Annotated in this window: 47 protein-coding genes and 1 riboswitch (1 of these 48 running past the window's edge); of the genes, 16 read left to right on the top strand and 31 right to left on the bottom strand. The window is 66.9% G+C overall.

Annotated elements, in window-relative coordinates:
* The 5 genes from AC27VL_RS08620 to dnaQ all read right to left on the bottom strand — a co-directional run.
* Positions 1-606 carry the 5' end (the start) of an FAD/NAD(P)-binding protein gene (locus AC27VL_RS08620; protein WP_488766043.1) on the bottom strand. Its footprint begins 816 nt before the window's first position, so the window shows 606 of its 1,422 coding nt (coding positions 1-606); the start codon lies at positions 604-606; its stop codon lies beyond the left edge, outside the window.
* A 24-nt stretch (positions 607-630) separates the two neighbouring features.
* Positions 631-2,049, bottom strand: coding sequence for a cardiolipin synthase (cls, locus tag AC27VL_RS08615; RefSeq protein ID WP_089237853.1), 1,419 nt, complete (start codon positions 2,047-2,049; stop codon positions 631-633).
* A gap of 204 nt (positions 2,050-2,253) precedes the next feature.
* Entirely contained in the window at positions 2,254-2,421 is a 168-nt protein-coding gene (rpmG, locus tag AC27VL_RS08610; protein WP_170272460.1) for a 50S ribosomal protein L33, read from the bottom strand.
* 10 nt (positions 2,422-2,431) lie between these two features.
* Positions 2,432-2,668, bottom strand: coding sequence for a 50S ribosomal protein L28 (rpmB, locus tag AC27VL_RS08605; protein ID WP_005411638.1), 237 nt, complete (start codon positions 2,666-2,668; stop codon positions 2,432-2,434).
* 395 nt (positions 2,669-3,063) lie between these two features.
* Entirely contained in the window at positions 3,064-3,573 is a 510-nt protein-coding gene (gene dnaQ, locus AC27VL_RS08600) for a DNA polymerase III subunit epsilon (protein WP_100554016.1), read from the bottom strand.
* A gap of 205 nt (positions 3,574-3,778) precedes the next feature.
* On the opposite strand from dnaQ, the gene AC27VL_RS08595 reads away from it, so the two are divergent.
* The gene (locus AC27VL_RS08595) at positions 3,779-5,011 is read left to right on the top strand and encodes a glycosyltransferase (protein WP_488766042.1); all 1,233 of its coding nucleotides are present in this window, start codon (positions 3,779-3,781) and stop codon (positions 5,009-5,011) included.
* Here the strand turns inward: AC27VL_RS08595 and AC27VL_RS08590 are convergent.
* A complete protein-coding gene (locus AC27VL_RS08590) occupies positions 4,980-5,873 on the bottom strand; it encodes a LysR family transcriptional regulator (protein WP_488766041.1) in 894 nt (297 codons plus the stop codon). The two genes, AC27VL_RS08595 and AC27VL_RS08590, sit on opposite strands and share 32 nt — an antisense overlap.
* 110 nt (positions 5,874-5,983) lie before the next feature.
* Here AC27VL_RS08590 and AC27VL_RS08585 point away from each other — a divergent pair, with 110 nt between their 5' ends.
* From AC27VL_RS08585 to AC27VL_RS08565, 5 genes are all read left to right on the top strand, one after another.
* Positions 5,984-6,382, top strand: a complete 399-nt coding sequence (locus AC27VL_RS08585) for a RidA family protein (RefSeq protein ID WP_488766040.1) — start codon at positions 5,984-5,986, stop codon at positions 6,380-6,382.
* A 283-nt stretch (positions 6,383-6,665) separates the two neighbouring features.
* Positions 6,666-7,016: a hypothetical protein gene (locus AC27VL_RS08580; RefSeq protein ID WP_488766039.1), complete on the top strand. Its 351-nt coding sequence runs from the start codon at positions 6,666-6,668 to the stop codon at positions 7,014-7,016.
* Positions 7,017-7,072: 56 nt separating this feature from the next.
* Positions 7,073-8,326 (top strand): TolC family protein, encoded by a 1,254-nt coding sequence (locus AC27VL_RS08575; protein ID WP_236509195.1) that lies wholly within the window; start codon positions 7,073-7,075, stop codon positions 8,324-8,326.
* Positions 8,323-9,522: an efflux RND transporter periplasmic adaptor subunit gene (locus AC27VL_RS08570; RefSeq protein WP_488766038.1), complete on the top strand. Its 1,200-nt coding sequence runs from the start codon at positions 8,323-8,325 to the stop codon at positions 9,520-9,522. The genes AC27VL_RS08575 and AC27VL_RS08570 overlap by 4 nt, the downstream gene beginning before the upstream one ends.
* Positions 9,523-9,531: 9 nt before the next feature.
* Positions 9,532-12,741 carry an efflux RND transporter permease subunit gene (locus AC27VL_RS08565; RefSeq protein WP_488766037.1) on the top strand — a complete coding sequence of 1,070 codons (3,210 nt, stop codon included), beginning with the start codon at positions 9,532-9,534 and terminating at the stop codon, positions 12,739-12,741.
* Positions 12,742-12,843: 102 nt separating this feature from the next.
* Here AC27VL_RS08565 and AC27VL_RS08560 read toward each other — a convergent pair whose 3' ends face one another.
* The 9 genes from AC27VL_RS08560 to AC27VL_RS08520 form a co-directional block, all read right to left on the bottom strand.
* The gene (locus AC27VL_RS08560; protein WP_488766036.1) at positions 12,844-14,616 is read right to left on the bottom strand and encodes a DUF885 domain-containing protein; all 1,773 of its coding nucleotides are present in this window, start codon (positions 14,614-14,616) and stop codon (positions 12,844-12,846) included.
* 397 nt (positions 14,617-15,013) lie between these two features.
* The gene (locus AC27VL_RS08555) at positions 15,014-15,361 is read right to left on the bottom strand and encodes a lipid-A-disaccharide synthase N-terminal domain-containing protein (protein ID WP_032973852.1); all 348 of its coding nucleotides are present in this window, start codon (positions 15,359-15,361) and stop codon (positions 15,014-15,016) included.
* Entirely contained in the window at positions 15,361-16,083 is a 723-nt protein-coding gene (locus tag AC27VL_RS08550) for a glycosyltransferase family 2 protein (RefSeq protein ID WP_100554023.1), read from the bottom strand. The genes AC27VL_RS08555 and AC27VL_RS08550 overlap by 1 nt, the downstream gene beginning before the upstream one ends.
* A gap of 90 nt (positions 16,084-16,173) precedes the next feature.
* On the bottom strand, positions 16,174-17,139 hold the full coding sequence (locus AC27VL_RS08545) for an NAD-dependent epimerase/dehydratase family protein (protein ID WP_488766035.1): 966 nt from the start codon (positions 17,137-17,139) through the stop codon (positions 16,174-16,176).
* A gap of 64 nt (positions 17,140-17,203) precedes the next feature.
* Positions 17,204-17,929 (bottom strand): suppressor of fused domain protein, encoded by a 726-nt coding sequence (locus AC27VL_RS08540; protein WP_488766034.1) that lies wholly within the window; start codon positions 17,927-17,929, stop codon positions 17,204-17,206.
* A gap of 144 nt (positions 17,930-18,073) precedes the next feature.
* Positions 18,074-18,994, bottom strand: a complete 921-nt coding sequence (locus tag AC27VL_RS08535) for a ParB/RepB/Spo0J family partition protein (RefSeq protein ID WP_089237881.1) — start codon at positions 18,992-18,994, stop codon at positions 18,074-18,076.
* Entirely contained in the window at positions 18,994-19,791 is a 798-nt protein-coding gene (locus AC27VL_RS08530; RefSeq protein ID WP_025878788.1) for a ParA family protein, read from the bottom strand. The genes AC27VL_RS08535 and AC27VL_RS08530 overlap by 1 nt, the downstream gene beginning before the upstream one ends.
* 112 nt (positions 19,792-19,903) lie before the next feature.
* Positions 19,904-20,542: a 16S rRNA (guanine(527)-N(7))-methyltransferase RsmG gene (gene rsmG / locus AC27VL_RS08525; protein WP_488766033.1), complete on the bottom strand. Its 639-nt coding sequence runs from the start codon at positions 20,540-20,542 to the stop codon at positions 19,904-19,906.
* A 39-nt stretch (positions 20,543-20,581) separates the two neighbouring features.
* Positions 20,582-21,181: a 4'-phosphopantetheinyl transferase family protein gene (locus AC27VL_RS08520; RefSeq protein ID WP_089237883.1), complete on the bottom strand. Its 600-nt coding sequence runs from the start codon at positions 21,179-21,181 to the stop codon at positions 20,582-20,584.
* 84 nt (positions 21,182-21,265) lie between these two features.
* On the opposite strand from AC27VL_RS08520, the gene AC27VL_RS08515 reads away from it, so the two are divergent.
* Positions 21,266-21,517 carry a GlsB/YeaQ/YmgE family stress response membrane protein gene (locus AC27VL_RS08515; RefSeq protein ID WP_025878785.1) on the top strand — a complete coding sequence of 84 codons (252 nt, stop codon included), beginning with the start codon at positions 21,266-21,268 and terminating at the stop codon, positions 21,515-21,517.
* Positions 21,518-21,568: 51 nt separating this feature from the next.
* On the opposite strand, the gene xth is transcribed toward AC27VL_RS08515, so the two are convergent.
* The 4 genes from xth to AC27VL_RS08495 form a co-directional block, all read right to left on the bottom strand.
* Positions 21,569-22,336, bottom strand: a complete 768-nt coding sequence (gene xth, locus AC27VL_RS08510) for an exodeoxyribonuclease III (RefSeq protein WP_488766032.1) — start codon at positions 22,334-22,336, stop codon at positions 21,569-21,571.
* A gap of 146 nt (positions 22,337-22,482) precedes the next feature.
* Positions 22,483-23,889, bottom strand: coding sequence for a coniferyl aldehyde dehydrogenase (locus AC27VL_RS08505; RefSeq protein WP_488766031.1), 1,407 nt, complete (start codon positions 23,887-23,889; stop codon positions 22,483-22,485).
* Positions 23,890-24,118: 229 nt separating this feature from the next.
* Positions 24,119-25,774 carry an MFS transporter gene (locus tag AC27VL_RS08500; RefSeq protein ID WP_488766030.1) on the bottom strand — a complete coding sequence of 552 codons (1,656 nt, stop codon included), beginning with the start codon at positions 25,772-25,774 and terminating at the stop codon, positions 24,119-24,121.
* Between the two features lie 111 nt (positions 25,775-25,885).
* Positions 25,886-27,307: a DcaP family trimeric outer membrane transporter gene (locus AC27VL_RS08495; RefSeq protein WP_488766029.1), complete on the bottom strand. Its 1,422-nt coding sequence runs from the start codon at positions 27,305-27,307 to the stop codon at positions 25,886-25,888.
* A 245-nt stretch (positions 27,308-27,552) separates the two neighbouring features.
* On the opposite strand from AC27VL_RS08495, the gene acs reads away from it, so the two are divergent.
* Together acs and AC27VL_RS08485 are read left to right on the top strand one after the other, a co-directional pair.
* Entirely contained in the window at positions 27,553-29,496 is a 1,944-nt protein-coding gene (acs, locus tag AC27VL_RS08490; protein ID WP_100554030.1) for an acetate--CoA ligase, read from the top strand.
* A gap of 121 nt (positions 29,497-29,617) precedes the next feature.
* Positions 29,618-30,283 (top strand): response regulator transcription factor, encoded by a 666-nt coding sequence (locus tag AC27VL_RS08485; protein ID WP_006477308.1) that lies wholly within the window; start codon positions 29,618-29,620, stop codon positions 30,281-30,283.
* A 103-nt stretch (positions 30,284-30,386) separates the two neighbouring features.
* On the opposite strand, the gene AC27VL_RS08480 is transcribed toward AC27VL_RS08485, so the two are convergent.
* The 8 genes from AC27VL_RS08480 to glyQ all read right to left on the bottom strand — a co-directional run bounded on the left by AC27VL_RS08480 (position 30,387) and on the right by glyQ (position 46,838).
* On the bottom strand, positions 30,387-30,842 hold the full coding sequence (locus AC27VL_RS08480; protein WP_100554031.1) for an REP-associated tyrosine transposase: 456 nt from the start codon (positions 30,840-30,842) through the stop codon (positions 30,387-30,389).
* A gap of 147 nt (positions 30,843-30,989) precedes the next feature.
* The gene (locus AC27VL_RS08475; protein WP_100554032.1) at positions 30,990-31,565 is read right to left on the bottom strand and encodes a manganese efflux pump MntP; all 576 of its coding nucleotides are present in this window, start codon (positions 31,563-31,565) and stop codon (positions 30,990-30,992) included.
* An 88-nt stretch (positions 31,566-31,653) separates the two neighbouring features.
* A riboswitch (yybP-ykoY riboswitch) is annotated at positions 31,654-31,743 on the bottom strand.
* A gap of 140 nt (positions 31,744-31,883) precedes the next feature.
* The gene (locus tag AC27VL_RS08470) at positions 31,884-35,339 is read right to left on the bottom strand and encodes a hybrid sensor histidine kinase/response regulator (protein WP_100554033.1); all 3,456 of its coding nucleotides are present in this window, start codon (positions 35,337-35,339) and stop codon (positions 31,884-31,886) included.
* A 125-nt stretch (positions 35,340-35,464) separates the two neighbouring features.
* Positions 35,465-37,612 (bottom strand): S46 family peptidase, encoded by a 2,148-nt coding sequence (locus tag AC27VL_RS08465; protein ID WP_488766028.1) that lies wholly within the window; start codon positions 37,610-37,612, stop codon positions 35,465-35,467.
* A 179-nt stretch (positions 37,613-37,791) separates the two neighbouring features.
* Positions 37,792-41,670, bottom strand: coding sequence for a translocation/assembly module TamB domain-containing protein (locus AC27VL_RS08460; protein WP_488766027.1), 3,879 nt, complete (start codon positions 41,668-41,670; stop codon positions 37,792-37,794).
* Complete coding sequence (locus AC27VL_RS08455; protein WP_100554036.1) at positions 41,667-43,463, bottom strand: autotransporter assembly complex protein TamA; 1,797 nt, start codon at positions 43,461-43,463, stop codon at positions 41,667-41,669. Before AC27VL_RS08455 ends, AC27VL_RS08460 begins: the two co-directional genes overlap by 4 nt.
* 299 nt (positions 43,464-43,762) lie before the next feature.
* Positions 43,763-45,838, bottom strand: a complete 2,076-nt coding sequence (glyS, locus tag AC27VL_RS08450) for a glycine--tRNA ligase subunit beta (RefSeq protein ID WP_488766026.1) — start codon at positions 45,836-45,838, stop codon at positions 43,763-43,765.
* 88 nt (positions 45,839-45,926) lie between these two features.
* Entirely contained in the window at positions 45,927-46,838 is a 912-nt protein-coding gene (gene glyQ, locus AC27VL_RS08445) for a glycine--tRNA ligase subunit alpha (protein WP_025878768.1), read from the bottom strand.
* Positions 46,839-46,921: 83 nt separating this feature from the next.
* Between glyQ and AC27VL_RS08440 the strand changes: the two genes are divergently transcribed.
* From AC27VL_RS08440 to AC27VL_RS08430, 3 genes are read left to right on the top strand one after another with little or no spacing between them, the layout of a single operon-like run.
* Positions 46,922-48,757 carry a GspE/PulE family protein gene (locus tag AC27VL_RS08440; protein ID WP_093821103.1) on the top strand — a complete coding sequence of 612 codons (1,836 nt, stop codon included), beginning with the start codon at positions 46,922-46,924 and terminating at the stop codon, positions 48,755-48,757.
* Positions 48,729-49,475, top strand: a complete 747-nt coding sequence (locus AC27VL_RS08435) for a glutamine amidotransferase (RefSeq protein WP_488766025.1) — start codon at positions 48,729-48,731, stop codon at positions 49,473-49,475. The genes AC27VL_RS08440 and AC27VL_RS08435 overlap by 29 nt, the downstream gene beginning before the upstream one ends.
* Before the next feature lie 51 nt (positions 49,476-49,526).
* Entirely contained in the window at positions 49,527-50,438 is a 912-nt protein-coding gene (locus AC27VL_RS08430; RefSeq protein WP_089237918.1) for a BPSS1780 family membrane protein, read from the top strand.
* 74 nt (positions 50,439-50,512) lie between these two features.
* Here the strand turns inward: AC27VL_RS08430 and tatC are convergent, their stop codons facing one another.
* The 4 genes from tatC to AC27VL_RS08410 all read right to left on the bottom strand — a co-directional run bounded on the left by tatC (position 50,513) and on the right by AC27VL_RS08410 (position 52,940).
* Positions 50,513-51,262, bottom strand: coding sequence for a twin-arginine translocase subunit TatC (gene tatC, locus AC27VL_RS08425; protein ID WP_099819942.1), 750 nt, complete (start codon positions 51,260-51,262; stop codon positions 50,513-50,515).
* The gene (gene tatB / locus AC27VL_RS08420; RefSeq protein ID WP_488766024.1) at positions 51,259-51,732 is read right to left on the bottom strand and encodes a Sec-independent protein translocase protein TatB; all 474 of its coding nucleotides are present in this window, start codon (positions 51,730-51,732) and stop codon (positions 51,259-51,261) included. The genes tatC and tatB overlap by 4 nt, the downstream gene beginning before the upstream one ends.
* Before the next feature lie 15 nt (positions 51,733-51,747).
* Complete coding sequence (tatA, locus tag AC27VL_RS08415) at positions 51,748-51,975, bottom strand: Sec-independent protein translocase subunit TatA (RefSeq protein ID WP_180164873.1); 228 nt, start codon at positions 51,973-51,975, stop codon at positions 51,748-51,750.
* A gap of 74 nt (positions 51,976-52,049) precedes the next feature.
* The gene (locus AC27VL_RS08410) at positions 52,050-52,940 is read right to left on the bottom strand and encodes a lipid-binding SYLF domain-containing protein (protein ID WP_488766023.1); all 891 of its coding nucleotides are present in this window, start codon (positions 52,938-52,940) and stop codon (positions 52,050-52,052) included.
* Between the two features lie 166 nt (positions 52,941-53,106).
* On the opposite strand from AC27VL_RS08410, the gene hemH reads away from it, so the two are divergent.
* The 4 genes from hemH to AC27VL_RS08390 all read left to right on the top strand — a co-directional run bounded on the left by hemH (position 53,107) and on the right by AC27VL_RS08390 (position 57,311).
* Entirely contained in the window at positions 53,107-54,069 is a 963-nt protein-coding gene (gene hemH, locus AC27VL_RS08405) for a ferrochelatase (RefSeq protein WP_180165602.1), read from the top strand.
* Entirely contained in the window at positions 54,066-54,923 is an 858-nt protein-coding gene (locus AC27VL_RS08400) for an alpha/beta fold hydrolase (RefSeq protein WP_488766022.1), read from the top strand. The genes hemH and AC27VL_RS08400 overlap by 4 nt, the downstream gene beginning before the upstream one ends.
* Before the next feature lie 127 nt (positions 54,924-55,050).
* Positions 55,051-55,200 (top strand): hypothetical protein, encoded by a 150-nt coding sequence (locus tag AC27VL_RS08395; RefSeq protein WP_488766021.1) that lies wholly within the window; start codon positions 55,051-55,053, stop codon positions 55,198-55,200.
* A gap of 14 nt (positions 55,201-55,214) precedes the next feature.
* On the top strand, positions 55,215-57,311 hold the full coding sequence (locus tag AC27VL_RS08390) for a methyl-accepting chemotaxis protein (RefSeq protein ID WP_488766020.1): 2,097 nt from the start codon (positions 55,215-55,217) through the stop codon (positions 57,309-57,311).
* Positions 57,312-57,671: the final 360 nt, after the last annotated feature.

The raw sequence follows: 57,671 nt of genomic DNA, 5'->3' as shown, positions 1-57,671 counted from the left end.
ACCGGCCAGCGTGCGCACGCCGTCGTAATCCCAGGCTTCGACCACGTCATCGGCGGGCAGCGCGTCGGCGCCGTCCACTGGCAGCGGCCGCATGCTGTTGCCAGTAGCGATCACCGCCTGCGCTGCATGCAGCGTTTGGCCATCGCCCAGCTGCAATTGGTAACCGTGGTCATCGGCATGCAGCGCCAGCACCGGTTGGGCGATGACCTGCAATCGGGCTGCGCTGGCCGCTTCGGCCTCGCGCAGGCGCTGCTGCAGATAGGCGGCGAAGTAATGGCGGCACACGTAACGTTCGCCCAGCACCTCGCGCGCCTCGCCCGGATAGGCGTTGGCCGTCTGCAGGTAATCGAGGAAGTCGCCGGGCTGGTCGGGGAAGGCGCTCATCTTCGCCGCCGGCACGTTCAGCAGATGCTCCGGCCACGGCGTGGCATAGGCGATGCCCTGTGCCAGCTGCGAGGCCGGCTCGAAGATGGCCAGCGCCAGCGGCGCCCGGGCCTGGCGCAACACCTGGATCGCCACCAGCACCCCGGCCGCACCACCACCGATGATCGCCAGGTCCAGTTCGCCATTACGCGGTGAATCAGTCATGCGCCGATTGTAGGCCATCGCCCCTGCCCGGCTGGTGCCGGCCTACATCAGCGCATCGGCCAGGCGCGCGATGCCCTCGCGGCTGCGCAGCCACGCTGGGCGCTTGCGCCACTGCTCCAGGTCCAGCAGGCGCGACTGGCGCAGATAGTCGTCCTCGATGGCGATCAGCTGCGTGACCAGTTGACGGTCGTAGCAGATCAGGCCGATTTCGGCATTCAGCGCGAACGAGCGGATATCCATGTTGATCGACCCCAGCACGGCGATGTCCTCGTCCACGCTCATGTGCTTGGCATGCAGGAACTGCGGCTCGTACAGCGCGATCTGCACCCCGCAGCGCAGCAGCTCGTCGTAGTAGGCCTCCTGCGCCCACGAGGTCAGCCGCTGGTTGTTGCTGGCCGACAGGATCAGCTGCACCTGCACGCCGGACAGTGCGGCGATGCGCAGTGCACTCAGCGTTGCTTCGTCGGGCACGAAGTACGGCGTCACCATCACCAGCCGCCGCCGGGCAAGATGGATCAGCGCGGCCACCGCATCGCGCGCGTTGCTGTAGGGATAGGCCGGGCCGCTGGGCAGCAGCTGGGTGGCGATGTCCTCGCTGCACACCGGTACGTCGGCGATGACGTCCAGGCGCTGTCCGGTTTCGATGTACCAGTCGCTGGCGAACACCGCTTCAAGGTGCGCTACCGCCGGCCCGCGCACGCGCGCCACCAGCTCGCGGTTGGGGTGGCCGGCCACGAACTCAGGCCGCGCCAGGTTCTGCGAACCGACATAACCGACCTCGTTGTCGATCACCGCGATCTTGCGATGGTTGCGCAGGTCCATGCGCCCGCTGCGGCGCCAGCGCAGGCCGCCGGGCAGCATCGCGCGCACTTCGACGTCACGTGACCGCAGCCGCTTGCTGTACGCACGCAGGCCGCGCTTGGCGCCCACCGCATCCAGCAGCACGCGGCACTGCACGCCACGCGCTGCGGCACGCTGCAGGGCTTCGACGATGGCCTCGCCCACGGTGTCATCGAACATCAGGTAGTACAGCAGGTGCACCCGGTCCTGGGCCTGGTCGATGTCGGCGATCAGGTTGTGCAGTGATTCGTCGTAGTCGGTCAGCAGATCGACCGCGTTGCCGTGCACCGGCATGAAATCGCCCTGACGCTGCACCAGCGGCACCACTTCGGCGCTGGCCGAATCGGGCTGCGGCGTCCAGCGCAGGCGGCGCTGCAGCGCCTGTTCCTCGCGGATCACCTGCGAGGCCTCGGCCTGCCGGCGGATGCGTTCGCGCGACAACCACGGATGCCCGAACAGCAGGTACAGCGGCAGGCCCAGCAGCGGCACGAAGCCGACCAGCAGCAGCCAGCTGCGCGCCGCGCCCGGCGTAGTGCGGGTGGGGATCCAGCACAGCGCCACCAGCCGGATCAGCCAGTCGATCAGCAGCAGATACGAACCCAGCAACCACTCGAACAGCATCAGGCGCGCCCGTCGGGAGGGTGATGGGCCATTCTGCCCAGCGGGGTGGGTAGAGTCGAGCCGCGCCAAGCGTGCCGACCAACGGTCGGCACCCACCGGGGTCGGAACGTGTCGACCAAGGTCGACACCTACCGGGGGCGGGGGCCACAAAAAAACCCGCCACGAGGGCGGGTTTCTTCGGAGGCAATCAGCAATCCTTGCGGATTACTTGATCTTGCCTTCCTTGTACGGGACGTGCTTGCGCACGACCGGATCGTACTTGGAGAATTCCATCTTCCCCGGGGTGTTCTTCTTGTTCTTGTCGGTCGTGTAGAAGTGACCGGTACCAGCGGTCGAAATCATACGGACCTTATCGCGCTTGCCTGCCATGATCGTCTACTCCTCAGACCTTTTCGCCGCGCGCACGCAGCTCAGCCAGAACGGAATCGATACCGTTCTTGTCGATGGTGCGCAGTGCATGCGCGGAAACACGAAGCTTCACCCAGCGGTTCTCGCTGGCAACCCAGAAGCGGCGCTCGTGCAGATTCGGCAGGAAACGACGACGGGTCTTGTTGTTGGCGTGCGAGACGTTGTTACCCGTCTGCACTCGCTTGCCGGAAACCTGGCATACGCGGGACATGGCGCACCTCGATAGTAAGTTGTGTCAGCCCGTAGCCCGGGAGACGGCGGCCTCGATGGTTGCCCACCACACGTCAAGAGAATCAAAGGGTTACGCTGGCGTTGGGCGGCCGGGGACGTGCTCCCGGGGGCGCCGCCCGATAGAAAACCGGACACAGCGAGCCGCGCATTATGCACGGGTTCAAGCACTTGCGCAAGTTACCCACAGGGCAAGGCTGAACACGGCGACGGGGGCCCTTGTAGAGCCGAAGGTAGCGGCAGGAGCCGCTGCCAACGTCGCTTGCGACGGCCCGTAGGGTGACGGTCAGGACGACCGGCATAGCCCACGCTCGGCTGGGTCATACGGGGGGAAGCAGCCGAGCGTCGGCTCGGCTCTACAACAGCGACAGCGCCAGCTCAGCGCAGGTGTGGAATGACCTGGGCCAGCAGATGGGCGTCCTTCAGCGCGCCGTGCAGGCCACGATTACCGGGAATGCGCAGGCGCTGCAGCACATCGTCCAGCTTGTTGCCCTGGCCGGGCCAGCGCCCCCGCGCCAGCTTCAGGCTGCAGGTCACGCGGCAGTGCTGGGCCAGCCCATCGGCAATGCCGGCCAGGCGCAGCTCGTTGTCGAGGAAGCCGACGTCGAAGGTAGCGTTGTGCGCGACCATCTCGCTGCCACGCAGGAACTCCAGCAGCTCGGCGGCCTTGCTCGCGAACAGCGGCTTGCCCACCAGCATCGCATCGCTGATGCCGTGCACGCGCTGCGCGCCCCAGTCCACTTTGCGCTGCGGCTGCAGATAGGTGTGGAACTGGCGGCCGCTGAGCTGCCCATCGATCAGTTCCACCGCCCCGATTTCAATCACCCGGTGGCCCAGACGATGCGAGATGCCGGTGGTTTCGGTATCCAGCGCAACGACGCGGCTCATGCCCCACACCCGTATGCAGCAACGGGCATGCGGGAGACAAAGGATGGTAGTGAGGGCAGTGCAGTCATTCGATGCTGGATCCTGTTACGCGCGCCCCGTGCAACGGGGGCAGATGATGCTGGATTGTCCCATGTCGTGCGCCAGCGGCAGCGCAGGGGCACGCGGTGTGATCCCGGCATACTGGCGCCTCACTGCGGAGCTTCCAATGCGACTGCTGGCCCTCACCTACGGCACCGAAGGCGATACGCGCCCGCTGGTCATGCTCTGCCACGGGCTGATCGCGGCCGGCCACGACGTCATGCTGCTGGCCGACGGCGGCACTCTGGGCAGCGCGAAAACAATGGGCGTCCCGCACGCCGCGCTTGAAGGCGACATCCACGATGAAGTGGTAGCGCTGGTCTCACGCGGCAACGGCGTGGCCGCCGCCAGCACCGGGCTGGCACGGATGGCGCTGCAGCACGTTGCCGGCTGGATGCGCCAGGCCGATGCTGCGGCCGAGGGCTGCGATGCGATCCTGACCGGCGGCCTGGCGGCGTTCGTCGGCATGAGCGTCGGCGAACGTCGTGGTCTTCCGGTGATCGGCGCCGGCATGATTCCGCTGACGCCGACGCGCGCATTCCGCTCGCCCTTCCTGCCACCCGGGCGCTCACCGGGATGGTTGAACCGGGCCAGCTACGGGCTGGTCAACGGCCTGATCTGGCGGCAGTTCCGCGGCCCGATAAACGCTGCCCGCCAGCACGCCGGGCAGCCGCCACGACGCTCGCTCTGGACCGGCCTGCCGATGCTGTACGGCGTCTCGCCACAGCTGTTGCCGCCGCCTTCGGACTGGCCGGCCGACCACCTCGTATGCGGCCAGTGGTCGGCACCCGCAGCGCCGTGGCAGCCGTCAGCCGAACTACAGGCCTTCCTCGATGCAGGGCCACCGCCGGTCTACCTGGGCTTCGGCAGCATGACCGGCTTCGACCGCGAACGCGTGCTGCCGGCGCTGTTGGCAGCGCTGGCGCCGCGCCGCGTGCTGCTGTTCCCCGGTTGGGTCGGCGTGCCCGACATGGCGTTGCCCGACACGGTATTTGTGATCGGGCCCACCCCGCATGAAGCCTTGCTGCCGCGCTGCGCGCTGGCGATCCATCATGGTGGCAGCGGCACCACGCATTCGGCCTGTCGTGCCGGCATACCGTCGATGGTGATGCCGTTTGCCGCCGACCAGTTCTTCTGGGCCGATCGCCTGCAGCGGCTGGGTGTAGCGCCTGCGCCGCTGTCACCGAAACGGTTGCAGCCGCAGGCGTTGGCCGATGCACTGGCGTTCGCCGAGCAGGCGGATACGCGCGCGCGTGCAGCCGCGCTGGGCGCTGCAATGGCGAACGAGGACGGAGTGGCATGCGGCGTAGCGGCGATCGAGCGGTGGCTCAGCCCAACGTCTCCACCACCCACTCAATGAACACCCGCAGCCGCTGGCTCATGTGCCGGTTCGGCGGGAACATCACGTGCATCGGCATCGGCGGCAGGCGCCAGTCCTGCAGCACCGGCAGCAGCTCGCCGCGCGCCACATGCGGTTCGGCCATGTAGCTGGGCAGCGCGACCACGCCCAGGCCAGCCAGCGCCGCAGCCAGATAGGCATTGCCATCATCGAAGCCGATGGAATAGCGCCCCTGCACCTCGATGCGCTCGGCACCGCGCTGCGCGGTGAACACGCGGGCACGGCCACTGCGCGGGCTGAGGAAACCGACCGTGTGGTGGTCCGGCCCTTGCAGCGCGCGCGGGTGGTCCGGCACACCGAACTGCTGCACATAACCTGGGCTGGCATGAAAGCCGATCGGCAGGCTCGCCAACGGCCGCGCCACCAAGGACGGGTCGGCCGGAGTTCCGCCGCGGATCACGCAGTCGACGTTGTCGGCGATGACATCAACCTCGCGGTCGCTGACCCCCACCTCCAGCTGGATCTCCGGATAGCGCGCCTGGAAACCGGGCAGCGCCGGTACCAGCCGCAGCCGCGCGTACGGTCCGGGCACATCGATGCGCAGGCGACCGCGCGGTTGTGCGGCGGCATCGCCCAGGCCGCCCTCCACCTCTTCCAGCTCGGCCAGCAGACGCACGATGCGCGGGTAATACGCCGCGCCATCGGCGGTGACACTGACCCGGCGCGTGGTGCGGTTGAGCAGCCGCAACCGCAGATGCGCTTCCAGCTGCTGTACCAGCTGGGTGACCGTGGTGCGGCTGAGCTGCAGCGTATGCGCGGCGCGGGTGAAGCTGCCGGTCTCCACCACGCGGGCGAAGGCCCGCATCGCCTCGAAGCGGTCCATGTCAGCGACCCTGATTGTTTGGAATTTCCAATCAATCTAGACGCATCATCACGGTTTATCCAGACAGCGGCAGCGGGGAGGATGGTCTCCTCCCGTCTGGAGTCCGTCTTATGTCCCACCGTGATGTCGTATTTCCCGCCGGCCGGCAGGCGCTGTACGAGCGCAATCGTTACTCACCGGCCATTCGATCCAATGGCTTCCTGTTCGTCTCCGGCCAGGTCGGCAGCCGCGAGGACGGCTCGCCCGAGCCGGACTTCGAGACCCAGGTGCGCCGCGCCTTCGAGAATCTCAACGCAGTGCTGGCCGCGGCCGGCTGCACGTTCGACGACGTGATCGACGTGACCGTGTTCCTGGTCGACCCGGAAACCAACTTCGAGAAGGCCTGGGCGATCGTGCCGGAGTACTGGGGCGAAGCGCCGCACCCGACCCTGACCGGTATCGGCGTGACCTGGCTGTATGGCTTCCAGTTCGAGATCAAGGTGATCGCGAAGCTGCCCGCCGACCGGTAGTGCCGGCCGCTGGCCGGCAACGTGTTGGGGGTCAAAAAGCGTGTCGACCAAGGTCGACACCTACCGGGGCGGCTGGTCGCGCGACAGCAGCCGAGCATGGGCTCGGCTCTACAGAAGCGCCTCCGGTGTCCCACCCCACGGACCGAAAGGCGTGCCGACCAAGGTCGGCACCTACCAGAGCAGCAGTCCCGTGCGCGGCGCAGCTGAACGGGAGGTTCCGACGAATTCCCGAGGTGGCCATTGATATTGTATCCACCGAAAACCGCTTGCTAGCCTCCCCTCCATGCGCCGGATCGCCCGCCACCTTCGTTCGTACCTGCTGATGCTGCTGATGGCGGCGTTCGTGGTCGTGCCGGTGGCCGATGTTCTGGCGTGTGCGGTGGAACCGCACGACAGCACGGTGGTGCATGTGGAGTCGGCCGCCGAAGAGCCCGACGGTGACAGTGGCAGTGACAACGACGGCAAGCACACCGCTGCCTGCAGTCATAACCACTGCCACCATTCCAACCTGAGCCTGCCGGCGAGCACCTTCGCCGCCTTTGGCACGCCGCAACCGGCGCGCTGGATGAATGCAGGCGACGCGGCGACCTATGCGGTCGCCCAGGACGAGCTGGCACGTCCTCCCCGGGCGTGAGTTGAGCGCGTCCCGCAATCGCGGGCTCCCGTTTCACTCACAACCGGAATCCCCCTATGTCGATCCTGACACGTCGGTCGCCGCGCGCGACCGGGCTGGTCGTCGCCGTGCTGCTGGGCCTGATCCCCGCCGCACAGGTCGCCGCACAAGCCGCACCTTCGTACGACACCCTGCTTGAACGTCTCGACCAGCTCCCCGGCACCCGCGTCGGCGCGGCATTGGCCGAGGCGGCCGACGCCCGCGCCGACCAGGCCCGGGCGCTGCCCAACCCCTCCCTTTCCTGGTCCGCCGAAAACGCCTGGGGCACCGGCTCCTACGGCGGCATGGGCAGGGCCGACACCGTGCTTACCCTGTCCCAGCCTTTGGAGGTCTGGGGCCAGCGTGGCGCGCGCGTCCGCGCCGCCCGCGCCGAGGCACAGGCCGCTGCCCTGCGCGGTTCGCAGAGCCGCAGCGATGTCGCCAGCCAGCTGGCGGCGATCTACGCACAGGCGGAAAGCGCCCTGCGTCGTTACACCCTGGCCGACGAAGCGCTGACCCTCACCCGCGACGATGCGGCGGCGGTCACCGCCATGGTCAAGCATGGCCGCGAGCCGCAGCTGCGCGCGGTGCAGGCACAAAGCGAAGTGGCCAATGCCAGCGCCGCGCTGGATGAGGCGCAGGCCTTCCGCGATGCCGCACTGGCGCGCCTGGCCGGTGCGGCCCTGCTGGATGCACCGGTGCAGACCATCGACAACAGCCTGCTCGACCGCGCACCGCCGGCGCCGCGTGGCGCCATCGATGTCGCACTGGCCGTGCGTGTAGCCGAAGCCGAAGTTGATGCGGCCGGTCGCCTGGTCGATGTGGAGCGCAAGCGTGCCCTGCCCGACCTCAGCGTCACGGCCGCGCAGACGCGTTTCCGCGAGGACCGCGAGCAGGCCTACACGCTCGGCGTCAGCCTCTCGATCCCGTTGTTCGACCGCAATCGTGGTGGCATCCGCGCCGCCAGTGCCGAACAGCGCGCGGCCGAGGCGCGGCTGGACCAGCAGCGCCGTGACAGCGAAGCGGAACGGTTGTCGGCGGTGGCGGGCCTGAAGGCCGCCGGCAGCCGCACCCGCGCGGCCGACGAAAGCGTGGTCGCCGCCGAGGAGGCCTATCGCCTGGCCCGCGTCGGTTTCGATGCCGGACGCATCTCCCAGCTGGAACTGCGCAGCACCCGCAGTGCTCTCATCGCCGCCCGCGGCACCGCTGTGGACGCGCGTCTGTCGCGCGTTGGCGCGGAAATCGATCTCGCCCGCCTCGAAGGGCGCGCACCTTTTGTGGAGGCCCGATGAACCTGTCCCGCTCTTTCCCCCTGGTTGGTGGCCTGCTGCTGACCGTATTCCTGGCCGGCTGCTCCGGCAACGCACAGACCCCGGAGGCGTCGGATGCCGCCAGCAAGGCAGCGGCCGACGACGGCCATGGTCATGCCGCTGACAGCACCGAAGCCAAGGCCGAAACAAGCAAGGTGCCCGACGCCGATGAAGGCGTGGTGCAGCTGACGCCCGAGCAGATCAAGGCCTCCGGCATCGACGTCGTCGCCGTCGGCCGCGGCGGCGGCGGTTCGACGCGGCTGTCCGGCCGGGTGGAGCCATCGATCGGTGCGCGTGCATCGGTCGCCTCCACCGTGACCGGGCGCGTGGAGCGCGTGCTGGTTGCACCGGGTACGGCGGTGAAGCAGAACCAGGCCCTGGCGATCGTGGTCAGCGGCGAGGCGGCGGTGTTCCGCGCCAATGCGGTTGCCGCCGCTGCGGAAGCCGAGGCGGCGCGCCTGGCCCATGGCCGTGACAAGGCGCTGGTCGAACAGGGCGTGGTCGCCCGCCAGGAACTGGAAACCTCACGCGCGCGCTCGCTGGCGGCACAGGCGCAGGCCGCGGCCGCACAGGCACAGGCCGCCGCCAACGGTTCACCCGACAGCAGCGGCCGCGTGCGCATCACCAGCCCGGTGGCCGGCATCGTCGGCAACGTACAGGTCACGCCCGGTGGCGTGGTGGCAGCCGGCAGCCCGGTGGCCGACGTCGCCGATCCGTCGATGAACGAGCTGGTGTTCACCGCACCGCCAGCGCTGGCCGCACAGGTCAGCCCGGGCATGACGCTGGAAGTCACCGTGCCGGGCGGCAGCTTCAGTGCCACCGTCACCGGTTCTGCCGCCGATGTGCGCCAGCAGGGTGGCGTGGCGGTGATCCGTGCCACGCCGGTCAATGCGGCATTGCCGCCGGCCGGTTCGCCGGTGTCGGCGGTGGTGGTCACCGACGGCAAGGACGGCGCGCTGAGCGTACCGGCCGACGCCGTGCAGAACGTGGATGGCAGCAGCGCGGTGTTCGTCGCCGTCGAGGGCGGCTTCAAGGTGCAGCCGGTGCTGGCTGGCCGACGCGCCGGCGACCGCATCGAGATCCTCGGTGGCCTGAGCGGCAGCGAACGCATCGTCGGCGCCAACGCTTTCCTGCTCAAGGCCGAACTGGCCAAGGGCGAAGCCGAGCACGGGCACTGAGGACCTTCCATGTTCAAGCTCATCATTGAAACCGCGGTACGCCACCGCTGGCTGGTCGTGGCCCTGGCTGCACTCGTTGCCGCCGTGGGCCTGTTCCAGCTCGGCAAGCTGCCGATCGATGCGGTACCGGACATCACCAACCGCCAGGTGCAGATCAACACCGTGGCACCGGCACTGACGCCCGAGCAGATCGAGCGGCAGGTGACCTATCCGCTGGAAACCGCGCTGGCCGGCATCCCCGGCCTGACCACCACCCGTTCGCTGTCGCGCAATGGCTTCTCGCAGGTCACCGCGATCTTCACCGACGCCACCGACATCTACTTCGCCCGCCAGCAGGTGGCCGAACGCATGCGCGAGGCCGCCGAGGCGCTGCCCGAGGGTGCCTCGCCGATGCTGTCGCCGGTCACCACCGGCCTCGGCGAGGTGTTGATGTGGACGGTGGACTTCACCGCGTTCGACCCTGCGAAGCTGGCCAAGCCGGGCGAAGCAGGCTGGCAGGCCGGCGAGGTCTACCGCACGCCGGAAGGCAATCTGCTGCGCACGCCGGAAGAACGCGCCACCTACCTGCGCACCGTGCAGGACTGGATCATCGCGCCGCAGATGCGCTCCAGCCCCGGGCTGGCCGGCGTGGACACCGTCGGTGGCTACGTGAAGGAATACGGCGTGCATCCGGACAGCGCGCGGTTGGCCGCGCATGGCCTGGGCCTGGCCGATCTGGTGACGGCCCTGCAGCGCTCCAACGTGCAGGCCGGTGCCGGCTTCGTGCAGCGTGCCGGCGAAGGCCTGGTGGTGCGTGCCGATGGCTTGGCACTGACCACCGACGATCTGGCACAGGCGCCGGTGGCCACCCGCAATGGCGTGGTGGTACGGGTGTCCGATGTGGCCGAGGTCGAACTGAGCCGCGCACCGCGCCTGGGTGCGGCCAGCCGCAACGGCCATGAAGCCGTGCTCGGTACCGCGCTGATGATCGCCGGCGGCAACAGCCGCACTGTGGCCCAAGCCGCCGCCGCGCGCCTGGAACAGGTGAACAAGTCGCTGCCGGCGGACATCGTGGCGGCGCCGGTGCTGGACCGCAGCGTGCTGGTCAATTCCACCATCAAGACCGTGGCCAAGAACCTCACCGAGGGCGCGCTGCTGGTGGTGGTGGTGCTGTTCCTGCTGCTCGGCAACCTGCGCGCAGCGACGATCACCGCACTGGTGATCCCGCTGTCGTTCCTGTTCGCGGTGATCGGCATGAACCGCTTCGGCATCAGCGGCAACCTGATGAGCCTGGGTGCGCTGGACTTCGGCATCCTGGTGGATGGCGCGGTGATCGTGATCGAGTCGACGCTGCTGATGCTGGGCCAGCGTCGTGCCGAACTGGGCCGTGCATTGACCGCGATGGAACGCCTGCGCGTCGCGGCCGATTCGGCGCGCAAGATGGCACGACCGGCAGCGTTCGGCCAGCTGATCATCCTGCTGGTGTTCGCACCGATCCTCACCCTGGAAGGCGTGGAGGGCAAGACGTTCCACCCGATGGCGGCGACCTTCATGCTGGCCCTGGTGGGTGCCTTCATCTTCTCCTTCACCTTCGTGCCGGCGATGGCCGCACTGATGGTGCGCGAGCCGAAGCTGAAGGAAGGCGAGGCACACAGCGATGATGGCGAGCACGAAACGAAGCTGATCCGCGTGCTGCGTGGGCGCATCGAGCCGATCATCCGCCAGGCCGTCGCGCGGCCGCGGTCGGTGGTGGCGGGTGCGGGCCTGATGCTGCTGGTGGGTATTGGTTCGTTCGGCCTGCTCGGTCGCGAGTTCATGCCTACCCTGGATGAAGGCAACGTGGCGATGCAGGCACTGCGCGTGCCGTCCACTTCACTGGAGCAATCGCTGGCGATGCAGCTGGCGCTGGAAAAGGCCATTGCCAAGCAACCGGAAGTGGAAACGGTGTTCTCGCGTACCGGTACCGCCGAAGCGGCGATCGACCCGATGCCGACCAACATTTCCGACAGCGTGATCGTGCTCAAGCCACGTGCGGACTGGCCCGATCCGAAGCTGGGCAAGGAAGCGCTGGTGGCCCGCTTCGAAAAGCTGGCCGGCCAGCAGCTGGGCAACAGCTTCGAATTCAGCCAGCCGATCGAACTGCGCTTCAACGAGCTGATTTCCGGCGTGCGCACCGATCTGGCGGTGATGATCTTCGGCGATGACTTCAGCCAGCTGCAGAAGGTGGCCGACCAGGTAGCGCTGAAACTGCGTGCGGTGGAAGGCGCGGCCGATGTGCGCGTGGAGCAGATTTCCGGCCTGCCCACGCTCAACGTCAAGATCGACCATGTGGCAGCGGCGCAGTACGGATTGACCGCCGCGGACGTCAGCGATGCGCTGTCCACCGGCATCGGCGGCACGGCGGCCGGCAAGATCTTCGAGGGCGACCGTCGCTTTGACGTGGTGGTGCGGCTGGACGACACCGCACGCAACGACCCGGATCAGCTGGCCTCGCTGCCGATCGCCACACCAGCCGGTGTGGTGATTCCGCTGTCCTCGGTCGCGCGCATCAGCGTCAGCGAAGGGCCGAACCAGATCAGCCGCAACAACGGCAGCCGCCGCGTGGTGGTGCAGGCCAACGTGCGTGGCCGCGATCTCGGCGGCTTCGTTGGCGAGGCGCAGACCGCCGTGGCCGAGGTGGCGCTGCCGCCGGGTGCGTACCTGACCTGGGGTGGCCAGTTCGAGAACCTGCAGCGTGCGGAAAAGCGCCTGGCCACGGTGGTACCGGTGGTGTTCCTGCTGATCGGCAGCCTGCTGTTCATGGCCCTGCGCAGTGGCAAGGAAGCCATTCTGGTGTTCAGCTGCGTACCGCTGGCGCTGGTCGGCGGCATCCTCGCCCTGCTGCTGCGCGGCATGCCGTTCTCGGTGTCGGCAGCGGTGGGCTTCATCGCGGTGTCCGGCGTGGCCACGCTCAATGGCCTGGTGCTGATGCAGGCGATCCGTGAGCGCCTGGACGCCGGTGACATGCCGATGATGGCCGCGATCAATGGTGCGTCCAGCCGTATCCGCGCGGTGCTGACCACCGCACTGGTGGCCATCGTCGGCTTCATTCCGATGGCGATCGCCAGTGGTTCCGGTGCGGAAGTGCAGAAGCCGCTGGCGACGGTCGTGATCGGCGGCTTGATCACCGCCACGGTGCTGACCCTGCTGGTGCTGCCGACCTTTGCTGCGCGCGTGGCGAAGGTGCGGACGGCGGGGTGAGGTGAGAGGGGGTCGGAGCCCTTTCCGCGGGAAAGGGATCCGACCCCGCGCCCGGGTCGGACCCCCGCCACCGGCGGGGCTCTGACCCGATCACACGGCGGCTCAGGCCTTCTTGCGCTCGGCGATATACGCCTGGATCTGTTGCTCCAGTACCGGCAACGGCACCGAGCCCTGCTTCAGCAGCGTGTCGTGGAAGCCTTTGATGTCGAACTTGTCACCCAGTTCCTTCTCCGCCTGCGCGCGCAGGCGCACGATGGCGATCTCGCCGAGCTTGTAGCTCAACGCCTGGCCAGGCCAGGAAATGTAGCGGTCCACTTCGGTGGTCACTTCGTGCTCGCTCAGCGCCGTGTGGTCACGCAGGTAGGCCAGCGCCTGCTCGCGGCTCCAGCCCTTGCTGTGCACGCCGGTGTCGATCACCAGGCGCGTGGCGCGCCACATCTCGTAGGTCAGGCGACCGAAATCCTCGTACGGGGTTTCGTAGATGCCCATTTCCACGCCCAGCTTCTCGCAGTACAGCGCCCAGCCTTCGCCATAGGCGGAGATGTAGGCATTGCGGCGGAACTCCGGCAGGTTCTTCTGCTCGGCGGCGATGGCACCCTGCAGTGCATGGCCCGGATCGGATTCGTGCAGGGTCAACGCCGGCAGGTTGTACAGCGGGCGCGACGGCAGGTTGTAGGTGTTGAGCCAATAGGTGCCCATGCCACCCCGGCCGGCGGTCCAGAACGGCGCGATGTCCGGCGGCACCGGCACGATGGTGAAGCGCGCACGCGGCAATGTCATGTACTTGCCGAGCTGGCCATCGGCCCGCTTGGAGATCCATGCGGCACGCGACAGCAGTTCTTCCGGCGTCTTGGCATAGAACTGCGGGTCGGTACGCAGGAAGGTCAGGAACTCGGCAAAGCTGCCCTTGAACTTCACCTGCTTGATGATGTCGTTCATTTCCTTCTGGATGCGTGCCACTTCATCCAGGCCGATGCGGTGGATCTCGTCCGGCGACAGGTCCAGCGTGGTGTATTCGTGGATCTGCTGCTTGTAGTACGCCTTGCCGTCGGGCATCGCTTCGGCGGCGAGGGTGGTACGCGCCTGCGGAACGTATTCGTTGACGAAGAACGTGCGCAGCTGCTGGAACGCCGGCACCACCTTGCCGCTGATCGCCGCGCGGGCCTGTGCCTGCAGCTTGGCCTGCTCGGCAGCCGGGACGGTGTTGGGCAGCTTCTTGAACGGCGCGTACAACGGCGATTCGGTTGGATCCTTCAGTTCGGCGACGGTGGCGATGGACACCTCGCGGCCATCGAGCACCGCACGCGGCACGCTGAAGCCGCGCTTCAGGCCGGCGCGCATGTTGTCGGTCTGCTGGTCGAAGTAGCGCGGCACATCATTCAGGCGCGCGATGTAGTTCTGGTAGTCCTGCACGCTCTTCATCTCGCGCCGGGCCATGAAGGACAGGTTCGACCAGAACGAGGAGTCGGCGTTGAACGGCATCTCGTAGCCGCGCAGGCGCACTTCTTCGGCCAGGTTGAACACCTGGTCGCGGTAGATCGCGTAGTTGACCTGGTTGTCGGGCGACAGGGTCTTCGGGTCGATTTTCTTCAGCGCGGCCAGGGTCTCGTCCCATACCTTCAGGCGCGCCTGCTGCGCGGCCGCGCCGACGTCGGGCATGCGGGTGGCGTTGGCCGGGGCGTCTTCGTCCTCGCTGGCTTCGCCGCCGCCGTCCTGGCGCCACTTCCATTCCTTCTCGTACAGCGCGCGGAAGGCGGCGTCGGCGGGCGATTCAGTGGCCACGCTGGCCGGCGCGGTGGCAGTGGGCGGTGCGGCCAGGGCCACGGCAGGGGCGGACAGGGCGATCAGCAGGGCTACGGCAAGACGGGTTTTCACGAGCACAGGTTCCCGGGAAGGCAGACCCCGATCATGGCACCCCGCACCACACATGGCATGGGACGAAGGTCCTGCCTGCAGCGCAGGCAGGACCGGGAACGGCCGCAGGCCGGGACCCCAGCGCCGAAGGCGCGAGGTAGCGCGGGGCCATGCCCCGCGAGCGCGCAGCGCGGCCGACGTTGGCCACCATCCCACAGCCGCCGGGCATGGCCCGGCGCTACCGATGCACTACCCAGGCAGGACCGGGACCCCAGCGCCGAAGGCGCGCGGTAGCGCGGGGCCATGCCCCGCGAGCGCGCAGCGCGGCCGACGTTGGCGGTCATCCCACAGCCGCCGGGCATGGCCCGGCGCTACCGATGCACAGCGGTGCCGACCAAGGTCGGCATCTACCAACGTCTCAGTGGCTGGCCTTGTCCCGCTTCCAGCCGCGGTGCTTGATGTCCAGCTGCAGGCTGTACAACGCGGTGAACGCAGGGAACAGGTTCTGCAGCACGCCCACCGAGTCCTGCTTGGCCGAGAACAGGAAGTAGCTCAGCGTCATCAGGCTGCCGACCACGCTCATGTACCAGAACAGGCGCGGGATCACCGGCTTGCCGGCGCGCTTGGAAGCAACGAACTGGACCAGCCAGCGGCCGCCAAACATCAACGCACCGGTGTAGCCGATCAGCTTCCAGCCGGTCACATGCAGGCCGGTCCAGTACAGCCAGGTCAGCGGCTGGTCCAGCCAGTGCAGCGCCAGGCCCATCATCGCTCTTCCACCGCGGTGCGCTTGCTGCGGGTGATCAGCCAGGCCACGCCACGCAGGTCGCGGATGCCGACCAGCGCGCGGCCGAGGTTGTTGTACTTGGACACACCCGCAGTGCGGTGGCGATGATTGACCGGCACGCTGGTGGTCGTCCAGCCGGCGCGCTGCATCAGTGCCGGCAGGTAGCGATGCATGTGGTCGAAGTACGGCAGATCGAGGAAGGCGTTGCGCTCGAACAGCTTGATGCCGCAGCCGGTATCGGGGGTGTCATCGCGCAGCATGCGCGCGCGGATGGCGTTCGCCCACTTGCTGGCCCAGCGCTTGCTGCCGCTGTCCTGGCGGTTGACGCGCCAGCCGGCGAACAGCTTCACCTGGGCATCGGCGGCACCGCGGGCCTGCAGCAGCTTGGGGATGTCGGCCGGATCGTTCTGGCCATCACCGTCGAGGGTGGCGATCCACGGTGCACGCGCATGCTTGACGCCGGTACGTACCGCGGTGCTCTGCCCGCTCTGAGAAACGTGGTGCAGCACCCGCAGTTCCGGCGTGGTGGCCTTCAGGCCCTGCAGCACGGCCAGGGTGTCATCGCGCGAATGATCGTCGATGTAGACGATCTCGAACGGCAGCCGGCCGCGCAGTGCAGCGGTGATTTCGGCCACCAGGGGCGCGACGTTGTCGCGCTCGTTGAATACTGGGACGACGACGGACAGCTCGGGTTGGCTCATGGGGGGACTCGGCCAAGGAGGGACAAAGACCGCGCATTTTCCGACGCCGAGGTTATCCGAAGATGAATCCGGCAGTGTGAGGATGCGTTCTCACGCGCGATCAGCAAAATACTCGCGGCACCACTGCACCACCGGCGGCAGGCCCTGTTCGATCGGCATGACCGGTTCGTAGCCAAATGCGTCATGTGCGCGCCGGGTATCGGCCATCGTGCGTACCATGTCGCCCGGCTGCATCGGCTTGTAGACCTTCTGCGCGGGGCGACCAGCGGCCTGCTCGATCACGCCGATGAAGCGCTCCAGCTCGACCGGCGTGTGGTTGCCGAGGTTGAACACCCGGTGCGGCACCGGACCATCAGCCGGGTGCGCGAGGGCGCCGAGAATACCGGCAACGATGTCGGAGACATGTGTGAAGTCGCGCTGCATGCGGCCTTCGTTGAACACATCGATCGAACGACCGGCCAGCACCGCGCGCGAGAACAGCAGCGGCGCCATGTCCGGCCGGCCCCACGGGCCGTACACGGTGAAGAAGCGCAGGCCGGTAGCATGCAGGCCATACAGCTGCGCGTAGGTGTAGGCCATCAGTTCATTGGCGGCCTTGGTTGCTGCGTACAGCGAGCGCGGCTGGTCCACGCGCTGGTCTTCGGAGAACGGCGGCGTAGCCGAATCGCCATACACCGAACTGCTGGATGCATACACCAGATGCTGCACGCCACGGTGGCGGCACAGCTCGAGCATGTTGACGAAGCCGACCAGATTGCTGTCGACGTAGGCGTGCGGGTTTTCCAGCGAATAGCGCACGCCGGCCTGTGCGGCCAGGTGGATCACCGCCGTCGGCTGTATTTCGTCGAACAGCGCGGCCAGGCCGTCGCGGTCGGTCAGGTCCAGCGTGCGCAGGTCCAGCGTCGGGCACAGTGCGGCCACGCGGTCGCGCTTGATCTGCGGGTCGTAGTAATCGTTGAAGTTGTCCAGGCCGACCACGGACTGACCCGCATCAAGCAGGGCACGCGCGGTGTAGGCACCGATGAAGCCGGCTGCGCCGGTAAGCAGGATGGTCATTGCGATGGGCCTGGAATTCAGCGGTCAATTCAACGGTTACAGAGTCTGATGGTACGCGCAGGGCCTAGAACAGGCCGAAACGCTTCTTGGCCACATTGGTGCGCCCCGGCTGGATGACATCCTGGATGTTCTTCGCATCGAAGCGGTCCAGCAGGGTTTCCGAATCCTTCTTCAGCTTCAGATCCATCTCTTCCGGGTACAGCGGCACGATCGCCATGAATTCGATGGTCTTGCCGTCTTCCAGCTCCAGCGTGCCGAAGTCGTCCGGAGTGGTGACCGGCGGCAGCACGATGGCGCCATCGAATCCCACGCCCGGCGCATAGGGCTCGGACGGATGACCGTTGGGAATGGTGTGGCCGAAGCCCAGCCAGGTGTCGTACTCATGCGGCAGCCGTGCCAGCGTCTTCAACAGGCGCACCGGCCAATAGTTGCGTTCGTCCTCGAAGGCATCCTGGGTGATCGGCCAATCCGCCGGCAAGGTCACCATCAGTTCCATGTGCCGGGGGGCGTCCACCTCATCGGGCACGGCCATCGGCAGATCGCTCATGCCCGAGGTCACCAGGCGCAGGTACGGACACGCGTCGGTGGCCGGCACTACATGCACGTCGATGTGCACGATATCGGAGATGATTTCGTGGAAGACGCCGGAGATCGGGCCCAGATGGCGCTCGATGTAGGCGCTGATCGCCTCGATGTGTTCTTCGCCGTGGGCCGGGGTGAAGTCCTTCTCGCGGCTGTGCACGAGAATCGGGCTGCCGCCCGGGCTGACGTCGTCGATTTCAATGGTCATGTCCTGCTCCCTGGATGAGCCACGGGGCGGAGCGGGCCCACCCTGCGGTGGACGATACGACCTCCGGCACGCGCGGCGGTGCGTTCCCTGCAATCGACGGAGCACGGCAGGAACAGGCCGTGCGCCCATGAAACTGCGCCGGGGTCAGCCCTGGCGCGTGCGCAGCCGCTCCAGCACGCCATCGAGCGTGTCCAGGTTGGCGTAATGGATGATCAGCTTGCCCTTGCCACCGCGGCCATGGTTGATCGCAACGGAGGTGCCCAGCACTTCGGACAGCTCGGTCTCCAGCGAGGCGATATCGGCCTGCTGCACCTTGGCCACCGGCTGCGGACGGTTGCTCGGCACCTTGCCGGCGGCGAACGCCTGCGCACGACGCTCGACCTCGCGCACCGACCAGCCCTCATCGGCCGCTTCCTGGGCCAGCTTGCTGGCCAGTTCCGGGGCCAGGGTCAGCAGCGCGCGGGCGTGCCCCATCTCCAGCCGGCGCGTTTCCAGCAGCAGGCGGATGGCGATCGGCAGCTCCAGCAGGCGCAGCAGGTTGGACACCGCCGCGCGCGAGCGGCCAACGGCCTCGGCGGCCTCGGCATGGGTCAGGGTGAATTCGCTGATGAGGCGCTGCAGCGCTTCGGCTTCTTCCAGCGGGTTGAGGTCTTCACGCTGGATGTTCTCGATCAGCGCCATCGCGATGACGGTGCGGTCTTCCAGCTCGCGCACCACCACCGGCACTTCGTCCAGGCCGGCCAGCTGCGAGGCGCGCCAGCGACGTTCACCGGCGACGATTTCGAAGTTGCCTGCCGGCAGCTGGCGCACCAGGATCGGCTGGATCACGCCCTGCGACTTGATCGAGTCGGCCAGTTCGGACAGCTTGCCCTGGTCCATCTCGCGACGCGGCTGGTACTTGCCCGGCTGCAGCTGGCCTACCGGCAGCTTGCGCAGCACCTCACCGGGCAGCGGCTCGATCACCGCCGTGCTGGCCTGCACCTGGCTGACCGCGCCCTTGGGCCCCAGCAGGGCGTCCAGGCCGCGGCCGAGGCCACGCTTCTTGGCGGCAGGCTTGCTGGTCATCAGACGGTCTCCACGGCCTTGGTGGCCTTGTTGCGTTCGTTGTTGCGGCGGATGATCTCGCCGGCCAGGCCGAGGTAGGCCACGCCGCCACGCGAAGCACGATCGTAGCCGACGATGCTCTGGCCATGGCTGGGCGCCTCGGCCAGGCGCACGTTGCGCGGCACGATGGTGCGGAACACGCGGTCACCGAAATGCTCGGTGAGCTCGGCCGACACGGCATTGGCCAGGTTGTTGCGCACATCGAACATGGTGCGCAGCACGCCTTCGATCTCCAGCGCCGGGTTGAGGTTGGCGCGCAGCGCTTCGATGGTTTCCACCAGCGCGCTCAGGCCTTCCAGCGCGTAGTACTCGCACTGCATCGGCACGATCACCGAATCGGCGGCGGCCAAGGCGTTCAGGGTCAGCAGCGAGAGCGCCGGCGGACAGTCGATCAGGATGTAGTCGTACTCGTCGCGGATCGGCGCCAGCGCGCGCTTCAGGCGCTGCTCGCGCTCGCTCTGCGCCATCAGCTGGATCTCGGCCGCGGTCAGGTCGATGTTGCCCGGCAGCAGGTCGTAACCTTCGGCGGTCTGCACGCGGACGTCGGCAGCGCTGGACTCGCCCAGCAGCAGATCGTAGGTGGAGGAGACCAGCTCGCGCTTGTCCACGCCACTGCCCATGGTCGCGTTGCCCTGGGAATCCAGGTCGACCAACAGCACGCGCTTGGGTGCGTTGGCCAGGGAAGCGGCCAGGTTGACGGCGGTCGTGGTCTTGCCGACGCCACCCTTCTGGTTGGCGATGGCGATGATGCGGGCCATGCGGGTGTGCCTCGTCGACGTGTGCTGGGACCGGTCATTATGCGTACAACCGGGCCCGTGCGGAAATCGTGGATCGCCAACCGCTTGTTCCACAAGGGGGTGGCGGCGGGGTTCAGGGGCCTGTGACGGTGACCAGATGGCGTTCGCCGGCCAGGCCGGGCACGCTCAGCGGGACCACCTCGCTCACCTGCCAACCGGCCGGCAGCGCTGCGATCTCTTCATGCGGGTAGACGCCCTTCATGGCCAGCAGCACGCCACCGGGGCGCAGCAGGTGGCCACCGACGCGGACGATGCCGGCCAGGGTGTCCATCGCGCGCGCGGTCAGCTGATCGTAGCTGCCCGGCTCGGCCAGCGCTTCGGCGCGCGACTCGGCCACGCGGGCATTGCCCAGGCCAAGCTGGCGCACGGCCTCGCGCATGAAGCGGGCTTTCTTGCCGTTGCTTTCCACCAGGGTGACCTGCAGGCCCGGGCAGGCGATCGCCAGCGGGATGCCCGGCAACCCGGGGCCGGTACCGAGGTCGGCAAGGCTGCCATCGGCCACGAACGGCTGCATCGCCAGCGAATCAAGCAGATGGCGGGTGACCATTTCCTGCGGATCGCGGATGGCGGTGAGGTTGTAGGTGCCGTTCCAGCGGTGCAGCAACGCCAGGTAGCGCAGCAGCGGCGGGGCCAGCTCGGCGGCCAGGCCCATGCTGGCCAGGCCCTGCTGCAGCGTGGACGCTACGCCGGCGGGAAGATCGTGTTCGCTCATTGCAACATTATCGCCGGTTTTCACTGCAGATTCGGCGATTCACTGCGGATACCAGGCCAATGCGGCGCGGAACTGGCCACTGGCCTGCCACTCGTGCAGGTGCCAGCGCGCCGCCTCGCCCAGTTCCGGGTCGCACCAGCGCAGGTGCAGCGCGCCATCGGCGGCCGGGGCCAGCTGCAGGCGGTGCAGGCCAAAGGAAATGCCCTGCCCGTGCGCCTTCAGCATGGCTTCCTTGGCGCACCACACGCGGAAGAACCAATGCTCGCGGTCGGCCTCGTCCAGGCCCTGCAGCCAGACCACTTCGTCGGGATGGAAGAAGCGCTGGATGATTTCCAGCATGCGCGGGCGCGGCCGCAGCAGTTCCAGGTCCACGCCCAGCCGTACGCCCTCGCCCAGCGCCACCAGCAGCACCTCGCCGCTGTGGCTCCAGCCGGTGCCGTAGTGGGCCAGCGCGCCGCTCAGCTCGGGGCGGCCCTTGTCATCGCGCAGCAGCGGCAGCGCATCCGGCTCGCCGCCCAGGGCCTGTGCCAGCACCTGCCGGGCCTGCGGCTCACCGCGCTGACCGGGCACGTGCGGGCAGCGCCACACGGTGACCGGGCCAAACCGCCAGGGGCCGTCGAGGGTGGCTGGCAGGCTCATCCGCACGCGGCCGTCACGGGATTGCACGACGGGTTCACAGCGTTGCGCGTCAACTGTGCTCGGTTATCCACCGGAGAGTCGATCATGGGAATCATCATCTGGCTGATCGTCGGCGGCATCGTCGGCTGGCTGGCAAGCATCATCATGAAGCGCGATGGCCAGCAGGGCATCATCCTCAACATCGTGGTGGGCATCGTTGGCGCACTGATTTCCGGCTGGCTGTTCGGCGGCGGCATCAATGAAGCGATCACCCTCCGCACGTTCCTGTTCTCGCTGATCGGCGCGGTGATCCTGCTGGCGATCGTCAACCTGTTCACCCGCAAGAGCATACGCTGACGCGGAACACCGCTTGAATACGGGGCCCGGCAATCGCCGGGCCCCGTTCGTTCAACCCAACTGCACCCACGCCGGTGCATGGTCGCTGGGGCGTTCCCAGGTGCGCGGCTCGCGGTCGATGCCCGAGGCCACCACACTGCTCTTCAGTGCATCGGAGACCAGATTCAGGTCGATGCGCAGGCCGAGGTTGCGGCGGAAACCGGCCGCCCGGTAATCCCACCAGCTGAACGTGCCGACCTCGTCGTTGTGCAGGCGGAAGCCGTCGTGCAGGCCCAGCTGCAACAGCTTGGCCAGCGCACCGCGCTCGGCGGTGGAGGTCAGGATGTGGTTCTCGTTCCAGACCTCGGGGTCGTGCACGTCGCGCGCATCAGGGGCGATGTTGAAGTCGCCCATCACGATCAGCTTCGGATGCCGCTGCAGTTCTTCGGCGATCCACGCATGCACCGCCTCCAGCCAGCGCAGCTTGTACTCGTACTTGTCGGTGCCGATGTCCTGGCCGTTGACCACATACAGGTTGATCACCCGCAGGTCGCCGAAGGTGCCGGCGATGACCCGCTTCTGCTCGTCCTCGAAGCCGGGAATGCCGATCTGCACGTCCTGCGCCGGCTCGCGCGACACCAGCGCCACGCCGTTGTAGGTCTTCTGGCCGGCGAACACGCTGCGGTAACCGGCGGCGACCAGCGCCGAATCCGGGAACTTGTGGTCCTCCAGCTTGGTTTCCTGGATACCGACGATGTCCGGGCCGAAGTCCTTGAGCCACTGCTCCAGGTGCGGCAGGCGGACATTGAGCGAATTGACGTTCCACGAGGCGATCTTCATGGGGGCATTCTACCCGGGTGGCCGGGATGGGGGTCGGCCCGGCTTCCCGTGTAGAGCCGAGCCCACGCTCGGCTGCTTCTGCCTGGACCAGCCAAGAGCAGCCGAGCGTGGGCTCGGCTCTACGGGAATGCGTCACCGGAATGGCTTCACCGCAGCAGCAACCTCAACAACCCGGCAATCTTCGAATACGGCGGCCGCAGCCGGTCACTGGCCGCCCAGCGCGACTGCCACAACACCGGCAACAGTTTGCTCATGGCATCGAACCCCGCCTGCCCGTGATACGCGCCCATGCCGCTGGCGCCAACTCCCCCGAACGGCAAACCATCAGCGGCGAAGTGCAGCAGCGTGTCATTCACCGTCACCCCGCCCGCCAGCACCTGGCCGAGGATGCGCTCCACCGTCGCGCGGTCGTGGCTGAAGGGATACAACGCCAGCGGCCGGTCGCGGGCCACGATGTCGGCCAGCGCCGCATCCAGGTCCGGATACGCCCGCACCGGCAGGATCGGGCCGAAGATCTCCTCGCGCATCAGGTCCAGGTCATCCGGCGGGTCCAGCACTACCGTTGGCACCAACAGGCGCTCGCGGTCGGCGCGCGCCTCATCCACCTGCGCCAGCGCAATCACCGGCACGCCACGTTCGCGTGCCTGCGCCAGATAGCCCTGCAGGCGCCGGTACTGGCCTTCGTTGATGATCCGCGTGTAGTCACCCGCATCGCTGAAATCGCCGTAACGCTCGCGCACCTGCTGCTGCAGCGCCTGCACGAATTCGCGCTGGCGCATGCTGTCGATCAACACGTAGTCCGGCGCGATGCAGGTCTGGCCGGCGTTGAACCACTTGCCGGTGGCCAGCCGCGCCGCGGCTTTATCCAACGGAAAATCGCGGCAGACGATGGCGGGCGACTTCCCGCCCAGCTCCAGCGTGAGTGGCACCAGATGTTCCGCCGCCGCCGCCATCACCTTGCGGCCGACCGCGGTGGAACCGGTAAACACGAGATGGTCCAGCGGTAGCGAAGACACCGCCGCCGCCACGTCCGCCCCACCCTGCACCACCGCCACGCGCTCGGGCGGAAACACGCCGGCCAGCAGATCGGCCAGGAACGCACTGGTGCGCGGTGTGTGCTCGGAAGGCTTCAGCAGCACATGGTTGCCGGCGGCAATCGCAGTGGCCAACGGCACCAGCGCCAGCGTGACCGGGTAGTTCCACGGCGAGATCACCCCGACCACACCCAGCGGTGTCGGCCGCAGCTGCGCGCGGGCTGGCCACAGCTTCCAGCCTGCAGACGCATGACGCGGCTTCGACCAGCGTCGCAAGTGGCGGCGCAGGTGATCGATGGCCGACAGCACGCTCATGCCATCGGCCAGTTTCGATTCAACGTGGGCGCGGTGGCCGAAATCCTCGGCAATGGCCGCAGCCATGTCGTCCATGCGCTCCTTCAACGCCTCGCGCAGGCGGCGCAGGTCGGCTTCGCGCTGGTCCAGCGAAGGACGCTGGGCCTGCCACGCACTGCGCAGGGTGTGCAGGATGGCGGGGAGGTCGGCGGCTGAGATGCTCATTCCGCGACTATACGGCGTGCGCACGTGAGGCGGCGGTCTCGATGGGGTCAGAGGGCGTGTGGCTTCGGATGCTTGTCAACCGCGATGACGGCATTGAGCGCTGTCTGTTCGCGTCTGCGGAGTTTTGTGCCGCGCGTTGCGCGGTCGCCGAGCATGGCTCGGCGCTACAGGGAAACGAAAAGGCCGTGGTCTGCACCACGGCCTCTCCTTCATCCAATGAACATCACTCCTACTTGGTGATATCCACGTTCTTCGTCTCGCGCAGGAACAGGCCACCCACCACCACCGACATCAGCGCGATGATGATCGGATACCACAGGCCGTAGTACAGGTTGCCGGTACCGGCCACCAGCGCGAACGAGATCGCCGGCAGGAAGCCACCGAACCAGCCGTTGCCGATGTGGTACGGCAGCGACATCGAGGTGTAGCGGATGCGGGTCGGGAACAGTTCGACCAGATAGGCGGCGATCGGGCCGTAGACCATGGTCACGTACAGCACCAGCAGCCACAGCATGAAGATCGTGCCGGCGATGTTGATGCGCGAGCCATCAGCCTTGGCCGGGTAACCCGCAGTGACCAGTGCGCCCTTCAACTCCGCGCCGAACGCATCGGCCTTGGCCTTGCCGTCTTCCTTGCTCAGGCCGGCCGCTTCATACGAGGTCACGCTGGCGCTGCCAACGTTCACCATCGCCAGCGAGCCGGCGGCGGCGGGCTGCACGTCATACGGCACGCCGGCCTTGGTCAGCGCAGCGGTAGCCACGTCACAGGAGCTGGTGAACTTGCGCAGGCCAACCGGATCGAACTGGAACGAGCAGGTGTTCGGATCGGCAACCACGAGCGCCGGCGAGCTGCTGCGGGCTTCTTCGATGGCCGGATTGGCGAAGTGGGTCAGGCCCTTGAAGATCGGGATGTAGGTGACGGCGGCCAGCAGGCAGCCGGCGAGAATGATCTTCTTGCGGCCGATACGGTCGGACAGCCAGCCGAAGAAGATGAAGAACGGCACGCCCAGTGCAAGCGCGGCGGCGATCAGCAGGTAGGAGGTGGTGGCATCGACCTTCAGCATGCTGCTGAGGAAGAACAGCGCGTAGAACTGGCCGCCGTACCACACCACCGCCTGACCGGCAGCAGCACCGAGCAGAACCAGCAGCATCAGCTTCAGGTTGCCGCCCTTCAGGCTGTCACGGAACGGCGTCTTGGAACCCTTGCCTTCGGCCTTCATCTGCTGGAACAGCGGAGATTCGCTGAGCTGCAGGCGGATCCACACCGAGATGCCCAGCAGCACGATCGAGACCAGGAACGGAATGCGCCAGCCCCACGCCTCGAAGGCCTCGTTGCCGAGGAAGTAGCGGCAGGCCAGGATGATCAGCAGCGACATGAACAGGCCCAGCGTGGCGGTGCACTGGATGAAGCTGGTGTACAGGCCACGCTTGTCGGCCGGTGCGTGTTCGGCCACGTAGGTGGCAGCGCCACCGTACTCGCCGCCCATCGCCAGGCCCTGGGCCAGACGCAGCACGATCAGGATTACCGGTGCGGCGAAGCCGATCGAGGCGTAGTTGGGCAGCACACCGACCAGGAAGGTCGAGATGCCCATGATCAGGATGGTGACCAGGAAGGTGTACTTGCGGCCGATGCGATCGCCGAGGCTGCCGAAGAAGGCCGCGCCGAACGGTCGCACGAAGAAGCCGGCAGCAAAGGCCAGCAGGGCGAAGATCATGCCTGTGGTTTCATTGACGCCACTGAAGAACTGCTTGGCGATGATCGCCGCAAGCGAGCCATACAGGAAGAAGTCGTACCACTCGAAAACGGTGCCCAGGCTGGATGCGAAGATGACCTTCTTGTGTCCCTGGGTAAGTTGGGCTTTCGCCGGTGCAGGTGTTGTGGACATGGGACGCTTCCCCTCTGTAGGTGCCGACCTTGGTCGGCACGCAGTCTTGGTAGATACCGACCATGGTCGGCACTCAATCTCGGTAGGTGCCGACCGTTGGTCGGCACTCATTTAAAAACTGTATTTCGTCGTGAACTGCAGACGGGTGATGTCGCCCTTGTTGCCGTTCTCGATCTCGCGCTTGCCGTACATCAGCTCGGCACCGACATCGACCTTGGGCATCGGCGAATAGAAGATGTTGCCGCGGATGCTCTGCACGCTCTTGGTCACCAGCGGGCCGAGGATGCTGTCGTTGTCGTAGTCGCTGCGCGCGTAGATCAGGTTGGTGCGCAGCTTCGGCGAGAACGCATGGCGCCAACCGACGTAGCCGGCGATCACACCGGTCGGGTTGAGTTCGTCGCGTGCCACGTCATAGGCCGAATCGGCGGTGATGCCCAGGCCGATGTAGCGGGCGATACCCTCGCCACCGGTGAACTGGTAGTGCAGCGAATCGCTGTCACCCATCACCCACTTGCCGCCCAGGGTCAGGCCACCGGCCACCTTGTCAGCCTTGGCACCGGTGGTCTGGTTGTCGACCTTCAGCTGGCGGACCACACCACCGACACCGAAGGTGCCCCAGTCACCCTTCCAGCCGTAACGCAGGGTCAGGTCCGGCAGGCTGCCGCGATCGGAGTTGGCGCTGGCGTTGGTCCAGGCGCCGGTGACCGGATTGCGCGTGCCGGTGAGGGTGGTGGTTTCCGGATTCTCCAGCGCGACGCTGAAGCCGCCCTTGGTGTAACGCAGCTGGGCCTGGCGCACGAAGATCACGCCATCGGTCGGACCGACGAAGTCGACCGCTTCCGGCAGCGATGCCGCATCCATGAAGTTCGACCAGGTCTGGCCGGCCATCCAGTTGTTCCAGTACATGTACGCATGGCGCAGGGTCACGCCATAGGTGTTGGTGGCAGTCTGGTTGCCCAGCGAATTGCCGAAGAAATCCATCTCGAAGAACGCGCCGGCCTTGTTGCCCGACTCGCTGACGTTGTCGATGCCCAGGTTGAAGCGCGAGAACTTGGCGTGGGCGTTGTAGTCCACGTCCGAGCGCTTGCCGCTGCCGCCGGCACCTTCCACCGGTGTCTGCCCGGGCAGGTACAGCGCGCGGCCGGTGGCATCGTCGGCCAGCTGGCCATCGCTGGTCTGGGTGGCCAGGAAATCGGCCTTGATGAAGCCGCCGATCTTGACCGTGGTACCCGGCGCGGCGCCGGGGGTAATGGTGGTGACCTGGATCGGCTGCTTGCCGGCAGGCACCGCCGGCTTCTGTTCGGCCTGCAGCGTGCGGACGTCGGTGACCGCCTGCTGGGTCTGCACGATCTGGGTCTGTTGCTGCTGTTGCGACGCCAGCAGCGCCTGCACCTGCCGCTCCAGTTCGGCGACGCGTGACTCCAGTGCCTTCTCTTTGGCGGTCTCGGCGAACGCCATGCCCGGTGCGACCAGGGCGACCAACAGGCAGGCCGCCAAAGGTGTGCGCACGGCTTTCAACGTACGGTGGCTCATGTTGCCCTCTCTCCCAAGTGGCAAGGTGATGCCGCGCGTGGGGCACGGTCGAGCCGAGACTGCGGGGCGTTTGCACGCACCGGCTATTGGCCATTGGTCGAACCCGGGCCTGCAGGGGCCCGACTTTCGACCAAGGTCTAACCGAAGTGGTGACGCGACCGGGGGTGGATGGGGCAAACTGAGGGGGAACGGCTGCGGCAATGCTGCGGCTGCACACACAAAGTCAACGTGCAAGTGAGGGTGCCATGGCTGATCTCTACCCCGTCGATCCGCAGTTCGCCGCCAAGGCGCGTATCGACAAGAACTCCTATGAACAGCAGTACCAGGCCTCGGTGTCCGATCCGGATGCGTTCTGGGGCAAGGCCGCCGAGCGGCTGGACTGGTCGCGCAAGCCGACCAGAATCAAGAACGTCAGCTACGACCTGGCCGACTTCCACATCAAGTGGTTCGAAGATGGCGAGCTCAACGCCAGCGTGAACTGCCTGGACCGCCAGCTGGAAAAACGCGGCGACAAGACCGCCCTGCTGTTCGAGCCGGACAGCCCGGATGCGCCGGCCCAGCACGTGACCTATCGCGAGCTGTACGAGCGCACCTGCCGTCTCGGCAACGCGCTGCGCAACCTGGGCGTCAAGAAGGGCGACCGGGTCACCATCTACCTGCCGATGATCGTCGACGCTGCCGTGGCCATGCTGGCCTGCGCGCGCATCGGCGCGATCCACTCGGTGGTGTTCGGTGGCTTCGCACCGAACTCGATCGCCGACCGTGTCAGCGACTGCCAGAGCAAGCTGATCATCACCGCCGACGAAGGCCTGCGTGGTGGCCGGAAGATTCCGCTGAAGGCCAACGTCGATGCGGCGCTGAAGCTGCCCGGCACCAATACCGTGGAAACCGTGCTGGTGGTGCGCCATACCGGCGGCGCGGTAGACATGCAGGCCCCGCGCGACCGCTGGTTCCATGACGTGGTCGACAGCCAGCCGGCCAGCTGCGAACCGGAACCGATGAACGCCGAGGATCCGCTGTTCATCCTCTACACCTCCGGTTCCACCGGCAAGCCGAAGGGCGTGCTGCATACCACCGCCGGTTACCTGCTGTACGCGGCCTACACCCATGAAGCGGTGTTCGACCTGCGCGAGGACGACATCTACTGGTGCACCGCCGACGTCGGCTGGGTCACCGGCCACAGCTACATCGTGTACGGCCCGCTGGCCAATGGCGCGACCTCGCTGATGTTCGAGGGCGTACCGAACTACCCCGATACCTCGCGCTTCTGGAACGTGATCGACAAGCACAAGGTGTCGATCTTCTACACCGCCCCCACCGCCATCCGCGCGTTGATGCGCGAAGGCGAGGAGCCGGTGAAGAAGACCTCGCGCGCGTCGCTGCGCCTGCTTGGCAGCGTCGGCGAACCGATCAATCCGGAAGCCTGGCGCTGGTACTACGAGGTGGTCGGCGACAGCCGTTGCCCGATCGTCGATACCTGGTGGCAGACCGAGACCGGCGGCATCCTGATCTCGCCGCTGGCCGGCGCGATGGATCTGAAGCCGGGTTCGGCCACCCTGCCCTTCTTCGGCGTACAGCCGGCCCTGGTCAACGCCGATGGCGAGATCAAGGACGGCCCGACCGAAGGCAACCTGATCATCCGTGACTCCTGGCCGGGCCAGATGCGCACGGTGTACGGCGACCACCAGCGCTTCATCGATACCTATTTCCGCACCTACCCGGGCAGCTACTTCACCGGTGACGGCTGCCGCCGCGATGAAGACGGCTACTACTGGATCACCGGCCGCGTGGACGATGTGATCAACGTATCCGGCCACCGCATCGGCACCGCCGAAGTGGAAAGCGCGCTGGTCTCGCATCCGAAGGTGGCCGAGGCCGCCGTGGTCGGCTTCCCGCACGACGTGAAGGGCCAGGGCATCTATGCCTACGTCACCCTGGTCGCGGAAGAGGCGCCGAGCGACGAGCTGCAGAAGGAACTGGTCGCCTGGGTGCGCAAGGAAATCGGCCCGATCGCTACGCCAGATCATCTGCAGTGGGCGCCGGGCCTGCCGAAGACCCGTTCGGGCAAGATCATGCGCCGCATCCTGCGCAAGATCGCCGAGAACGCGCCGGACCAGCTCGGCGACACCTCGACCCTGGCCGATCCGTCGGTCGTGGCCTCGCTGGTGGACGAACGCAAGGTCCGTTGATGACGTGAGCGCGGGCACAGGACGCGCCACGAACGTGGCCGGGAGGAGGGACCCGGCCATGTTCAACCCGTCCTGTGCCAGCCATCACACCGCCCTTTTTCCTGATCGATAAGCTCGACCCATGACCACCCTCCTGATTGCCGATGACCATCCGTTGTTCCGCGAAGCCCTGCGGGGTGCCGTGCAGCGGGTCATTCCGGGCGTTCAACTGTTCGAGGCCGACAGCGTGGAAGCGTTGTATGCACTGGCCGACCAGCACAACGACGCCGACCTGGTCCTGATGGATCTCAACATGCCCGGCGCACAGGGCTTCAACGCGCTGGTGCACATGCGCTCGCTGCATCCGCACCTGCCGGTGGTGGTGGTCTCCGCACGCGAAGAAGCCACGGTGATGCGTCGCGCACTCGACCACGGCGCACTGGGCTTCATTCCGAAGTCCGCTGATTCGGACACGATCGGCCATGCGCTCGGCACCATCCTCGATGGCGAGACCTGGGCGCCGCCGGAAGCACACAACGTGCCGCCGACCGGCAGCGAAGAACGCGAAGTCGGCCAGCGTCTGCGCGAGCTGACCCCGCAGCAGTTCCGCGTGCTGCAGATGCTCGGCGCGGGCCGCTTGAACAAGCAGATCGCCTACGACCTCAACGTCTCCGAAGCAACGATCAAGGCGCACGTCACCGCGATCCTGCGCAAGCTGGGCGTGACCAACCGCACCCAGGCGGTGCTGATGGCCGGCAAGCTGGCGATCGACGACGACGCCATCGTGCTGCCGCCGGAAGAAGACTGATCGTGACGAACTTTGGAGCCGAGCATGGGCTCGGCTCTACAGACTTCATGATGCATTTGTAGAGCCGAGCCCACGCTCGGCTGCTCTTCATCCGAGTACCGAATCAGCCCAGCAAGGGCCATCGACTCCAGGCATACGGGTACTCCCCAATGCACGTAGCCAGTCCAGCGCGCACCGGATTGGCCGCAATGTAGGTCGCCTGCGTGCGCAGGCATTCATCACTGCGCAGTGCATGATCGTAGTACCCCGGCTGCCAGATCGGCGCGTTGGCATCAACGCGCCTGCCGACGGACCTTCCACTCCTGGACTTCAGGATCTGCATGCAGCCGGCTAGCGTGCCGGTACGTAGTTCGAACAGCCAATGCAGATGATCCGGCATGACCACCCAGGCGAGGGATAAGGTCCGACCGGTCCGCTCAACGGTGCGCAATGCCTCTATCAACAGCTCAACGTTGGCCTTGCCACTGAACCAGGGGCGACGCGCATGCGTCACCGTGGTAAGCGCATAGGCATTGCCAGTATGCGACCAGCGACCATAACGGAGTGCGGGACTGGCCATACGGGAAGACTACGGCGCAGCAGAGGATCTCTACATCAGCGAAATGCTGCGCTGCATGTCAGCCATTGCCCCAATGTAGAGCCGAGCCCATGCTCGGCAGCTTCATACGTCAGCCGAGCATGGGCTCGGCTCTACAGGTATCCCTGCTTACGCGACACCGTGCAGGTGTTCGTACAGGATCGTCGCACCGATGATCACCAGGATCACGCCACCGATGATTTCGGCGCGCTTGCCGACCATGCTGCCGAGCACGCGGCCCAGCATGATGCCGGCGGTGACCATGGTCAGCGTGCACAGGCCGATGACTGCGGCCATCACCCCGATATGCACGTCCATGAAGGCCAGGCCGATGCCGACTGCCATCGCGTCGATGCTGGTGGCGAAACCGGTCAGTGCCAGCTTCCAGAAGCCATGGTGCTGCGCCGGATCTTCATCGTCCTCGCCGTTATCCGGACGCAGGCCGTTGTAGATCATGTGGATGCCCAGCGCGCCGAGCAGGCCGAAGGCGATCCAGTGGTCGAACGCTTCCACGTACTGCAGAGCGGCACGGCCGAGCAGCCAACCGATGATGGGTGTGATCGCCTCGATGACGCCGAAGATGATGCCGGCGCGCAGCGCATCACGGAACACCGGCTTGCGCATGGCTGCACCCTTGCCGATCGCAGCGGCGAAGGCATCGGTGGACATGGCAAAGCCGATCAGGAGGATCGAAATGGGGGACATTGGCGGCTGCTGAGGTCGGGCAAGGACGGACGCACGGCCTGCGCTCGCGCCCAACCTGATGTTGCGCGCGCGGGCCGCTGGTCTCGCCAACCATCATGGTTGTCCACGCCACGGCGCACTGGCCGAGTATGTTGACGTGGACGATTCCTGCGTAGGAATCCGGCTACTCCCCAAGGGGACGCGAAGCTTAGCACCGCGATCTGCGCGTGGCGCATTTCCAGCGAAACGCGCAGGCAGGGCTGGTTTTTATAGCGAAGGCTATATATGAGCCGCGCTTCGCGCAGGAGCCGAGCATGGGCTCGGCTCTACAGTTGCCCATCAGGCATCGCCGTTCCGGGTATCCCGCAGTGCGCCCAGGAACGCGCGCAGCGACGCCGGCTTGATCGGCTTGGTCAACAGGCGATAGCCTCGCTCGCGCGCCATCCGCTTCAGTTCATCGCGGCCATCTGCGGTAAGCAGCGCACCGGGCAACGGATAGCCCGCCGCCTCACGCAATGCCACCAGCGCATCCAGGCCATCCATGCGATCGTGCAGGTGGTAGTCCACCAGCATCACCTGCGGACGCTCGGCGATCTTCTGCAGCGCCTGGTCCACCGTCGATGCGGTGATCACCTGCACCTGCCAACGCCCCAGCAGCGCGCGCATGCCATCGAGGATCTCCTCGTCGTTGTCCACGCACAGCACGCGCAGGCCCGCCAGCGAATCGCTGCGGACCGGCGGTGCCGTCGCCGCCAGGGTGACCGCATCGGTATATCCCGGCAGTGGCGCCACCCGCGGCAGGATGATCGAGAACATCGAACCACTGCCGACCCGGCTGCGCGCGTTCAAGCGATGATCGAGCAGGCGCGAGATGCGCTGGCAGATCGACAGGCCCAGTCCCAGGCCCTGCTCGCCCCAGTCGAACGGCTGCTGGTAGCGATGGAACTCGTCGAAGATCTGCCGCATGTGATGCTCGGGAATGCCGGGGCCGGTATCCCACACCTGCAGTTCCACTTCATCGCCGCGCTGGCGCACCGCCAGCACGATGCGGCCCTGCCGCGTGTAGCGCAGCGCATTGGCAAGGAAGTTCTGCAGTACACGGCGCAGCAGGCGACGGTCGCTGCGCACCCAGGTGGTACGCGCGAACAGATCCAGGCGCAGCCCACGTCCGGCCGCAACCGGTGTGTACTGCGCGGCCAGCTCGCGCATCAGCGCACTGACATCGAATTCGCCGATCACCGGATGCAGGCCGCCGGCATCCAGCCGCGACACGTCCAGCAGGCCATCCAGCAGCTCCTCGGCCGCGCGCAGCGACGCATCCACGCGTTCGGCCAGATGCCGTTGCTCGTCGCTGACATGATCGCTGTCGCGCAACGCCGATGCGAACAGCCGCGCAGCGTTCAACGGCTGCAGCACGTCATGGCTGATCGCGGCCAGGAAACGGGTCTTCGACTGCTGCGCGACTTCCGCAACATGCGAGCGCTCGGCCACGCGCTGCTCCAGCGTTTCGTTGGCTTCCAGCAGCGCGCGTTCGGCGTGCTTGTAGTCGGTGATGTCGTTGTAGCTGGTGACATAGCCGCCGCCAGGCAGTGCCTGGCCACGCATTTCGATCACCTTGCCGTCGCTGCGGGTGCGCTCGAACACATGCGGCGAACCGGCGCGCATGTAGCCGATGCGGCGGTTGATCTGCAGTTCGATATCGCCCTCGCCCAGCTCACCACGCTCGGCGTTGTAGCGGATCAGATCGGCCACCGGGCGACCCACGTAGAGCATGCCGTCGGGGTAGCCGAACATGTCCTGGTAGCGGCGGTTCCAGGCGGTCAGGCGCATGTCCGGGTCGACCACGCTGACCCCGGCGCTGATGTTTTCCAGCGTGGTCGACAGGATTTCGCGATTGAAGCGCAGTTCCTGTCCCGCTTCGTCCAGCACCGCCACCACTTCGCCCAGGTCCATGCCCGAACCGCGCAGCAGGCTGGTGAGCAGCAGGCGCGCGGAGGCCGCGCCGATCGACGCGGCCAGCAGGCGTTCGGTGAACTGCACCCATGGCCGGTCAGCCGGTGCCGAGGACTGCAGCTCGCGCCCCAGCGACTGCGCCTGTTCGAAGAACGAGCGCCGCGCATGGCGTTCACCGACCACACGCGAGGCCAGCGCCAGCAGATCGCCGACGTGCACGTGACCCGGCCACCCGCCCGCCACTGAAGGCCGCTCGGCATAGGGATCGAGGAAGGGTGCAGCACGCAGGCGCTCATCCACGCCCGGACGCCAACGCGCCGATACCAGCATCATCGTCGCCGCGTTGACCAGCAGCGACCAGAACGTACCGTGGGTCAGCGGATCCCAGCCGGTCATGCCGAACAGCTGCTGCGGGCGCAGCCAATCGATGCCGAACGGACCATGCTGCACCCAGCCCGCATCCATCCAGCCGGCCATCGTCATCGCCGGCAGCAGCAGGGTGTACAGCCAGGTAGCGAAGCCGAGCAGCATGCCGGTCTCGACGCCACGACGGCTGGCGCCGCGCCAGTACAGGCCACCGATCAGGCCCGGCGCGAACTGCGCCACCGCGGCAAAGGCCATCAATCCATAGGAGGCCAGCGTGCTGTCGTTGCTGCTGCTGCGGTAGTAGCTGTAGGCCATCAGCGCCAGCAGCAGAATCGCCAGGCGGCGGATCCACAGCACGCGCGAAGCGACGTCAGCCGCTTCCTGGTGATCGCCACTGCGACGCAGCAGCACCGGCATCACCAGGTCGTTGCTGACCATCGTCGCCAGCGCGATGGAAGACACGATGACCATGCCGGTGGCGGCGGAGAAGCCACCGATATAGGCGATCAATGCCAACGCGTTGCGGCCCTCGGCAAGCGGCAGAGCCAGCACCATCGAGTCGTCGGCCACGCCGCTTCCGGTACCGAACAGGCTGACGCCGGCGGTGGCGATCGGCAGCACCATCGCCGAGATCAGCACCAGGTAGCCACCGAACATCCAGCGCGCGCGGCGCACATCGCGCACGTCGCCGCACTCGACCACTGCCACGTGGAACTGGCGCGGCAGGCAAATGATGGCGAGGAAGCTGAGCAGCGTCTGCGACAGGAAACCCACCGGTGGCAGGCCGGTGAACAGCGTATGCACCGACTCCACCACCGCCTCGTTACGGTCGCTGAGCCAGACATAGGCGAACACGCCCACCGCCACCATCGCCACCAGCTTGATCACCGATTCCAGCGCGATCGCCAGCATCATGCCGTGGTGGTGTTCGGTGGCATCGACCTGGCGGGTGCCGAACAGGGTGGCGAACAGCGCCATCAGCAACGCCACATACAGGGCCGGGTCGCTGAAGAACCCGGTCGGCCCGGTGTTGCCGGTCAGTACCTGCAGGCTCATTGCCACCGCTTTGTACTGCAGAGCGAGGTAGGGAATGATGCCGATCAGCGCGATGATCGCCACCAGCGCCGCCAGCCGCCGCGAGCGGCCGAAGCGCGAGGAAATGAAGTCGGCGATGGAGACCACGTTCTGGCTGCGCGCGATCAGCGCCAGGCGCTCGATGATGCGCCAGCCGAACAGCAGCAGCAGCAGCGGACCGATGTAGATCGGCAGGTAGCCCACGCCGTTGCGCACGGCGGTACCGACTGCGCCGTAGAAGGTCCACGACGAGCAGTACACGGCCAGTGCCAGGCTGTAGACGACCGGTCGCAGCCACGGCCGGTCCGGGTACATCGGCCGACGGTCGCCCCACCACGCCACGCCGAACAGCAGCGCGGCATAGGCAACCGAGACCAGCAGCAGGATCCAGCTGGAGACCAAGCGCGTGTTTCCGTCAGAGCAGGGGCCAGTAGATCACGACCGTTGGTCGTGATGGTAGGTCACGCCGGTAGCCCGCAAGGGTGGGCACCCACCAGGAAACGGTGGGCACCTACCGGGTACCGGCCTTATTCCGCCGGAACGCCCATTTCCTTCAGCAGCTCGGGCGCCGGGTAGACCTTGGCCAGCAGCCAGCGCAGGTAGCGCATGTCCACGTGCACGGCCCGCTTGTAGCGCGGGTCGAACCACCAGCTGGCACTGACCGACTCCCAGTTGCTGTCGAAGTTCAGGCCGATCAGTTCGCCCTTGGCGTTGAGCACCGGCGAGCCGGAGTTGCCGCCGGTGGTGTCCAGGTTGGTCAGGAAGTTGACCGTCTGGGTCTTCAGTGCGGGATCGGCGGTGCTGCCGAAGTCGCCCTTGGCAATCGCGGCCAGCAACGGCTTGGGTGCATCGAACGGATAGGCGTTGGTGTTCTTCTCGACGATGCCGGCCACGGTGGTCACCGGCGAATAGGTCACGCCGTCACGCGGGTGCAGCGCTTCCACCTTGCCGTAACTGATGCGCAGCGTGCGGTTGGCATCCGGGTACACCGCACGGCCCTGCTTGGCACGCCAGGCGAACAAGGCCTGCATGTAGGCCGGGCGCAGGCGCAGCTGTTCGCCTTCGCGGGTCTTGCTCTCGTTTTCGATGCGCAGCTGCGCGGCCACCAGCGGGCCGGCCACGGCAATCAGCGGATCGGCGGCCAGCGCCTTGCCTTCGCGGGCAGCGGCGAAACGGGACAGACGCTGCGCTTCATCACCCAGCTGGGTGCCGGCGTACAGCGTGTCCAGTGCCTGCGCCAGCTGTGCCGGGGTACGGCCGAACGCCGTATCGAACTCGGCCACGCGCTGCGCATCCGGCAGCTGCTGGTAGCGGGTCAACAGGGTGGACAGCAGCGCCTTCTCGACCTCGGGTGCATAGCGACGCTGCACCTGCTTCAGCACGCCCTCGATCATCGCCTGGTCGCGCTGCTGGTAGCCGGTCTCGCGCTGCGCGTCCGGCTTGGCCGATTCAATGCGCAGGCGTTCCAGCAGCAGCGCCGAGCGCAGCAGCTGGCTCTGGCCAGCCATCTGCTCCAGCAGCAGGTCGCGCTCGCCCACCGCCGCACCCTGCGACAGGTTGGTCAGCAATGCCTTGATGTCGCCCTGGTACTTGCGGTCGGTGGCGGCCAGCATTGCCTGCTCGTCGGTTGCACGCTGCGCCTTGGCATCACTTCGCAGCAGGCCTTCCAGCTCACCGGCGGCACGCTTGCGGTTGTTCTTCAGCGACTGCAGCTGCGAGGCGTAGCGGGTACGCGCCTGCGCGTCCTTGGCACTGGCTGCCTCGATGGTATCGATCATCTGCTGGAACACCGACACCCGGCGCGGCAGCACGGTATCGATCTGGCCCGCGAATTCGGCGGCGGTGCGATGGCGGTAGGTGATGCCCGGGTAACCGGCCAGCATCGCGTAGTCACCCTCCTTCGGGCCTTCCACCGACATCTGCAGGTGCGCCGGGGCCTGGTAGGGCACGTTTTCCTTGCTGTAGGCGGCCGGCTTGCCGTCCTTGCCCACGTAGGCGCGCAGCAGGGTGAAGTCGCCGGTGTGGCGCGGCCACATGAAATTGTCGATCTCATCGCCGTAGTTGCCGATCGCGCGCGGCGGCGCATAGACCAGGCGCACGTCGCTCAGTTCCAGCTGGGCGATGCGGTAGAAGTCGGTGCCGTAATACATGTTGGCCACCGAGCAGCGCACGCTGCCGTCCTTCTCGCACTCGGCCACGATCTGCTTGCTGGCCGCATCCACCGCGTCGAAGTACGCGCGGCCGGTCTTGCCCCGGGCCTGCGCCAGCACCTGGTCGGTCACCTTGTCGAAGCCGACGGTGACCAGCACGCGGAAGTCCGGATTGGCCGGGCGCTCATCGGCGCGGCCCTTGGCGATGAAGCCGTCGTTGATGAAGTTGTGCTCGGGCGAGCTGTTGTACTGGATCACGCCCATCGCCACGTGGTGGTTGGTCAGCAGCAGGCCATCGGCCGAGACGAACGAGCCGGTGCCACCACCGGCACGCACGACCGCACTCAGCGGCGGCGCCGTCACGTTGGCCAGATCGGCCGGGTTGCCCTTGAAACCGGCCGCCTGCAGCGGCTTGGCCAGCTCCGGCAGCTGGGTCGGCATCCACATGCCTTCATCGGCGTGGGCGCCGGCGGCGAGGGTCAGGCCCAGGGCCAGGGCGGTGGGGAGGGCTTTGCGTGGCGACATGAGGCAATCCGGTACGACAGAACAGCCCGGGACCATAGCCGCTGGGGGCGGATGGGGCAACGGCCGATGGTTGGGGGCCTGACAGGTAGAGCCGAGCCCATGCTCGGCTGCTCTTCCGTCAGTCCGCGCTGCGCGCGGAAGCCGAGCATGGCTCGGCTCTACAGGGATGCCGCGGCGGGTTATTTTTCCCGCCGCCAGTTCAGCGAACCGCGGTTTTCCACCGTGCTCGATTCCACTTCAACGTCGAAGCCGCGGCGCAGCAGGTACTTCAGCGTGATCACCGAACCGGCACCGACCAGCGACACGCCGTAGCCCACGTACAGCTTGGGCGAAATGTACTTGCCGACGCCGATGACCGAACCGCCCAGCGCGCGCGACTGGCTGACGCCGGCATCGTCCAGGCCCAGCTTGGCACCCAGCTGCGAAGCCAGCAGGCCGCTGCCGGCCGACAGCGCTGCCGATGCGGCGTTCACCTGCTGGGTCTGGTCGCTGCTGGCACCGGTCAGGCTGCGCCCCAGCACCAGGTAACCCAGTGCTTCGGACTGCGACATCGCCGGATCGGACCAGACATCGGCACGTGGCTGCTGCGCCCGCCCGGTCACGTCAATGCCGGCGGTGACATCACCGATCCGGCGCTCGGCGCGGATGTTGATGCGCGGGTCGGACACCGCGTTGTAGTTCCAGTTGAGGTTGCCGCGTGTGATGGTCAGGTCCTGGCCATAGGCCTTGTAGCGGCCACTGACTTCCAGGCCGCCGTTGGCGGTCATCTCGCGGCCGGGCTTGGCCCAGACCTGCATCTTGCCGGTCAGCGCGCCCTTCAGGCCGAAGCCGGTCATTTTCACCTTGTCGCCGAGGCTGACGGTCAGCTCCATGTCCAGCGGCGAAGTCCGCGACTCTTCCGGATCGGCCGGGTCCAGCACCACCACGTCTTCGGACACCGAGGTGCCACGGTCCAGGCGCTCCAGATCGATGTCGGCCTCGGGCACGTGCACCGTTCCGCGCAGCTCCATCGCGGCCTTGGCCAAGGTGAAGTCCAGGTTGGGATTGGCGACGATGCGCAGTTCGCTGGTATTGGACAGCAGCACATTCTCGCCGTGGATCTTCAGCTGCAGCGGCTGTGCATCGCCGAACCAGGACAGGCCGCCGTCGACATACAGCGTGCCCTTGCCCGAATTGGCCTGCGCGGTGATCTTGGCCGAGCCATCAGGCTGAGCAACGAAGCTGCCCTTGCCCTGGTCGAAGGTCAGGCCCAGCGCCGGGAACTCGCCCTTGAAGTTGCTCAGCTGCGCATCACCGCCCAGCGAGGGCTGGCCGCGGGTGCCGCGCAGGCTCACGTGGCCTTCGATCAGGCCGGTCGGACGCACCACGTCCGGCGAGAACAGTTCCAGCCAGTACAGGCGCGACATGTTGAGGTAGAGCTCGCCGTTGAGCGGCGCACTCGGTTCCCAACCGGTCTGCATCTTGGCATCGACGAAGCCGTTGCCCTGGAAGCCCATGCCCAGGTAGCCCTTGATGCTGGCCGGGGTCATGTCCAGCTTCAGCGAGAACTGGTCATAGCGCACCAGCTCTCCACGATTGGCATCGGCCACGCTGGTGTTGCGGTTCTCGCCCAGGCGTACGCCGCCTTCGGCCGAACGCACTTCCACGTGCCCTTCCCACGCGTTGCCACGCGGACGGATCTGCGCGTCCAGGTTGAGTTCGCCACGCAGGTAGATGCGCCGGCCGGACTGCGGGGGCAACCACGGCTGCACCAGTGCCAGCGGCAACGCATCGCCGCGCACCACCAGCCCTTCGCGCGGCCAGTTGGCGTGCGCGCACAGGGCGCCCCCGGTCGCAGCGCCCAGACAGGTTTCGCCCAGCGTGTAGTTGCTGCCGTTGATCGCGAATGCCGCAGGCGCACGCAGTGCCCACGCATCGCCCTTCACCGGTGCGATGCGCAGCGATGCCAGCTCGCCACGCCATTGCGTGCCCTGCTGGCGCACGCTGCCCTGCAGTTCGATCGCGCCCAGCTCGTTGCGGGTCTGCGCGGCCAGGCGCAGGTTGGAGACACTGCCCTGCGCATCGATGTTCAAGCGCTCCAGCAGCATGCCGGCGTTGACCTGCTGGCCCTGAATCGCCAGCGTGCCACTGTCGCCACGCCACGGCAGCCGGCCCTTGATGCTCAGGTTTTCAGCGCCGTAACCGTCCCAGTTGAGATTGTTGCCGACCAGATCGGCGGTGATGTCCGGCGCATCGCGCGGGCCTTTCACCTGCACCTGGCCACGCAGGCCACCGTCGGCGCCGGGCAGCAGATCGCTCAGCTGCAGCGGTTCGAAGCGCGCATCGATGTCCAGGCGGTCGCCGACCTTGCCCGAGGCGGTCACCCGGCTGCTGCCGACGGCCAGTTTCAATTCACCCTGGCCCTGTTCACCCTGCAGGGCGAACTTGCCCTGTGCATCCACGTTGCGCTGGCGCAGGGTGCCCTTCAGCGAGGGCAGGTCCACCGTAGCTTCCAGCGTGCCCGCAGTGCCCGGCGGCGCGTTGGCCGGCGGCGGCAACTGACGTCCCTTGGACGCAAGATTGCCGGACAGGCGACCATCCCAACCCGGCGCGAAGTAGCCCGGGTCGAAATCCTTCAGCGTGGCCTTGGCATCCCAGTCCAGCTGCGGTGCCCATGCCACCTTGCCTTCCACCTGCAGCTGACCACCCGGGGTCTGCGCCTGCAGCTCGCGGATCTCAGCGGCCTGATCGTTGCCACGCACATCGAAGCGCAGCTGCGCCTTCTGCTTTTCGCGTTCGATATCGGCACGGCCGATCGCCGCCCACGCCTTCAGCGTACCGGCCAGACCGAAGCGCGCTTCCTTCAGCGTCACCGGCACCGGCGAACTGCCGGCAGTGTTCGGGTCCGGCGCCGGCACCCAGGTCAGGTCCTGTGCGATCACCGAGAAATTCAGCTTCTGCTGGTCTTCTTCGCTGAAATCAGCGGTACCTTCCAGGCGCGCTTCGCCGCCCAGGCCCTTGACCACCAGCGGTGAGACCTTCAGCACCTGGTCCTGCAGCGACACCACCGACGGCGCCAGCTCCAGTTCCTGCTCACCCTGCTTCACCCGGCCATGCAGGTTGGCATTGCCGCCCTTGCCGGAGGCCGTGAAATCCAATGCCAGCGGCGCGATGGCCGAGCTGGCCAGCGCGGGCGACAACAGCGCAAGGTCCAGCTCGTCGCTGCGCACGGTCGCATTCCAGGTCGGATCGGTGCGGCCATCGAACACCAGCATCGCGTGCAGCGGCTTCGGCGCGCGACCGGCCAGCGCCACTTCCATATGCGCCAGATCACCGCGCGCGACCAGGCCGACCGTGGCCGCAGTCCGACCGCGCGGTGCCGGCAGCACTGCAGTAACGGTGACGTCGGTGTCGTAATCCTTGGCCGGGATGTAGCGTCCCTGGGCAGTGAAATTGCCCATGTCGCTGTCCACGACCAGTTTGCGCGCCTGGAACTCGCCGTTGGCGATCTCGATGCCACCACGCACGCGGCTGATGTCGATCACCGGCTCGTTTGCCTGGCTGATGCGGAAACTGTCGATGGCGATCACATCGGCCTGGATCGCCAGCGGCATTTCGATCTGCGGCAGCGAATCGGGCCACGACGGCAGCTTGAACGGCTCGTCGCTCTTGGCCAGGTTGAGCGTGGCGTTGGTCAGTTCCAGCTTGTCCAGCAGCAGCTTGCGGCCCAGCAGGGGACGCAGGTCCGGCTCCAGGTGCGCGCGCTCGGCGTGGAAATGGATGTCGTCGTAGCGGAAGTCGACGTTGTAGAGGGTCAGCGGCCCGGCCACCGGGCCATCGACCTTGTCCCAGGTGAAGCTGGCACCCACCGGCAGGCGTGCCACCACCTGCGCCAGCAGCACATCGCGGCCGGCCACCGTCTGCAGCAGCCAGTACACGGCCAGCAGGGCAACCAGCACCAGGCCGACCACGCCCGCGCCGGACCATGCCCAGAAACGGCGACGGCGGTAGAAGCGCACGCGCCGCGGCGGCGTGTTCGGCGACGTGTTCGGCGACGGGGTCGGTGCGGGCGTGCTCACAGGTCCGCTCCGATGTTGAGGTACAGCTGGAACTGCGAATCAGGGTTGTTCAGGCCGTGCGCGATATCCACCCGCACCGGGCCCACCGGCGATTTCCAGCGCACGCCGAAGCCGACGCCGGTATGCAGATCGATGTTGGTATCGAAGGCGCTGCCGGTATCGACGAACACCGCCGCACCCCACGGGCCGCCATTGAAGTAATGCTCGTATTCGGCCGAACCGACCACCAGGTGCTTGGCACCGAGCGCGTACTTGTCGGGTCTAGGCGTACGTGGGCCGACCTCACGATAGGCATAACCGCGGATGCTGCGGTCGCCACCGGCGAAGTAGCGCAGGCTGGGCGGCATCGCCACCAGATCACTGGTCCAGGTGGTGCCGCCTTCGCCGCGCAGGATCAGGCGGTTACTCGGTCCCACCGGGATGTACCAGCGCAGCACCGCATTGGCCTGCACGAAGCTGGTATCCGAACCGACGCCTTCGACGCCGGCACGCACCGTCGCCGTGCCGCTGATGCCGCTGCGCGGGAACAGCTCGTCGTCCACCTTCACGTAATCGGCCACGATCTGCGGGTAGACCAGCGTGGACGTGTTGTAGACCGCATCGGTGAATTCGGTGCCCGAGGCATAGCGCCAGCGCTCGCGCAGCGCGTTGATCGAGGCGATGGCGGTCCAGTTCTCGTTGATCTCGCCGCTGCGGCTGGCGATCAGCTTGAAGTTGCGCAGATCGATGTAGTCGGTCTGCTCGTCGTAGGCACTGGCGGCGAAGGTGTACCAGCCATCAAGCCAGTTGAACGCAGGAATGCGGTAGCTGGTGATCAGGCTCTTGCGCTTCTGCGCATAGTCCAGCTGGGTGTTCATCTTGTGGCCACGGCTGTTCAGGAAGCGCCGTTCAAGGCCACCGCGCACACCGGCGCCACTTTCGCTGCCGTAGCTAAGACCGTAGGAATAGATGCTGCGCTTGGCCCGCGTCAGCTTCACATCGACCGGCACCTCGCCGTTTTCATCGGCCTGGTCCGGGCGCGGCTGGATGTCGATCACGCTGAAGTAATCGAGCTTGGTCAGCGACTCGCGCAGGCGGTCCAGCTTGCCTTCGTGGAAGTAGCTGCCCTGGTCCCAGTACACCAGCGGGTCGAACAGCTTGTCGTCGAAGTAGTTCTGCTCGAAGGTCACCGGGCCCATGTTGTAGCGGCGGCCGCTGTCCCAGGTCAGGTCGATGTCGGCAGCGTTGTCCGCGCGGGTGATCTGCACCTGGCGCTGGGTGTAGTCGGCGTCGAAGTAGCCACGCTCGGCCAGGCGCCGGGTCACGGTGATCTTGCTGGCTTCGTACTGGGTATGCTCGAAGCGCTGGCCCTTGCGGGGCTTGAATGCGGTCAGGTCGTCCTGCAGGTACTGGTCGTACATCGCCGGACCGGTGATGTCGATATGCTCGCGGCGCACCAGCACCGGCGGGCCCTTGTCGACATGGATCAGCACGGTGACGTGCTCGTCCTGCCGCGGCGCCTCGACCTTGATCACCGGGTTGTAGTACCCGAACGGCTCCAGTGCCTGGCGGGTCTGCCGCTCGGCCTGCGACAGCAGGTATTCCAGGCGCGACTCGCCCTGCTCCTTGCCGATCGTGTCGAACAACGACAGCGATTCCTGGATGTTCTCGATGATCGCGGCGTCGTCGCCCTTGTCCAATCCCTTGATGTCCACCTTGTCGATGGTGCCGCGCGCATGGGCCACGGAAGTGGCGCAAAGCGAGAGGACCATCAGCGGCAGGGCGTATTTCGTTGGCTGCATGCGGCACAGCATACCGACCGAAGGTGACGATGCGAAATGCATCACGTGTTTCGGGATCGGTTGTTAAGTGGCGGTCAAAATACGCGCCTTTGTGGCGATCATCGCGAGCGCATGCGGAAATGCCGGCATCGTGTGCGATGCCGGCGATGATCCCGATGGACAACACCGGGTCGTGCCGGCCGCTGGCCGGCAACGCCACCTTCGTGCCGTGAATCGCCATGTTGCCGGCCAGCGGCCGGCACTACCGGTAAATCCACGCCATTCGTGAGCGTGCCCAGTAGATCCACGCCATGCGTGGATCGGGGTCCCGATCAGCTCGACAGGTGCTCGATCGCCGCAACCTTGCCCAGGCGCTCACCCAGCATCGTCAACAGCGCCAGGCGGTTGCCGCGCAATGCCGGATCCTCGGCATTGACCATCACCCCGTCGAAGAACGCATCGACCTGCGGACGCAGGCGGGCCAGGCGCGCCAGCACGGCCACGTAGTCCTTCTGGTGCAGGCTGGCGCCGGTGTCGTCGATGGCTGCAGTCACGGCTTCCGCCAGCGCGCGCTCGGCATCCTCCTGCAGCAGGGCCGTGTCGATCTGGCCCGGAATATCTCCTTCGGCCTTGCGCAGGATGTTGCGGATGCGCTTGTTGGCCGCTGCCAGCGCCTCGGCTTCCGGCAGCGCTGCGAAGATCCCGATCGCGTCCAGACGGCGGTCGAAGTCGTACAGCGAGGCCGGCTTCAGCTCGGCCACCGCGTTGAAGTGGCTGGCCGGCATGCCCTTGTCGCTGTAATAGCCCTTCAGGCGGTCGAGGATGAAGTCGTACAGCTCAGCCACGTCGGCCTGCACGTTGCGCGCGGCCAGCCCGGCATTGGCGCTGGCCAGCAGCGCGCGCAGGTCCAGCTCGAAGCCGCTTTCGATGATCGTGCGGGCCAGGCCCAGCGCGTTGCGGCGCAGGGCGAACGGGTCCTTGTTGCCGGTCGGCTTCAGGCCCGCGGCGAAACCGCCGGCCAGAGTGTCCACACGCTCGGCGATCGCCAGCACCTTGCCCAGCGGCGACAGCGCGATGTCATCGCCACCGAAGCGCGGCTGGTAGGCCTCGTCGATGGCCAGCGCCACCTCCGGCGACTCGCCACCGACCACCGCGTAGTGGCGGCCGGCGATGCCCTGCAGTTCCGGGAATTCGTTGACCATGCGCGACTGCAGGTCGTTCTTGGCCAGCTGCGCGGCACGCTTGGCCAGCACCGGGTCAGCCCCCACCTGCGCGGCGATCACCTCGGCCAGCGCCGCCACGCGCGCGACCTTGTCGGCCACGCTGCCCAGCTTGGCCTGGTAGGTCACCGTCTTCAGGCCCTCGCCCATCGCCTCCAGGCCCTGCTTCAGGTCTTCGTCGAAGAAGAACTTGGCATCGGCGAAGCGCGGGCGGATCACGCGCTCGTAGCCCTTGGCCACTTCGGCCACGTCCTTGGACTCGATGTTGGCGATGCCGATGAACTTCTCGGTCAGCTTGCCGCCGTCATCCAGCACCGGGAAGAACTTCTGGTTGATCTCCATCGTCTCGATCAACGCTTCCTGCGGTACCGCCAGGAACGCGCGCTCGAAGCTGCACAGCACTGCCGACGGCCACTCGACCAGGTTCACCACCTGCTCCAGGTTGTCCTCGGTGATCCGCGCGCTGCCACCGGCGGTGGCGGCAGCGGCTTCAACCTCGGCAACGATGCGCTGGCGACGCTCGGCCGGATCGACCAGCACGAAGGCGGCGCGCAGCGATTCGACATAGTCCTGCGGCTGGGTCAGCCACACGGTCTTGTCGTGCAGGAAGCGGTGGCCGCGGCTCATGCGGTCGGCCTTCAGGCCGAACAGTTCGGCCTCCACCACCTCACCGCCGTGCAGCAGCACCAGCCAGTGCACCGGGCGGGCGAAGCCCCAGCTGTGGTCGCCCCAGCGCATCGGCTTGGGAATGGGCATGCCGGCAATGGCCTCGCGCAGGATCTCCGGCAGCAGCGCAGCGGTGCGCGCACCCGGGGTCACCGCACGGTGCACGAAGCGCTCACCCTTGTTGTCGCTGGTCTTCTCCAGCGCGGTCCAGTCGATCCCGGCCTTGGCCGCGAAACCCTGCAGCGCCTTGGTCGGCTGGCCTTCGGCGTCCAGCGCGATGTTCAGGTACGGGCCCAGCACTTCGCTGTGCTGTTCCGGCTGTTCCAGGCCAACGCCCGGCAGCAGCACGGCCAGGCGGCGCGGGGTCGACAGCGGGCGTGCATCGCCCAGCTCCAGTTCGACGCCGCGCTTGCGCAGGCCATCGACAACACCGTCGAAGAAGGCCTGGGCCAGGCCCGGCAGCGCCTTGACCGGCAACTCTTCGGTGCCCAGTTCAATCAGCAGGGGAGACAATTGGCTCATCGGTTCGATCCTGTGGTGGGGGCGCAGCGCGCGACGCGGCCGGCGCCCCTGGGGTAGTAGGTGAAACGCGTGATGGGAGAACGGGCCGTCAGGCCTTCTTCGCGCCCGGGAAGCCCAGCTTCTCGCGCTGCTCGTAGTAGGCCTTGGCCACCGCCTGCGCCAGCGCGCGCACGCGCAGGATGTAGCGCTGGCGTTCGGTCACGCTGATCGCACGGCGCGCATCCAGCAGGTTGAAGGTGTGGCTGGCCTTCATCACCTGCTCGTAGGCCGGCAGCGGCAGGTTCACTTCCACCAGCTTCTGCGCTTCACGCTCGCAGGCGTCGAAGCGGTGGAACATTTCTTCCACGTCGGCGTATTCGAAGTTGTAGGTGCTCTGCTCCACCTCGTTCTGGTGGTAGACGTCGCCGTAGGTCACTGGCTGCCCGTCCGGGCCGTAGGTCCACACCAGGTCGTAGACGTTGTCGCAGTTCTGCAGGTACATGCACAGGCGCTCGAGACCGTAGGTGATCTCGCCCAGCACCGGCCGGCATTCCAGGCCTCCGGCCTGCTGGAAGTAGGTGAACTGGGTCACTTCCATGCCGTTGAGCCAGACTTCCCAGCCCAGGCCCCAGGCGCCCAGCGTCGGCGATTCCCAGTTGTCCTCGACAAAGCGCAGGTCGTGCACCAGCGGATCGATGCCCACCGCCTTCAGCGAATCCAGGTACAGCTGCTGGATGTTGTCCGGCGCCGGCTTCATCGCCACCTGGTACTGGTAGTAGCGCTGCAGGCGGTTCGGGTTTTCGCCGTAACGGCCATCGGTCGGACGCCGCGAGGGCTGCACGTAGGCCGCATTCCAGGTTTCCGGACCAATCGCACGCAGGAAGGTGGCCGGGTGGAACGTACCGGCGCCCACCTCCAGGTCGAGCGGCTGGATGAGCACGCAGCCCTGCTGGGCCCAGAACTGGTTCAGGGTCTGGATCAGGCCCTGGAAGGTGATCGGAACGGTCGGGGTCGCGGACATGCGGACGAGTCTTGGCCGGCAAAGGGGTGCGCTAGTATAACGGCCGACCTGCGGGGCATTCCGTACCCGGAAGGAGCAGGTGGATGGAACATCGGCTGCCCACGGGCACGCCCGGCGAGCCTGGCGCGGCACCGTTGCCGCCCGGTCGCCTGCAGTTCGAACAGGTTGCGGCGGCCCTGCTGGCCGACGGCGTGGTGGCTGCGCACGAGCGCGAGCGCATCCGTTTTTCCGCGCAGGGCGCCCGCAACGCCAGTGAAGTACATCCGCTGGTGCTGCTGTCCAACCTCAAGCTGGCCGCAAGCGACGGCGGCGACCTCAATCTGGAACGCCTCACCGAGTGGCTGGCCCAGCGCACCGGCAGCCGCTACCTGCGCATCGATCCAACCCGCGTCGACGTCGCTTCGGTCACCGCCGTGGCCTCGCACGCCTATGCCCGCCGCCATCGCTTCCTGCCTCTGGCGGTGGATGGCGAACGCGTGCTGGTGGCCACCAGCGAGCCGCTGGCACAGGAATGGCTGCGCGACCTGCAGCACCTGACCCGGCTGCGCATCGAGCTGGCGGTGGTCAATCCGCTCGACCTGCACCGTTACACCATGGAATTCTTCGGCGTCACCCGCTCGGTGCGCGGTGCCCGTGGCGACGTGCGTGGTGAGGCCAACACCACCCTGCCCAGCTTCGAGCAGCTGGTCGAACTGGGCCGTACCGGCGACGTCAATGCCGACGACCAGCACATCGTGCACATCGTCGACTGGCTGCTGCAGTACGCCTACGAACAGCGTGCGTCGGACATCCACCTGGAGCCACGCCGCGACATGGGCCGCATGCGCTTCCGCATCGACGGCGTGCTGCACAAGGTGTTCGAAGTGCCGCCGGCGGTGATGACCGCCGTGGTCAGCCGCATCAAGGTGCTGGGGCGCATGGACCTGGCCGAGCGCCGGCGCCCGCAGGATGGCCGCATCAAGACGCGCTCGCCCGGCGGCCGGGAAGTGGAAATGCGCCTGTCGACCATGCCGACTGCCTTCGGCGAGAAGTGCGTGATGCGCATCTTCGACCCGGAAGCGGCCTTCAAGAGCATCGACCAGCTCGGCTTCAGCCCGCAGGAAGCGGCCGGCTGGACCGCCCTGGTCGAGCGCCCGCACGGCATCGTGCTGGTCACCGGCCCGACCGGTTCGGGCAAGACCACCACCCTGTATTCCACCCTGAAGCGGCTGGCCACGCCGGACGTCAACGTGTGCACGGTGGAAGACCCGATCGAGATGATCGCGCCGGAATTCAACCAGATGCAGGTGCAGACCAACATCGACCTGGACTTCGCCAGCGGTGTGCGCACCCTGCTGCGGCAGGACCCGGACATCATCATGATCGGCGAGATCCGCGACCTGGAAACCGCGCAGATGGCGGTGCAGGCCTCGCTGACCGGCCACCTGGTGCTGTCCACCCTGCACACCAACGATGCGCCCTCGGCCATCACCCGCCTGCTCGACCTGGGCGTACCGCATTACCTGCTGTCATCCACCGTCAACGGCATCCTCGCCCAGCGCCTGGTGCGCACGCTGTGCCCGCACTGCAAGCAGCCGCACACCCTCGGCAGGGCCGATTGGGCGGTACTGGCTGATAGCGAAGCTGCATATCCAGATGCCGCCACGCCCTGTCGGCCGGTCGGTTGCCTGGAGTGCCGGCGCACCGGATTCCTCGGCCGCATCGGCCTGTATGAGTTGCTGCCATTGGGCTCGCGCCTGCGCGGGCTGATCCGTGCGGACATGGATCTGGCCGGTTTCAACCGTGCCGCGCGTGCTGAAGGAGTGCGAACCCTGCGCCAGGCCGGGCTTGAAAAGGTGGCACAGGGGCTGACTACAATCGAGGAAGTCCTGTCCGTACTGCCTCCCCCGGATGAATCCAGCGCCCTTCCTGATCCTTGAAACCGGCCGCCCCGTGCCGTCGCTGCGCCGTTACGGGCGCTTTCCGCACTGGATCCGGGTGGCCGCCGGCCTGGAAGAACACGAGACCGTGGTGGTCGACGTCGAGCATGGCGCCGACCTGCCCGATCCGCGCGACTTCGCCGGCGTGCTGGTGACCGGCTCGGCCGCATTCGTCACCGACCACGCCGAATGGAGCGAGCGCAGTGCCGCCTGGCTGCGACAGACCGTGCACGACGACGTGCCGGTGTTCGGCATCTGCTACGGCCACCAGCTGCTGGCCCACGCGCTGGGCGGCGAAGTGGCCTACAACCCCGCCGGGCGCGAATCGGGAACGATTGAACTGGCACTGGACCCGCAGGCCGCGCAGGACCCCTTGTTCCAGGGCCTGCCGAGCCACTTCCCGGCCCACGCCACCCATCTGCAGACCGTGCTGCGCGTGCCTGAAGGTGCCGCCGTGCTGGCACGCTCGCCGCTGGATGGCTGCCACGCCTTCCGCTGGGGCCGCCAGGCCTGGGGCGTGCAGTTCCATCCGGAATTCGCCACCCACCACATGCGCGGCTACGTGCGCGCGCGCGCCGACTGCATCGGCCGACATGGTGGTTGTGCGCGCAGCATCGAGCGCGCAGTCAGCGCCGCCCCGCTGGCCCGCCAGCTGTTGCGGCGCTTTGTCCGCCAGGCCCGGCTGTCTTCAGCCCAGCCGATGGCAAAACAGGGATAATCGGCGGCACGGGCACACCGCCCGGCCCCTCCTGTCCCTCCCCGGATGTCCATGAAAGAGATTCGCAAGCTGCCAGCCTCGGCGGGCGCCCAGTGGTTGCTGGATACGTTCTCGCTGTATCGGCGTGCGCCGCTGCAGCTGGCCCGGATCGGCCTGACCTGGCTGCTGGTGAACTGGGTGGTCACCCTGCTGGGGACGATGCTGCCCGGCACCGCCGGCCTGGCCCTGCAGATGATGACGCTGGTGATCTCACCGGTGATGTTCGGCGGCATGCTGTACGCCATGGGTGAGATCGACCAGGGCCGTCCCGGCCTGGCCACCCATCTGCTGCAGCCGATCCGCGACCGCCGTGTCAGCCACCTGCTGGTGCCGCTGGCGATCCAGGTGCTGGCCGTGCTTCTGCTCGGCGCGCTGCTGTACCTGATGATCGGCCGCGAGGGCTTCACCGCCTTCAGCGACACCATGACCAAGATGCAGGAACTCGGCCGCAGCGGGCAGCAGATCAGCCCGGAAACCGCCGCCGAACTGGTCGCCAACCTGCCGGCGCAGCGCATCGCGCTGTGGATGCTGCTGGTGTTCTGCACCGCCGTGGCCCTGACCCTGGCGATGTTCACCCAGCCGGCACTGGTGGTGTTCGACCGCCAGAGCGGCATGCACGCGCTGCGCCTGAGCCTGCAGGGCTGCATCGAGAACATCGGCGCCACCGCCGTGTTCACCGTGCTCGGCCTGATCGCCGCGTTCTGCGTCTACGTGCTGTTCGTGATCGTGGTCCAGCTCGGCATGCTGATCGGCGGCCCATTGGCGGCGGCATTCATTGCGCAGCTGGTGTTCACCACGGTGCTGATGCCGCTGTATGTCGGCGCGGTCTATGCGGCCTGGAAGCAGATGTTCGTGCATCGCGGCAGCCGCGGCGCACCGCCGGTGCCGCAGTCGCCGCCTGCCAACGACGTCTTCCACGCTTGATCGAAAAAGGGGACGGAGGGGATTAAGTCGTTTGTGGCACAAACGACTTAATCCCCTCCGTCCCCTTTTGTTTTTCAGGCAGCGGGCTTCTTGACCACCGAAGACGGTACCAGCCAGCGCGCGGCGTGGATGCCCAGTTCGTACAGCAGGCACATCGGAATCGCCAGCATCAGCTGTGACACCACATCGGGCGGAGTCAGGATCGCAGCGAGCACGAAGATGCCGACGATCGCGTAGCCGCGCCCTTCCTTGAACTGCTGCGGAGTGATCCAGCCCAGCAGCACCAGGATCACCATCGCCACCGGCAATTCGAAACTGCCGCCGAAGGCGAAGAAGATCGCCAGCACGAAATCCAGGTAGGCGTTCGCATCCGGCGTGATCGCGATCACTTCCGGGCTGAAGGTAGTGAGGAAGTGGAAGACCGCCGGCAGCACCAGGAAATAGGCGAAGGCGCAGCCGGTATAGAACAGCAGCACCGACGAGACCAGCAGCGGCATCGCCAGGCGCTTCTCGCGTGCATACAGGCCCGGCGCGACGAAGGCCCACAGCTGGTACAGCAGCCACGGCACGGCCACGAAAAGGGCCACGAAGAACGTCAGCTTCAACGGCGCGAAGAAGGCGCCGGCCGGGTTGGTGGCGATCATCGTCTGCCCGTTGGGCAACTGCGAGATCAGCGGCTCGGCCAATGCGTTGTAGAGCTTCTGGGTGAACGGCAGCAGGCCCAGCAGAACCACGCCCAGCCCCAGCAGCGCACGCACCAGGCGCGCGCGCAGTTCAACCAGGTGTTCCACCAGCGAGCTTTCGCCGAAGTCGTGTTCGCTCATGACGGGCGCTCCGTGCGGGCAGGCGCTTCGGCCGCGGCATCAGCAACGGCATCGCCTGCGGGTTCGACGGTGGTGGGCGCATTGGCAGCACCTTCCGCCGAAGCCACCACCGGCTCGGTCGCCTCCACCAGATGGGGGGGCAGTTCGGCCGGGGCGGGCGCACGCACCTGCTGCGCCAGCGTGTCGCTGTGCTGTTGCATCTGCTCGGCCTCGCGGCGCACGGCTTCACCGCTGGCACGCAGCTGGTTCTCGGTGTCCTGCATGCCCTGGCGCACGTCCTGCATCTGCCGCTTGATGTCTTCGGCCTGCAGTTCGCGTTCCAGTTCCTGCTTGACCGAATCCCATTGATTACGCGCGCGGCGCACCCACAGCCCGGCGAAGCGGGCCGCCTTGGGCAGGCGCTCAGGTCCGAGCACCACCAAGGCGACAACCGCGATCACCAGCAGTTCGCTGAAGCCGATATCAAACACCGCAACCGCTCCGGATCAACGCGCGTTGCGGTCGTGCTCGTCCTGCGCGGTGCGCGAGGCGTCCTGGCTGCGCGACTCATCGCCCAACTGTGCGTTCGGCTTGTCTTCGTCGTGCATGCCCTTCTTGAATTCCTTGACCGCCGAGCCGAGATCCTTGGCACCACTGGTCAGGCGCTTGGTGCCGAACACCAGCAGGACGATGACGAGCACGACCAACCAATGCCAGATGCTGAAACTGCCCATAAGTCGCTCGTTACGTTAGTGATCAGATTGCCGAGCATAGCGCACCGGCTGTAAGCCGGCGCGCGTGACGAAAGTCAGTTGTTGCCCAGCGTTTCAGTGCGGATTTCACCGTCATTGACCGGCTGGAAACCCTGCTGGGCCGGCGGCGGGGTCTGCGGCACGGCCTGCAACGGCGCCGTGGTCGCTTCAACCGGTGCCGCAGGTGCTGTCTGAACAGGCGCCGGGGCGGGCGCTGCAGCGGCGGCCGGACGTGGTGCGTCATGGCCACCGTTACGGTTGTTGCGCGCCGCGTAGGTGGCCTCTTCCAGGCGATCACGGAAGGCGACCACATCCATCGACGGCGAGCCTACAGCGCGGCCCTCGAAGATCATCCGCGGTGTGGTGTTGCTGCCGTAGGCGTCGAGGTTGGCGGCATCGTCGATCTGCAGGATCGCACCATCCAGGGCGACGCCTGCGAACAGGCCGCGGGCGCGCGACCACGACCAGATTTCGGCCTTCAACTGGCCATCGGTGGCGGCGGCGGCATTACGGCCCACCGGACCGGCGGCCACGCCGGCATCGGCGCCGAGGGTGAACTTGCCGTTGACGAGATTGTCCAGGCTGCGGTCGTTGCGGAACACCAGCACGACGTCGGAGGACTGCACGCCAGCCTGGAAGCCGATGCTGCCGCCGGTGAGCTTGATGAATACCGGGTTGGACCACGCACCATTGGGCATGCGCACCGACATCAGGCCGTGGCCACGGCGTCCGCCGATCACCAGACCGGCCTTGATCGTGTCGGGAATGACGATGACCGCGCGGCCTTCGTCGAGCAATTTGTCCGGAATGCCCTGTTCAGGGATTCCCTGGATTTCAGCCAGTACACGCACCGCGTTGCGGGCGCGCTGGTCTTCCTGCGGTCCGGCCATGGCCTGGCTGGACAGCAGGCTGGCGGCGATCAGCAGGGCTTGGATCGGGCGACGCATGGCAGGCTCCAGAAGTCAGTCCATAGGAAGATATAGCAAGTGACTGAAATTAGTAGTGTTGTGATGAATCCCCAATGAGCGTTGCCTGCTCATATTGGGCTCATCAATGACACCGATGCGAACCCTGCATGCCGACGTGACGATGGAATCGGCGACAATACCGCCCATGCTCGACGCACCCGATACCGCCGTACTGGCGGTCAACCTAGGCACGCCCGAGACGCCGACGGCTCCCGCTGTTCGTCGTTACCTGGCCGAATTCCTGTCCGACCCGCGCGTGGTCGCGATACCGGCACTGCTGTGGCAGCCTCTGCTGCGCGGCCTGATCCTGCCGCTGCGCAGTGGCCGTTCGGCCGCCAAGTACGCCCAGGTGTGGCTGCCGGAAGGCTCGCCGCTGATGGTCCACACCCGCCAGTTGGCGCAGGCGATGCAGACGCTGCTGCCGACGCTGCGCGTACGCCACGCGATGCGCTACGGCGAACCGGCGCTGACCACCGAGCTGGATCGGCTGGCCAGCGAGGGCGTGCGCCGCATCGTGGTCTTGCCGCTGTATCCGCAGTATTCGACCACCACCACCGCCTCGGTCGAAGACCGCGTGGATGCGTGGCAGCGCAGGAACCCGCAGGTCACCGTCAGCCTGGTGCAGGACTATTCGATCGATCCCGACTGGGTTGCCGCCGTCGCCGGCTCGATCCAGCGCTATTGGCAGCAGCAGGGTCGCGGCCAGAAGCTGATGTTCTCCTTCCATGGCATTCCGCAGCGCCTTGCCGATGCCGGCGATCCCTATCCGCAGCGCTGCGAGGCCAGTGCACGCGCGATCGCCGCGGCGCTCGGCCTGGGCGCAGACGAGTGGCAGCTGGGTTACCAGTCGCGCTTCGGCCGCGAACGCTGGCTGCAGCCCTACGCCGAACCCAGCCTGTGGGAGCTGGCCGAAGCGGGCGTAAAACAGATCGACGTAGTCTGCCCCGGGTTTGCCACCGACTGCCTGGAAACACTGGAAGAAGTCGCCATGGGCTTCACCGAAACGCTGGCCGAGCGCGGCGCGCAGATGCGCTACATCCCCTGCCTCAACGCCGAACCGGAACACGCCCGCGCATTGGCTCGGCTGGCCGTGGCCTCGCTGGCATGACCCTGCAGCCGTTTGAACTGCAGGTCGCAGGCGTCCGCGTGGCCGGCCTGCGCCGTGCGGGCGACGGGCCGCGCGTGCTGGCCCTGCACGGCTGGCTCGACAATGCGGCCAGCTTCGTACCGCTGACGCCGCATCTGCCACAACTGGACCTGGTGGCGATCGACCTGCCCGGACACGGCCACAGCGCACATCTGCCCACCGGTGCGGTGTACACGACGCCGGCGGCGATCACCCATGTACTCGATGTCGCCGACGCGCTGGGCTGGGACCGGTTCACCCTCATGGGCCATTCGATGGGTGCCGGCATCGCCAGCCTCACCGCGGCGGTCAGTGATCGCGTCGAACGCCTGGTCGCCATCGAGGCGCTCGGCGGCCTGCGCGGACCGGAAGAAGACACCGCCAGCCGTCTGCGCGAACACGTCGATGCCACCCGTGCACTCGCGCGCAAGCAGCTGCGCGTGTTCCCCGATCTGGCCGCACCAATCCGGGCGCGGATGATGACCAACCAGCTCAGCGAAGGCTGCGCGCGCCTGCTGGTCGAACGCGGTGTCGAGCCGGTCGAAGGCGGCTATCGCTGGTGCAGCGATCCGCGCCTGATGCTGCCCACTGCGATCCGTCTCAGCGAAGGCCAGATCGACAACCTGCTGCAGGCCATCAGCTGCCCGACCCAGGTGATCTACGCCACGCCTGCGCAGTCGTACTATCCCGAGCCGATGCGTAGTGAGCGCCTGCAGCACCTGCGTGATGGCCGCCTGGCGGTATTCCCCGGCAACCATCATCTGCACATGGAACACCCTGCACAGATTGCCGCGGTCATCGATGCATTCCTGAGCGGAAACGCCAACGCACGCTGACCATCGTCGGCTGCGCGCACTTCACTCTGCGCCAGTGCGGCCGATAGAACGGTAGTGGGCCCCTGCGCCCACAGCACGCAGGCCCTTTGTGCCTGCGGCTCGTTCCTGGTTCTGCAAGGAAGACCGCATGTCCCGTCTGCTGCACCGTCATCCACAGGATGTGGTCACGGTGTCTGTCCTCCGCGTCGCAGCCTGCGCCGCATTCCCCGAATTTCCCGACCCTGCCGTCGTTGCGCTCGTCCGTGCATCGCGTTGCATGGCCGCTGCCGTCCGTTGATCCAGGAGTTGCCGATGTCCATTGCGTCCTCCCGCCCGCCCGACCAGGGCCGTGTCCCTTATCTGCAACAGCTGGCACAGCGAGGCGATCGTCGCCTGCTGCTGGGCAGCGTCATATTGGCAGCGATCGGCCTTGTACTGGCCATGCGCGGTACGTCGCTGCCCGCCGCGAGCGCCGTTGCCGCTGCGGTGCTGCCAGCCGCCTGGCTGGGCTTGCGCCAGGCCGGCCAAGCCATCGCCCGTAACGGCCTGGCGGTACTGCTGTCATTGCAGTTGAGCCTGCTCTGCCATATCGCCGGGTTGAATGCTGCATTGCCGATCGCGCTGCTGCTGGGCGTGCTGCTCACCCAACGTGACCGCCTGCCGTTGTGGCTGGCCGGCGCCATCGGCGTCATTGCAGTGCTGGGGCCGTTGCTTGATGGGGCGGCCGTGCTGCCACCGCTGTTGAATGCCACTGCGCTGGCGGTGCTGACGCTGGTGCTGGGCCAGACAGCCACGCGCCTGCGTCAACAGAGCGAAGCGCTGGGCCACGGACCGCACCGCCTGGCCGCACTGGCACGCGACATCGCCACGGGCGCCGACCTCGGTGCACACAGCGATGCACGCAGCTACGCACCCGGTTCACTGGCCCATGCATTGGCCGATACCGCACGCCACGTGCAGGCGCAGCGTGGCCGCGAGGCCGAGGCGCACGCCGAGAACGCGCAGATCCGCCAGGCCCTTGATGCCTCGCGCACGGCGATGATGATCGCCGACAACGATCACGTCATCCGCTACGTCAACCGCTCGGTGGTGGCACTGCTGCGCAACCAGCAGGCCACGCTGCGCCAGGCGTTCCCCGATTTCGACGCAGAGCGGCTGGTCGGCAGCAGCATCCATCGTTTCCATGCCAACCCTGACCGCATCCGCGGCATCCTCAACGGGCTGCAGGCGACGCACAACGGCAAGGTGCGGATCGGGCCGGTGCATTTCGCGCAGGTGGTCACCCCGGTGTTCGATGCACAAGGCGCGCGCCTGGGCTTTGCGGTGGAATGGCATGACCGCACCCATGAACTGACGCTGGAGAATGCCGTTGCCGGGATTGTCGATGCCGCCGCGCACGGTGATCTCGAACAGCGCCTGCAGGCCAGCGAAGGCGCCAGCTTCCTCGACGGCCTGACAGGGGGCATCAACCAGTTGCTGGACACCCTGGGCAGCACGGTCGACGAAGTGCGGCAGATGCTCTCGGCGATGGCCAACGGCGATCTCGACCGCCGCATGCAGGGCGAGTATCACGGCGCGTTCGCCGCCATCCAGCGCGATGCCAACGCCACTGCCAGCCAGCTGGCACGCATGGTCGGGCACATCCAGCACTGCGCCACCACCATCAGCACCGCCGCCAGCGAAATTGCCGCCGGCAACGGCGCACTGTCCGAGCGCAGCGAGCGACAGGCCGCACACCTGCAGGAAACGGCCGCTTCGATGGAAGAGCTGACCGCCACCGTGCGCCAGAATGCAGCGCACGCGCGTCAGGCCAGTGAGCTGGCCGCTACCACCCAGGGCGCGGCAAGTGATGGCAACCACGCCATGCAGCGGGTGGTCGACACCATGCAGGCCATCGAAGGCGCGTCGAAGCGGATCGGCGACATTACCGGCGTGATCGACGGCATTGCCTTCCAGACCAACATCCTCGCGCTCAACGCAGCGGTTGAAGCGGCACGCGCTGGCGAGCAGGGGCGCGGGTTCGCGGTCGTCGCCAGCGAGGTCCGTGTGCTGGCGCAGCGATCGGCGGCAGCCGCCCAGGAGATCAAGGTCCTCATCGACGAGGCAGGTCGTCAGGTCGGCGAGGGCGCCCAGTTGGTCGCCGATGCCGGACAACGCATGCAGGGCATCGTCGGCGGCGTGGAGAACGTAAGCCACCTGATGCGCGAGATCTCGGCGGCATCGCAGGAGCAGTCCTCCGGTATCGAGCAGATCAACCAGACGGTGGTGCAGATGGACCAGGCCACGCAGCAGAACGCGGCCCTGGTGGAAGAAGCGACTGCAGCGGCACGGGAACTGCAGTCGCAGGCAGGCGCACTGAACCAGGCGGTATCGGTGTTCCGGCAGCGCGAGGCCGCGTTGATCGACTGAGTCGACCCTGCACCATGCTCCACCATGGAAGGCGGCGCCCGCAGGGCGCCGCCTTTTTGTTGGGCGCGGTTCGCGGCAGCGTTCGTCGGCTCAACGGGTACGAAGGCAGTCCATTCAAGGCTGCCCAGCACACGATGATGAAGGCCGAGGCACCGGCCGCTGCGGCGAAGTAAGTCCGCCTGCCGTTGAGCTGTACAAAAAGCGGCGCCCCTTGGGCGCCGCTTTTTCATGCGCGTCTGCCGACCATCTGCGTGATGCTGGCCCCCGGTGGTGCCGGCCGCTGGCCGGCAACCCATGAACCTCAAGCACCTGCACGTGGTTGCCGGCCAGCGGCCGGCACTACCGTGGTTTACGACGGAC

Source organism: Stenotrophomonas sp. 14P6.2.3 (assembly GCF_057799055.1).
Note: the sequence above shows the minus strand (reverse complement) of the source record. Positions and strands in the feature narration are given on the sequence as shown.

Coding starts and splice junctions, on each gene's coding strand:
- cls (WP_089237853.1), bottom strand. CDS start 2,049: ATGCTGTTCGAGTGGTTGCTGGGTTCGTATCTGCTGCTGATCGACTGG.
- rpmB (WP_005411638.1), bottom strand. CDS start 2,668: ATGTCCCGCGTATGCCAGGTTTCCGGCAAGCGAGTGCAGACGGGTAAC.
- dnaQ (WP_100554016.1), bottom strand. CDS start 3,573: ATGAGCCGCGTCGTTGCGCTGGATACCGAAACCACCGGCATCTCGCAT.
- AC27VL_RS08595 (WP_488766042.1), top strand. CDS start 3,779: ATGCGACTGCTGGCCCTCACCTACGGCACCGAAGGCGATACGCGCCCG.
- AC27VL_RS08590 (WP_488766041.1), bottom strand. CDS start 5,873: ATGGACCGCTTCGAGGCGATGCGGGCCTTCGCCCGCGTGGTGGAGACC.
- AC27VL_RS08585 (WP_488766040.1), top strand. CDS start 5,984: ATGTCCCACCGTGATGTCGTATTTCCCGCCGGCCGGCAGGCGCTGTAC.
- AC27VL_RS08580 (WP_488766039.1), top strand. CDS start 6,666: ATGCGCCGGATCGCCCGCCACCTTCGTTCGTACCTGCTGATGCTGCTG.
- AC27VL_RS08575 (WP_236509195.1), top strand. CDS start 7,073: ATGTCGATCCTGACACGTCGGTCGCCGCGCGCGACCGGGCTGGTCGTC.
- AC27VL_RS08570 (WP_488766038.1), top strand. CDS start 8,323: ATGAACCTGTCCCGCTCTTTCCCCCTGGTTGGTGGCCTGCTGCTGACC.
- AC27VL_RS08565 (WP_488766037.1), top strand. CDS start 9,532: ATGTTCAAGCTCATCATTGAAACCGCGGTACGCCACCGCTGGCTGGTC.
- AC27VL_RS08555 (WP_032973852.1), bottom strand. CDS start 15,361: ATGGGCCTGGCGCTGCACTGGCTGGACCAGCCGCTGACCTGGCTGTAC.
- AC27VL_RS08550 (WP_100554023.1), bottom strand. CDS start 16,083: ATGAGCCAACCCGAGCTGTCCGTCGTCGTCCCAGTATTCAACGAGCGC.
- AC27VL_RS08545 (WP_488766035.1), bottom strand. CDS start 17,139: ATGACCATCCTGCTTACCGGCGCAGCCGGCTTCATCGGTGCCTACACC.
- AC27VL_RS08540 (WP_488766034.1), bottom strand. CDS start 17,929: ATGACCATTGAAATCGACGACGTCAGCCCGGGCGGCAGCCCGATTCTC.
- AC27VL_RS08535 (WP_089237881.1), bottom strand. CDS start 18,994: ATGACCAGCAAGCCTGCCGCCAAGAAGCGTGGCCTCGGCCGCGGCCTG.
- AC27VL_RS08530 (WP_025878788.1), bottom strand. CDS start 19,791: ATGGCCCGCATCATCGCCATCGCCAACCAGAAGGGTGGCGTCGGCAAG.
- rsmG (WP_488766033.1), bottom strand. CDS start 20,542: ATGAGCGAACACGATCTTCCCGCCGGCGTAGCGTCCACGCTGCAGCAG.
- AC27VL_RS08520 (WP_089237883.1), bottom strand. CDS start 21,181: ATGAGCCTGCCAGCCACCCTCGACGGCCCCTGGCGGTTTGGCCCGGTC.
- AC27VL_RS08515 (WP_025878785.1), top strand. CDS start 21,266: ATGGGAATCATCATCTGGCTGATCGTCGGCGGCATCGTCGGCTGGCTG.
- xth (WP_488766032.1), bottom strand. CDS start 22,336: ATGAAGATCGCCTCGTGGAACGTCAATTCGCTCAATGTCCGCCTGCCG.
- AC27VL_RS08505 (WP_488766031.1), bottom strand. CDS start 23,889: ATGAGCATCTCAGCCGCCGACCTCCCCGCCATCCTGCACACCCTGCGC.
- AC27VL_RS08500 (WP_488766030.1), bottom strand. CDS start 25,774: ATGTCCACAACACCTGCACCGGCGAAAGCCCAACTTACCCAGGGACAC.
- AC27VL_RS08495 (WP_488766029.1), bottom strand. CDS start 27,307: ATGAGCCACCGTACGTTGAAAGCCGTGCGCACACCTTTGGCGGCCTGC.
- acs (WP_100554030.1), top strand. CDS start 27,553: ATGGCTGATCTCTACCCCGTCGATCCGCAGTTCGCCGCCAAGGCGCGT.
- AC27VL_RS08485 (WP_006477308.1), top strand. CDS start 29,618: ATGACCACCCTCCTGATTGCCGATGACCATCCGTTGTTCCGCGAAGCC.
- AC27VL_RS08480 (WP_100554031.1), bottom strand. CDS start 30,842: ATGGCCAGTCCCGCACTCCGTTATGGTCGCTGGTCGCATACTGGCAAT.
- AC27VL_RS08475 (WP_100554032.1), bottom strand. CDS start 31,565: ATGTCCCCCATTTCGATCCTCCTGATCGGCTTTGCCATGTCCACCGAT.
- AC27VL_RS08465 (WP_488766028.1), bottom strand. CDS start 37,612: ATGTCGCCACGCAAAGCCCTCCCCACCGCCCTGGCCCTGGGCCTGACC.
- AC27VL_RS08455 (WP_100554036.1), bottom strand. CDS start 43,463: ATGCTGTGCCGCATGCAGCCAACGAAATACGCCCTGCCGCTGATGGTC.
- glyS (WP_488766026.1), bottom strand. CDS start 45,838: ATGAGCCAATTGTCTCCCCTGCTGATTGAACTGGGCACCGAAGAGTTG.
- glyQ (WP_025878768.1), bottom strand. CDS start 46,838: ATGTCCGCGACCCCGACCGTTCCGATCACCTTCCAGGGCCTGATCCAG.
- AC27VL_RS08440 (WP_093821103.1), top strand. CDS start 46,922: ATGGAACATCGGCTGCCCACGGGCACGCCCGGCGAGCCTGGCGCGGCA.
- AC27VL_RS08435 (WP_488766025.1), top strand. CDS start 48,729: ATGAATCCAGCGCCCTTCCTGATCCTTGAAACCGGCCGCCCCGTGCCG.
- AC27VL_RS08430 (WP_089237918.1), top strand. CDS start 49,527: ATGAAAGAGATTCGCAAGCTGCCAGCCTCGGCGGGCGCCCAGTGGTTG.
- tatC (WP_099819942.1), bottom strand. CDS start 51,262: ATGAGCGAACACGACTTCGGCGAAAGCTCGCTGGTGGAACACCTGGTT.
- tatA (WP_180164873.1), bottom strand. CDS start 51,975: ATGGGCAGTTTCAGCATCTGGCATTGGTTGGTCGTGCTCGTCATCGTC.
- AC27VL_RS08410 (WP_488766023.1), bottom strand. CDS start 52,940: ATGCGTCGCCCGATCCAAGCCCTGCTGATCGCCGCCAGCCTGCTGTCC.
- hemH (WP_180165602.1), top strand. CDS start 53,107: ATGCTCGACGCACCCGATACCGCCGTACTGGCGGTCAACCTAGGCACG.
- AC27VL_RS08400 (WP_488766022.1), top strand. CDS start 54,066: ATGACCCTGCAGCCGTTTGAACTGCAGGTCGCAGGCGTCCGCGTGGCC.
- AC27VL_RS08395 (WP_488766021.1), top strand. CDS start 55,051: ATGTCCCGTCTGCTGCACCGTCATCCACAGGATGTGGTCACGGTGTCT.
- AC27VL_RS08390 (WP_488766020.1), top strand. CDS start 55,215: ATGTCCATTGCGTCCTCCCGCCCGCCCGACCAGGGCCGTGTCCCTTAT.